Origin of the sequence: Helicobacter pylori (genome assembly GCF_003638305.1) — a bacterium.
GTDB lineage: Bacteria > Campylobacterota > Campylobacteria > Campylobacterales > Helicobacteraceae > Helicobacter > Helicobacter pylori_DJ.
Genome location: NZ_MVYP01000002.1, coordinates 115,344 through 157,466, shown reverse-complemented (window position 1 = coordinate 157,466; position 42,123 = coordinate 115,344). Strand labels below are relative to the sequence as shown.

The window sequence follows — 42,123 nt, the reverse complement described above, 5'->3', positions numbered from 1 at the left end:
CCCCCCCCCCCGAAAATTTGAGAGAGGTGAGCGGAATGAAGGGAACAGAAAAAGCCAATTGTGGGGCTAAAGAAAAACAATAAAGAGAGAACATGTTCAAACGATTGAGAAGATTACGAAGCAGCGAAAATTTAAGGGCGATGTTAAGAGAAACGCATTTAAATATTGATGATTTCATCGCTCCCTTATTTGTCATAGAAAGCGATAGTTATATTAAAAATGAAATCAGCTCCATGCCTGGCGTTTATCAAATGAGCATGGAGCCTCTTTTAAAAGAATGCGAAGAATTAGTGGGTTTAGGCATCAAAGCCGTTTTATTGTTTGGCATTCCTAAACATAAGGACGCTACAGGAAGCCATGCGTTAAATAAGGATCACATTGTCGCAAAAGCCACCAAAGAGATTAAAAAACGATTCAAGGATTTAATCGTTATAGCGGATTTGTGTTTTTGTGAATACACCGACCATGGGCATTGCGGGATTTTAGAAAACGCTTCTGTGTCTAACGATAAAACGCTAGAGATTTTAAACCTTCAAGGGCTTATTTTAGCTGAAAGCGGTGTGGATATTCTAGCCCCAAGCAACATGATGGATGGGAATGTTTTCAGCTTGAGAAAAACGCTAGATAACGCCGGCTATACCCAAACGCCTATCATGAGCTATTCCACTAAATTTGCGAGCAGCTACTATGGGCCTTTTAGAGATGTGGCTAATTCTGCGCCGAGTTTTGGCGATCGCAAAAGCTATCAAATGGATTACGCTAACCAAAAAGAAGCGCTTTTAGAAAGTTTAGAAGATGAAAAACAGGGTGCGGATATTTTAATGGTGAAGCCGGCTTTAGCGTATTTGGATATTGTTAAAGAGATTAGAAATCACACTTTGCTCCCTTTAGCACTCTATAACGTGAGTGGGGAATACGCCATGCTCAAACTCGCGCAAAAACACAACCTGATCAATTATGAAAGCGTGCTGTTAGAAACGATGACTTGTTTTAAAAGAGCGGGAGCGGATATGATTATTAGCTATCATGCTAAAGAAGTGGCTAACTTATTACAAAGGAATTGAATGGGACGAGCGTTTGAATACAGAAGAGCGGCCAAAGAAAAACGATGGGATAAGATGAGTAAGGTTTTCCCCAAGCTCGCCAAAGCGATCACTCTAGCGGCAAAAGATGGCGGGAGCGAGCCGGACACGAACGCCAAACTGCGAACAGCGATTTTAAACGCTAAAGCGCAAAACATGCCTAAAGACAACATTGATGCGGCGATTAAAAGAGCGAGCAGTAAAGAGGGGAATTTGAGCGAGATCACTTATGAGGGTAAGGCGAATTTTGGCGTGCTAATCATCATGGAATGCATGACTGATAACCCCACTAGAACCATTGCCAACCTTAAAAGCTATTTCAATAAAACGCAAGGAGCGAGCATCGTGCCTAATGGCTCTTTAGAGTTTATGTTTAATAGGAAAAGCGTGTTTGAATGCTTGAAAAATGAAGTGGAAAATTTAAAGCTCAGCCTAGAAGATTTAGAGTTCGCTCTCATTGATTATGGTTTGGAAGAATTAGAAGAAGTGGGAGATAGAATCATTATTAGAGGGGATTATAACAGCTTCAAGCTTTTAAATGAGGGGTTTGAAAGCTTGAGATTGCCCATTTTAAAAGCGGGTTTGCAACGCATCGCCACAACGCCCATTGAATTGAATGACGAACAAATGGAGCTTACCGAAAAGTTATTGGATAGGATTGAAGACGATGATGATGTGGTCGCGCTTTATACGAATATTGAGTGAAATGCAAAAAGGCTCAAAGTGTTTTTAACAATGAAAATCAACAAAAAGTTTTGTCGCTATAAGCTTGTAAAATCCTATAAAGAGTTATAAAACTCCTTTTTGATTGGATTTTTAATTTTATTTTGATTAGTTTTTGTTTTTATCAAATAGGAATAAGCTTGATTCAATATTCTTTTTTAAAAAACTTGTTTTTAAGCTTTTTTTATAGTTAATTTTTTTGTGGTAGAGCTATTTCTTAAAGCGGATAGGGGGATTTTGAAACAACACCCCTTTTTTTTAACCCCATTAAATCCCCTAAAGAAGCGCTTTAAAAAATTATCGCTTGTGTCTGGTGCAAGCTCTTTTATGTTTATTTTAAAAGGCCTTTGAGGATTTTTATTACCAATATAAGAATAAATCCAAACCCTAAATCTGTAGATTTTTATCGCATTCTTAATTTTCATCAATAGAGAAGATTAATCCCTATTTGAATAGCAAGAGAGGTGAAAGATTCCTATAAGATGAGTTTTAACGATTAGCCCTAAGCTTTAGCTTATTGCGTATCGTCTTGCGTGTCGTTTTGCACGTCATCTTGCAAATTATCAGACTCCTTGCCAATCATTTCTAACACTTTACAACTACCACTAAAGCCTAAAGTGCACCCTTTCTTGTAATATGAAATGGCTTTATCTAAATCCTTTGGAGCTCCCTTACCCATGTAATACATCACCGCCACATTATGACAGCCGCTCCCTTCTTTTAAAAAACAACCTTTTTTATAAAGATTCAAAGCCTGCTCTTCATTTTGTTTGACATTCATACCGGCTTCATACATGTATCCAAAACTCACACAGCTCGCCCCGTCTTTTAAATGGCACCCTCTTTTAAAATTCGCAAGGGCTTTTTTCAAATCCTTCTGTACGCCTTTGGCGCTCCTATACATATACCCTGCAAAGTTACAACTAATGCCATAATTCAAACTGCAAGCGTATTTAGAAAGAGAAAGGGCTTTGGCATAATTTTGTTTAACGCCCGTGCCATTAAAATACATAAAACCCAAACTACCGCAACTCACCCCACCCTTTAAGTGGCACCCTCTCCTATAATAATAGATAGCCTTTGGAAGGTCTTTTTGAACGCCATCGCCATCTTCATACATAGAGCCTAGACTCGCGCAAGCGAGATGATCCCTTAAATTGCACCCTCTTTTGTAATAAAAAACGGCTTTTGGAATATTCTGATCCACGCCATCGCCATCTTCATACATAGAGCCTAAACTCGTGCAACCAACCCCCACCCTCAAATTACAGCTCCTCTTATAAAAAGCCACCGCTCTATGGTAATCCTCTCTCTTAAAGGCTTGATTAGCCATCTTAAAATATTTCTCACCGGTTGTAGCCACCAAATAACTGGAACAACTTGCCATTAAAAATAAAATCAAAACCCATTTTTTAGTCCAACTCTTTATCATCTCATTCCTTACAAAACTAAGCCAAAGCTCACACAAAGAAAGATCAGTAAAACCCCAATCTAATTGGTTATTATAGTATAATATTGTCAAAAAATAAATTCAACTTTGGATTAAATTTAATTAAAAACCTATTTTAGGAAAACCACTTAAATGAGTATCATTATTCCTATCGTTATCGCCTTTGACAATCATTATGCCATTCCGGCTGGCGTGAGTTTGTATTCCATGCTGGCTTGCGCTAAAACAAAACACCATGATAAAAAACTTTTTTATAAAATCCACTGCTTGGTGGATAACTTAAGCCTTGAAAACCAACAAAAATTAAAAGAAACTCTAGCCCCCTTTAGCGCTTTTGCGAGCGTGGATTTTTTAGACATTTCAACCCCTAATCTTTACACCACTTCAGTAGAACCCTCTGCGATTGATAAAATCCATGAAGCTTTTTTGCAACTCAATATTTACGCTAAAACGCGCTTTTCTAAAATGGTCATGTGCCGCTTGTTTTTGGCTTCTTTATTCCCACAATACGACAAAATCATCATGTTTGATGCGGACACTTTGTTTTTAAACGATGTGAGCGAGAGTTTTTTTATCCCGCTAGATGGCTATTATTTTGGAGCGGCTAAAGATTTTTCTTCTCCTAAAAACCTTAAACATTTTCAAACAGAAAGGGAGAGAGAGCCTCGCCAAAAATTTTCTCTCTATGAGCATTACCTTAAAGAAAAAGACATGAAAATCATTTGTGAAAACCACTATAATGTTGGGTTTTTAATCGTGAATTTAAAGCTATGGCGTGCTGATCATTTAGAAGATAAATTATTCAATTTAGCCCATCAAAAAGGCCAGTGCGTGTTTTGCCCTGAACAGGATCTTTTAACGCTCGCATGCTATCAAAAAGTTTTACAATTACCTTATATTTACAACGCCCACCCTTTCATGGCCAATCAAAAACGCTTCATTCCTAGCCAACAAGAAATTGTCATGCTGCATTTTTATTTTGTAGGAAAACCTTGGGTTTCACCCACTGCTTTATATTCTAAAGAATGGCATGAGACTCTTTTAAAAACCCCTTTTTACGCTGAATATTCCGTGAAATTCCTCAAACAAATGACAGAATGTTTAAGCCTTCAAGACAAACAAAAAACCTTTGAATTTCTTGCCCCTCTGCTCAATAAAAAAACCCTTTTAGAATATGTCTTTTTTAGATTGAAGAGGATTTTCAAACGCTTAAAAGAAAAACTTTTAAACTCTTAGCGTTCTCGTTTGGGCAACACGCTATAGGCGAATTTAACATAAATCGCTAAACTGATCAAAAGCACCGCCACACCAACAGCCAAATACACCGCATAAGTGATTTTATCCGGTTCGCTCACGCTGAATTTAAACACTAACATTAACGCTTCAATGGCTAATGCGATAATGATAGAGCCTAAAAACCTGATCATCGTGCGGTGGATTGCATGGTGGTTATCCCCACTATTTTTACCCAAAACTTCCTCTTCAAAAATCGCCTTGACTAGATCAAAGGTGGCTAAGGCTAGGGTTAAAAGCACAATGGGGTGGAACACTTCTTTAATGTCAAAACTGCTAAAATTGACAATCGCTGTCCAAAAGCTAGAAATGCATTTCACAAATAAAAGCAACGACACTAAAGTGAGCATGATAGAAATCATAAAATACATGACCATGCTCCCTTCGCTAAAGGTCCTGAAATACTTTGAAGGCGAGCTGATTTCAATCGCCACCCTCAAAGGGATTTGCAAGCACACCACAAACGCTAGATCGTTATTTTGATCATACACCGGGTAAGACGCGCTCACTACCAAATGGTTTCCTTTTTTAGAAGGATAGGGGTCGGTTAAAATGCAACGCTTTTCACTCACGGCTTGATAAAAATAATACTTATCGCTAAAACTGGCATGCGATTCTAATTCAATCCCTTCTGTTAAATCATGCTCTAATATCCCTTCCTTATGCCCTTCCTCTTTAAGTTGGCTTGGCTTAAGAACTAGCATGCCCTTAGCGTCTAACACAAAAAAACTTTTTGCCATTTTGATTTCAGCATGCATTTTTCTGATCTGTTTGTTTAAATAATCCAAAGTGACTTCAGGGAGGTGGTTGCGGATATTGTGCGAAAACAAATAGGTAAGATAAGCGTATAACTCGGTGCGGATCTTGGAATATTGGACAATGTCTCTACTTAACATCACAAGGCCTTTAAAAAAAATTTATGCGATGAATTGTAGCACTTGTTTTAAAGAATTATTTAAACCACCCCTTGCATCAATGATAAAGGAGGCGTTTTTTTCATAGAGGGCTTGGCGTTTTTCAAAAAGCTCTTTGGCTTGAGTGAGGTTATTCAAAAGGGGGCGTTTCTCCCTTTCTTTTTGGTTCAAACGCTTAATCAAGGTCTCAAAATCCATCTTGAGGTAAAAAGTTGTGCCTAAACCCTTAAGGTTATCATGCACCACAATGCCCCCACCGGTAGAAATAACATGGGGGGTTTTGAGCGTTTTTAATTCATCAATCAAATTTTTTTCAAACATCCTGAAATTGTCTTCGCCAAGCTCTTCAAAAATCTCCCTCACGCTCAAGCCCACCTTCTCGCTAATGATCATATCCGTATCCAACACTTCTAATTTCAAAGCCAGCCCCAATTCTTGCGCTAAAGAGCTTTTACCGCTCCCCATAAAACCGATTAAGACTAAATGCTGCATGCTTTTATTTCAATTTCAATTCATACGCCCCGTTTTTTTCTTCCAAAAGATAGCGGTATTTCCCGTCTAAAATGAGCGTGATGCGGTAATAATCTTTGTGCGTACCGACTTTAATGTGAGAAAAAAACTTCTGGTTTAAATCCATGTTTTGATAAATATCCAAAGGGCCTTTTTGCGTGTCCAACACGATTCTATAAGGATTGACTAGCACAAAAGAGCGCAAAATTTTATAAGGGGAGCGCAAAATCATCGTGTTGTTTGCCATTAAAAAATCAAAATCTTGGATCTGGTAGCGTTTTTCAAAAGCGTCTTGATTAAGGGTGTGTTGGGAAAGTTTTAAGGGGTAGTGCCAATCAATGCTTTTATCAATGCCCACGACTTTAGAATGGATAGAGCCATCAATATCCTGGTAAGTGAGCGTGATTTGTTTTAAAATCCTAGCGCTCGTGGGCAAATCCACATGGATTTCTTTAAAATAGCTGTCATAGATCCCATTAAAGCCCCCTTGCAAATTCTTGGAATTGATTTCAGGCTCAAAAGGGTTGTCTCTGGCTAATAAGACGCTTAAAACCACCACCAAACCTATCATCTTTTTTAACACTGCCATTTCCTTAAATCTAATCTCTAGGCCGTAATTCCCTCAATTCAAACAAACGCTTTTGCAAGCGCACATTCTTGCTTTGCAATTCGGTGATTTCTTGTTGCAATCGTTCATGCTTGTCTCTTAAATCCAAATAAACTTCTAAAGAAGAGCCCCCAAAAAGCAACTTCCCTAAATAATACCCAAACCCAAGCAGTAAAAGGAAAAAGACAATAAGGGAGCTATGGCTATAAAAAAAATCTCGTGCTTTGTTGTCTTTGATTCCATCGTTTTCAAAAAGGCCACTAGCCATGCTTAAACAACTCTTTGCCGATATAAATCCCCCCTTTTAATTCATGCTCAATCTCTAAAAGGCGGTTGTATTTAGCGATCCTTTCACTCCTTGCGGTGGATCCGGTTTTAATTTCTCCCGTATTCAATGCGACAGCAAAATCAGCGATAAAGCTGTCCTCACTCTCCCCGCTTCTATGGCTCATCACGCATTGATAGGCATGGTGTTTGGCTAATCTTATGGTTTCCAAAGTCTCACTAATGGTGCCGATTTGATTGGGTTTGATCAAAATGGCGTTCGCAATGTTTTTTTCAATGCCTTTTTGCAAGATGCTTGCGTTCGTTACAAACAAATCATCGCCCACTAATTGGATTTGACGCCCTAATTCCTTGCTTAAAAACGCCCAACCCTCCCAATCGTCTTCGCTCAAACCATCTTCAATAGACACAATCGGGTATTTTGCCACCAATTCTTTATAATAAGCCACTAATTCATGCGAATCTAAAATCTTATTTTCACCCTTTAAATGGTAATTAAAATGTTCATCCACTAACTCACTGCTCGCCACATCTAAAGCGAGTGCGATTTCTTCGCCTAATTTATAGCCGGCTTTTTCAATGGCCTGAGAAATGACTTCAAGGGGTTCTACATTGTTGTTAAAATTAGGCGCAAAACCCCCCTCATCGCCTACGCTTGTGAGCTGATTCTTTTCATCTAAAAGTTTTTTAAGCGTGTGATAGACTTCCGCGCTCGCTCTTAAGGCTTCTTTAAAACTCTCAAACCCTAAAGGCATGATCATGTATTCTTGAAAGTCTATGGAATTATTCGCATGCGATCCGCCGTTGATGATATTGAGCATCGGCACCGGCAAAGTCAGAGCGTTAGCCCCCCCTAAATAGCGGTATAATGGCAGATTTAAAGCTTTCGCGCTAGCCCTTGCTAACGCCATAGAAACGCCCAAAACAGCGTTCGCCCCTAAATTAGCGTAATTAGGCGTGCCATCCAAAGCCCTTAACCTCTCATCTACAAAGGCTTGATTGATCGCTTCAAGCCCTATCAAATGGTGTTTGATCACGCTATTGACATTTTCGCATGCCCTTAAGACCCCTTTACCCAAAAAACGGGTTTTGTCATTATCCCTTAATTCTAACGCTTCTCTTTTACCGGTGCTCGCCCCGCTAGGCACAATCGCGCTCGCCTTAGTGTTATCGCTCAAAATCACGCTGGCTTGAATGGTAGGATTGCCCCTACTATCCATCACTTCTAAAGCATGAATATCTTTAATGGTTAGCATCAAAATCCTTTTTATTCCATTTCTTCTAAAGGCTCATCGGGTAAGGGCATGATCTCTTCATTAGAGCCAATACTCTCTTTAATCTTAAGAGTGATTTCATCCGCTAGCGCTTTATCTTCTTTCAGTAGGGCTTTAGCGTTTTCTCGGCCTTGCCCTAGCTTTTTATCCTGGTAGCTAAGCCATGCCCCACTCTTATCCACAATGTCTAATTTCACGCCATAGTCAATGATTTCGCCCTCTTTAGAAATCCCTTCCCCAAACATGATGTCAAATTCCGCTTCTCTAAAGGGCGGAGCGACTTTATTTTTAACCACTTTAGCTTTAGCCCTGTTGCCGATATGCTGTTCGTTTTGTTTTAAAGCGGCGATTCTTCTAATATCAATCCTAACGCTCGCATAGAATTTTAAGGCATTGCCTCCGGTTGTGGTCTCTGGACTCCCATAACCCATCATACCGATCTTCATTCTTATTTGATTGATAAAAATGAGAGTAGTGTTCATCTTGTGCAAAACACCGGTGATTTTTCTTAACGCATGGCTCATAAGCCTTGCTTGCAAGCCCACATGCTGATCGCCCATATCCCCATCAATCTCCGCTTTAGGCGTAAGAGCCGCCACCGAATCCACCACCACTAAATCAATCCCTCCGCTTCTGGTGATCGTTTCTAAAATCTCTAAAGCTTGCTCGCCTGTATCAGGTTGGGAAACGAGTAGATTTTCCGTATCCACGCCCAATCTCTTAGCGTAATGCACATCTAGGGCATGCTCAGCGTCAATGAACGCGCACACGCCGCCATTTTTTTGGCATTCTGCAATAATGTGCAAGCTTAAAGTGGTCTTCCCGCTTGACTCTGGCCCATAAATTTCAATGATCCTACCCTTTGGAACGCCCCCAATCCCTAAAGCCAGATCCAATCCTAACGAGCCTGTAGAAATAGCGTCAATCTTTTCTACTTGCTTATCCCCAAGGCGCACCAACGCCCCCTTACCAAAAACCTTATCAATTTGTTTGATCGCTAAAGAAATCGCTTTTTGTTTGTCTTCATCTATTGCCATTAAATTACCTTAATTGAATTTGATTTGTTTATTCTATCAAATCCTAGCCTAAAATCTATTATAATAAAAGGACTTACCCTATCACAAAAGGATTTTACTTTGATTAGTGTCGCTCATAGCCCTGATGCTGATGATATTTTCATGTATTATGCGATTAAGTTTGGCTGGATAGATTGCCCTATTAAAAATAAAACATTCCACAACATTGCTTTGGATATTGAAACCCTAAACCAAGAAGCCCTAAAAAACACTTATGATGTGAGCGCGATTAGTTTTGGGCTATACCCTAAAATTGCGAACGATTACGCCTTACTCCCCACAGCGACAAGCTTTGGGAATGGCTATGGGCCTAAATTAGTGAAAAAAAAAGGCGTGAAATTGAAAAAAGACTTTAAAGTCGCATTGAGTGGGGAACACACCACAAACGCTCTCTTGTTTAAGATCTATTACAAACATGCGCGCATCGCTTACATGAATTTTTTAGACATTGAAAAAGCGGTTTTGGAAGGAAAAGTGCATGCAGGCGTGCTCATTCATGAAAATATCTTGGATTTCCATGATGGATTAGAAGTGGAAAAAGAATTGTGGGATGTTTGGAAAGAACTCATTGAAGTGGATTTGCCCCTGCCTTTAGGGGGCATGGCGATTAGGCGCTCTATCCCCTTGTATCGCGCGATTTTGATTAAAAAGGCTTTGATTAAAGCGGTTGAAACCGCTTTAAAACACCAAAATTTGCTCTCTAGCATGCTGTTAGAGCGTTCGCTCATTCGTGTCAATAAAGAGCGGTTACAAACTTATTTAAGCTTGTATGCGAATGAAACTTCAACGCGCTTAAGCGAGATTCAAATTCTCGCCATAGACAAGCTTTTTGAATTAGGCTATCAGCATGGGTTTTACGCTAGTTTGTTAAAGACTAAAGATTGCTTGCTCACTGATGAATATTTAAAATACCGCTTTTCTTAATCCAATTCTAGTTTATGCATAAGCAAGTAACGGATCACCCCATACAATAAAAGGATTTTTAAAAAATCCACCCCCCATAAAAGATAGTATTTATTTTCTTGCAATTCTTGTTGTTGCAAGAAATAATAAAATCCCTCATTGATGCTTAAACTAGAGCTCATTAAGGGCAGTAACGAATTGAACGCTAATTCCAAAACAACCCCCACCAAAATGAACAACAATCCTCCGAGTAAAAAACGCGCTTTTTTGATCCTAGCAGCGTTTAAAACGCTCAAAACAAATAAAAATTTCATTAAAACAAGCCCTAAAAACAGCGCAACGCCTATAGTTTTAGTGGGTTTTAACGCAAAGGTTTTTAAAGCGGTGTGCAAGATAAACAACACGCTGGATTGCGCGTTAAAAAGATAATAGCCCAAACGCACGCTCGCCACAAACCAGAACAAACTGAAGATAAAAAACACCATGGGGAGCAAGATTTTAGGGAGCAATAAAGACTCTAAACTAACGGGTAAAGAAAAGCTTAAAACCCCCCTTTTAGAAAAAAGCGCGTTGAGATTTTTGATCGCTCCCACACTGATTGCAATCAGTAAAAACGCCCCCAAGACAAAAAAGAGCGTGTAGCTTAAAGTGAGCATGGTCGTTTCTTCAGCACCTTGAGAGGAAAAACAAACCGCTAAAATAGTGAGCGTGATTAAAAAATTCCCCACAACAACATTCCCTAATTGCCCCAAGGCGTCATGTTTCAAAACTTTTAAAAAACCCATAGCCTTATTATATCCATTTGGATAGAAAATTCAGGCTTTTTATCATCAAGTGCCAATAAAAAACGCTAAAGGCATTTTTTAAACGCGCTACTTTAAAAAAGCCAGTTGCTCCAAAATCAATTCTTCTTTATTTTTAAAAACAAATTTAAAAAGGATCTTATAGCGCCCCATTTTATCGCTCTCTAACAAATCAAATTTTAAAGGCTCGCATGCGATCTTACAATCAAGCGTTCCTAATAATCTGGGCTGTGATTGGCTGGGGTAAAACGCTAAATACACTTGAATATTTGGCGAATCTAAAGCGGGTTTGAGCGGTTGCAATTGCGCATAAAGCGTGTTGGATTTTTCCAAAATCAAAGCGTTTTTTAAAAGGTTTTCTTGGAGTTTTTTATCCCCATGCGTGCCTTTAGAAAAATAGGGCAAAATGGGGGTTTTAGGGCTTTCTATAAGGGGCTTTAAACCCACTAAAAAACGATAGTTAGCTTTAAAATCTTCATAGGTTTTAAGCATAGCGTTAAAGTTTAAATCCACTTCGTTATGCCCTTTGAAATACACTAAATCGTTTTTAGGGGAATTTTTTAGGGCAAACACCACCAAAAACACCACGATCCCAAGCCCAAAAATAAGCACGCTCATGATCCCTAAAGGCCAAAAGTTTTTTTCTTTCATTGATTTTCCCTCTTAAGATTTTTTAAAAAAATAAAGCCCCAAAAACGCGCCCAAAAGCGTCAATAACAAAATATAAATAACCACCTTTACAAAAGTTACTCCCTTAGGAGCGTTAAAATTTTGCGTGATATTCACATGATATTTTTCCGCTAAAGCGTCTACTGCGACCGAATAGCCATTAATAAGCATGGCTGAAATCCTTTGAGGCGTGTATTCTTTAGCGTTTGTGGGGAGTAAGGGAGCGATTTTTTCAAAAAAGATTTTATCAGTGTCTAACAAATCTTTAGGGTTAGCCACTAATTCTATTTTTTGAGCGTCATGGTAGAAAAAGAATACCACAAAAGGGGGTTTGAGCTGTTTTAAAAAGCCCTCTTGATACTTTTGGCGTTCCTTTTTGAGTGCCAAAGCGATAGGATTTTTTTCAAAATCCGTCATATCAATCACAAAACGCACGCCTGTTTTAAGATAAAGCTCTTTAGAAACACCCTCCACAAACGCAACGCTTTTTTTTACCAAACGCCCTTTAGAATTATTCAAAACATAATCATCAGCCCCCAAACAACAAACAAAGGCTATTACAAGCCACAAGATCCTCATGTGCTAAACAAAAACAAGTTAGGCACAAAAGAAATAACAATCGTCATTAAAATGGTCGCTACTACCATTAAGGCTAAGATTTTTTCTAAAGTCGTGAATTTCATTTTTTGCTCCCTTGATTGATCAATTCATAATTAGCCCGGTTTTGGGTGTTTTTTGCCTCTAAAGCGTTAATATCCTTATAGCGGTAATAATTGGTGGCTTGCTCTTTTTGGATATGGATCGCTTTGAGTGCGAAAAAAACGACCACACACAATAAGATAACCACAATCAGTAAATTCCCTGCTAATCCGTTTAAAAATTTCATCTCTTTTCCTTTAATCTTCTAAGGGTTTTAGCGATTGGATAAATTCGGCCAACGCTTTAACTTGCAAGCCACTAAAGTTTTTATACTTGAATGATGGCATATGTCCTATATTGCCCTTTTTGCCATGCGTTAAGATGTTTCTTAAAAAATTCTCTGTGCCGTAAGTGGTCAAATCGGCCGCAAACGCTTGATTTTCTTGCAAGCCCTTACCATCATTGCCATGACAGCCTGTGCAACCCATGCTTTCAAACAGCTCCTTGCCTTTATCAATGAGTTGAGGGTTTTTTGTCTTTTTAACGCTAGAAAGTTCTGCCATCACATAGCTCGCGATCGCTTTAGCATCCTTTTCATCCAATTCCATAGCGGGCATTTCCCCAGCGAGATAATCCATGCCCTTAGAGCCATGCTTAATGGTATCCATAATGCCCTCTTCTTTACCCCAACGCACCAGATTTTGAGCGCTCCCATGCAAGCCCTCAGCGGTGATACCATGGCATTGCGAACAATGGACTAAAAAGATGCCTTGACCCATATCCACTAATTCCTTTTGACCCAAATGCTTCCACTTGGCTTCAAATTTTTGGTTGTGCGCTTTAATCTCTTCATTGTATTGCCCGATTTGAGAAAAGCTATTCAGCGGATACCCAAAGAAAAAATACCAAAAAGCCCACACAATCGTGCACATAAAGCTTGCGATCCAGCCTACTGGCACATTATTGGCGAACTCTCCTATCCCATCAAACAAATGCCCATTATCCATGAGCTCCCCTTGGGATTTGCTGTCGCGCATTTCTTTAATGAGCGAACTGGATTCATAGATGGTTAAAACTAAAATCACAAGCGCTGCAATCAAGCCAAAAACATTTATATGGTCGTTTAAAAAATCCATTTCAATTTTCCTTTATGCCTTTATCATGAACTTCTTTATGGCGTGGTTCAATCAACTCATCTTCTAAAGCGTCATTTAACGCTAAATACCCGTATCGCTCATAATCCACGACACCCTTTTTTTGCTTTCTATACATGCTAAAAATATAAGCGTACAAAAAGAGCGTAAAAAGAATAGTGAAAAACGCATACGCAAAACCTCTCAAACTTTCTAAATCCATCATTCACCCCTTATTTAGCGTTTTGATTAGCGTTGATCCTGGAATTACCCAAGCTATTCAAATAAGCGATCAAAGCCACAATTTCTAAGACTTCGCCTCTCTCAATCGCTTCTAGCACTCTCTTGTCTTTCATGTCGGCTGTGATTTTTTTAGCTTCTTCTAAATAGGCTTTTTTCGCTTCTTCTGCATTCCCTAATTTCACGCCGTTTTCGGTGTCATAAGGCACGCCAAAAACCTTTTTTTGCGTCAAAGCTTCCGCATAAGCGGTGTCAAAATCGCTCTTTTTGATAAATAAATGCTTATAGGCTGGCATGATGCTGTGTGGCACAACGCTTTTAGGATCCAGCATGTGCTTTTCATGCCAATCGGTTGTGCGATAATCCCCCACCCTGTGCAAATCAGGGCCAATCCTTTTAGAACCCCACAAAAATGGCCTGTCATACGCGTATTCCCCACTCAAACTATACGCACCATATCGATCCACCTCAGCTTGGAAAGGGCGAATAAGCTGGGAATGGCAATGATAGCAACCTTCTTGGATATAAATTTGCCTCCCCGCTGTCTCTAAAACCGTATAAGGCCGTAAGCCTTCAATGGGGCGAGCGGATTTAAAAAAATTGGGCAAAATCTCCACCAAGCCTGCGATCGCAAACACAAAAATAAACGCAAGAGTGAAAAAAAACGGATTCTTCTCTAAAAAACTAAACATTTCCAACCTCCCCTATCTAGACATAGGCGTGGCGTAATTAGGCTCACGCTCTAATTTTTTGCCTGCCGTGATTGTCATAAAAATATTGTAGGCAAAAATAATAAATCCAATAAAATACATAAGACCCCCAACGCCTCTAATATTGTAATAAGGGATTAGCGCCTTAACCGTGTCAATGAATTGGTAAGTGAGATTCCCATACTGATCCACATCCCTCCACATCATCCCTTGCGTGATCCCTGCAATCCACATGGACGAAAAGTAAAGCACAATCCCTAAAGTCATGATCCAAAATTGGAAATCCACAAGTCTGCCTGAATAGATCTCTCTTTTGAAAAGCCTAGGGGTCATGTGATACATGCTCGCAATCAAAGTGAAGCCTACCCAACCAAGCACGCCGTCATGCACATGCCCTATGATCCAATCGGTAAAATGCGCTAAGGCGTTCACGCTCTTAATGGCTTGAATAGAGCCTTCTAAAGTGGAAAGCATGTAGAAAGTTGAAGCTAAAACTAAGAACTTGATCAAAGGGCTTTCTTTGAGCTGGTGCCATTGGCCTCTCATCGTTAAAAGCATGTTAATCGCTGTCCCCCACGAAGGCAAGATCAACACCACTGAAAACACGCTAGAAAGGGTTTGCACCCAATCAGGCACGGTGGAATAAATCAAATGGTGTCCGCCCGCCCAAATATAAACAAACATCAAGCTCCAAAAGGAAAACAAAGTGAGTTTGTAAGAAAAGATAGGCTGACCGCTCTCTTTAGGCAAGAAATAATAAATCGTGCCAATCACCCCACTCGTAAAGACAAAAGCGACCGCATTATGCCCCCACCACCATTGAATGAGCGCATCATTACTGCCTGAATACATAGAAATAGAATGCCAAACACTCCCCATATCAGCGACAAAATAGGTGGGGATAGAAAGGTTATTGAAGATATACATCACCGCTATACCCACATAAGTAGCGATGTAATACCATAAAGACACATAAATGGTATTTTCTCTCCTAACGCTCATGCTCCCAAACATATTAACCCCCCATAGCACCCATGCCACAACCACAATAATATCTAAGGGCCACATCAATTCGGCGTATTCTTTAGATTGAGTAAGACCAGCAAACAAGCTAATGACCCCTAGGACTAAAAGAAGAATCCAAAGCCAAAAATGCAATAACCCTACAATTTTCAAAAAGGGGTGTTGGTAATAAGTGATTTTAAGCACCCTTTGACCAATATAATACCAACTCGCCCAAATCCCTCCAAGAGTGAAACCATAGATCACCGCATTCGTGTGTAAGGGGCGTAAGCGGCCAAAAACGCCATACTCCCCTGCAATATAGTTCAAACTAGGGAAAGACAATTCAAAGGCTAACACGATCCCTATTAACATGCCTATTATCCCAAAAGCGATCATCGCATAAAGAAACAATTTGCTAATGGAATAATCATAACTCAAAGGCACATTTTCTTGCATGCAATACTCCTATTTGTAGTAAATTCAACAAAGATAAACATAATTATAAAGTTTTATCTTTTTCAAAAAGCTTAATTTTTAATCTTTTTCTGTAACATTGTAATAACTCAATCCCATTTGAATGATATTTTTAAGCCAAATTATTACTATCTTTGGCTAAAGGCTACATATGATTAAACAAATCCTCATCATTCTTACCCCTTTTTTTGTCGCAACATTATTGTATTTTTTAGGCGCACCGGATGGGCTAAACCCTAACGCATGGCTTTATTTTTGTATTTTCATGGGCATGATTATAGGGCTAATTTTGGAGCCAGTGCCAGCAGGTTTAATAGCGCTAAGTGCGTTAGTGTTGTGCATAGCGTTAAAAATTGGAGCGAGCAGTGAGATAGCGAGCGCTAATAAGGCTATTTCATGGGGTTTGAGCGGGTATGCGAATAAAACGGTGTGGCTTGTGTTTGTCGCTTTCATTTTAGGTTTAGGGTATGAAAAAAGCTTGTTAGGGAAACGGATCGCTCTTTTACTGATTAGGTTTTTAGGGCAAACCCCTTTAGGTTTGGGCTATGCGATTGGTTTGAGCGAATTGTGTCTAGCCCCCTTTATCCCTAGCAATTCCGCTAGAAGTGGGGGTATACTCTATCCCATCGTTTCTTCTATCCCGCCTTTAATGGGTTCTACCCCAAACAATAACCCTGACAAAATCGGCGCGTATTTGATGTGGGTCGCTTTGGCTTCAACTTGCATCACTTCGTCCATGTTTTTAACCGCGCTCGCCCCTAACCCCCTAGCAATGGAGATCGCTACCAAAATGGGGGTGAATGAAATCTCATGGTTTTCGTGGTTTTTAGCGTTCTTGCCTTGTGGGGTGGTTTTGATCTTGCTTGTGCCTTTATTGGCGTATAAAACCTGCAAACCCACCTTAAAAGGCTCAAAAGAAGTGAGTTTGTGGGCTAAAAAAGAGTTAGAGGGCATGGGGAGGTTTTCTTTAAAAGAAATTTTAATGCTCAGCCTCACTTTATTGGCTTTATTGGGTTGGATTTTTGGCAAATCTTTAGGCTTGCATGCGAGCGCGACGGCTTTGATTGTCATGGTGTTAATGGCGTTTTGTAAGATTGTAAGCTATGAAGACATCATTAAAAACAAGAGCGCGTTTAACATTTTTTTATTGCTGGGATCGCTACTCACGATGGCTGGCGGGCTTAAAAATGTGGGTTTTTTAAATTTTATCGGCAATGCGGCTCAAAATTTTTTAGAGCATGCTCACTTGAATCCGTTAATAGCGGTATTGTTTATTGTAGCTTTATTCTATCTGTCGCACTATTTTTTCGCTAGCATCACCGCTCATGTGAGCGCGTTATTCGCGCTTTTTGTAGGGATTGGTTCGCACCTTCAAGGGGTCAATTTGCAAGAATTGAGCTTGTTTTTAATGCTTTCTTTAGGGATTATGGGGATTTTAACGCCCTATGGCACAGGCCCATCCACCATTTATTACGGGAGCGGGTATATTCAAAGCAAGGATTTTTGGAAATGGGGGTTTATTTTTGGCTTTTTGTATTTAATCGTGTTTTTAAGCGTGTGCGCGCCTTGGGTCAAATTCATCGCTTTTAGGTGGTTGTAGTTGGAAACTTTACACAACGCCCTTTTAGAATGGTATGAAGAATGTGGGCGAAAGGATTTACCTTTTAGGAATTTAAAGGGCATTAACGCCCCTTATGAAGTCTATATCAGCGAAGTGATGAGCCAACAAACCCAAATCAACACGGTAATTGAGCGTTTTTATTCCCCTTTTTTAGAAGCTTTCCCCACTTTAAAAGACTTAGCGAACGCTCAATTAGAAGAGGTTTTATTGCTCTGGCGAGGGCTTGGTTATTATTCAAGGGCTAAAAATTTAAAAAAAAGCGCTGAAATTTGCGTTAAAGAACACCACTCACAGCTACCCAATGACTATCAAAGCCTGTTAAAACTCCCCGGGATTGGCGCATACACGGCTAATGCAATCTTGTGTTTTGGCTTTAGAGAAAAGAGCGCATGCGTGGATGCTAATATCAAACGAGTGCTTTTAAGGCTTTTTGGTTTGGATCCTAATATCCACGCTAAAGACTTACAAATTAAGGCGAATGACTTCCTCAATCTCAATGAAAGCTTTAATCACAACCAAGCCCTAATTGATCTAGGGGCTTTAATCTGCTCCCCTAAACCCAAATGTGCGATTTGCCCTTTCAATCCTTATTGTTTAGGTAAAAACCACCTAGAAAAACACACGCTTAAGAAAAAACAAGAGATCATTCAAGAAGAGCGTTATTTGGGCGTTGTGATCCAAAATAACCAAATCGCTTTAGAAAAAATAGAGCAAAAACTCTATTTGGGGATGCACCATTTCCCCAATCTAAAAGAAAATTTAGAATTCAAACTCCCCTTTTTAGGCGCTATCAAGCACAGCCACACTAAATTCAAGCTCAATTTAAACCTTTATTCAGCTGCAATAAAGGATCTAAAAAACCCCGTTCGTTTTTATAGCCTTAAAGACTTAGAAACCTTACCCATAAGCTCTATGACGCTTAAAATCCTGAATTTTTTAAAACAAAAAAATTTATTTGGGGGTTAAACCCTGCCAAATCTAAAATGGTTCTACTTTATCGCAGGCACCACTTCAGGGATCAAATACGCAATCGCGCTGATCACGACTCCCATGATCGCTACAAAAATAAGGGAGTATTTAACCGTGAATTTGAATAAATCGCTCTCTTTCCCGGCTAATCCCACCGCCGCGCAAGCGATAGCGATACTTTGAGGGCTTATCATCTTGCCCAAAGTCCCACCCACGGTATTAGCCGTTAGGGTTAAAATCTCAGGGAGGTGCAATCGTTGGGCGGTGAGTTGCTGTAAAGAGCCAAATAAAAGATTAGAACTCGTATCGCTCCCGGTTAAAAACACGCCTACCCACCCGATCAAGGGCGAGAAAAAGGTGAAAGCCAGACCCGTATGGGTGAGCGCTAAGGCTAGAGTGGAAGAAATCCCGCTGTAATTAGACACATAAGCAAAGCTTAAGACTAAACCAATGGTGAGAATGGGGTAGCGCATTTCTTTTAAAGTTTCGCCAAAGACGCTCAGCGCATCGCTCACTCGCACCCTTAAAACGAGCATGCTAACAAGAGCGGCTAAAAAAATGGAAGTGCCAACCGTGTTGATTAAGAGGAGTTTAAACACCACAGGAAAACTCACGCTTTGATTGGCTTCTACAAAAGGCGGGCTTTTAAAGATGTGGTTACTGATGTTATTGAACTCAAAATAAAAATTAGAAAAAGCTAACAAGCCGTCTTTTTCAAATAAGGCTTTAAAAAAAGGCTGTATCCATAACACAATCACTAAAACCAAAATCACAAAAGGAGACCAAGCGACATAAACCTTACAGATATGATGGTTACTCTTAGTGAATGAGGCCACTTTGCCATCGCTTCTAAAAATCGCTTTAGGCTGCCAAAATTTCAAAAAGAGCGCTGTTGCAACGAGTGAAACAAGGGCTGAAATAATACCAGGCAATTCTGGCCCTAAATAATTAGAGCTTAAAAATTGCGCGCCAGCGAAAGAAAAAGCCGCGATAAAAACGGCCGGAAAAGTCTCTTTAATCCCTTTAAAGCCATCCATTAAAAACACAATGAAAAACGGCACGAACAAGCTCACAAAAAAGAGGATTTTACCCGTCATGGCTGAAATTAAAATCGCTGGCACCCCTACCGCGCTCGCCATAGCGCTTATAGGGATACCCACCGCGCCAAAGGCTACAGGAGCGGTGTTAGCGATTAGGCACAATCCGGCAGAATATAAAGGGCTTAAGCCTAACCCCACTAAAATCGCTGCGGTAATGGCAATAGGCCCTCCAAAGCCGATCGCGCCTTCTAAAAATGAGCCAAAACAAAAGCCAATCAAAATCACTAAAATCCTGTGATCTAAAGTGATGGACTGGACGCTTTCTTTTAAGATTTCAAAATAGCCGGATTTAACGCTGAGTTTGTATAAAAAAATCGCCGCAATAATGATCCAAGCGATCGGCCACAAGCCATAGAGAAAGCCATAAAGAAAGCTTGAACCCACCATGCTAACAGGCATTTTATACACTAAAACCGCAATAATGGCTGATAAGGCCACGCTCAAAAAGGCCGCTGTATAACCTTTGAGTTTAAAAACCATTAAAGATAAGAAAAATAACAAAATCGGCAATAAGGCTACAAGAGCGCTCAGCCAAATATTACCCAAAGGGTCATAAACTTGATGAAATTCTAGCACTAAAAAATCCCTTTTTAAAAATATTCTCTTAGTGCTAGATCTCTTTAAAAACCCCCTTATTTAGGAATGATGGGGATAATAAAGGGGAAGACATAAGCAATAAGAGTGAAGACAATCCCCATAATGATTGCCAAAGCGATAGAGTATTTTACTGTAAATCTGAACAATTCACTCTCTTTCCCCACTAACCCCACCGCCGCGCAAGCGATAGCGATACTTTGAGGGCTTATCATTTTGCCCACAACGCCCCCGGAAGTGTTGGCCGCTAAGAAAAGCACTTCAGGCAAGCCAAGCTGTGTAGCGATGAGCATTTGTAAAGAGCCAAATAAAAGATTAGAGCTTGTATCGCTTCCGGTTAAAAACACCCCAAGCCAGCCTACAACAGGCGAAAAGAAAGTGAAAACATGCCCAGTATCCGCTAACGCTAAAGCGAGCGTAGCGCTCATGCCGCTATAATTAGCCACATACGCGAACGCTAAAACCACGCCAATGGTTAAAATCGGCAAACGCATTTCTTTTAAAGTGGCCCCAAACACCCCTATCGCATCGCTGATTTTCACGCGCAACAAAAACACGCTTAAAAGGGCGGCTAAAAAAATGGAAGTGCCTGTCGTTAAAATCAAAGGGAGTTTGAACACCACAGGAAAATTGGTCGCTTCAGTAACAATGGGAACGGTTTTAAAAATCTTTTGACTGATAGAACTGAATTCAAACGCAAAGCTAGAAAACGCCAAAGCCCCGCCTTCTTTAAAGAGCGCTTTAAACCAGGGTTGCGTCCATATGATGATCGTAATCGTGAGCAACACAAAAGGCATCCACGCCACAACCACCTTACAAATATGGTGTTTTTCTGTGCTGATTGTGGGCTCTTTGCCATTGCTGGTGAAAATGTGTTTGGGCTGCCAGAATTTTAAAAATAAAGTGGTAGCAATCAATGACACTAAAGCTGAAATAATATCCGGAAGCTGCGGCCCTAGATAATTAGAGCTTAAAAATTGCGCGATAGCGAAACTAAACCCAGTAACGGCCACTGCAGGAAAAGTTTCTCTAATCCCTCTAAAACCATCCATTAAAAACACGATGAAAAAAGGAATACCAATGGAAAAAAGGGGTAACACCCTGCCCACCATTTGAGAAATCTCTAATTCAGGGATACCCACCACGCTAGCCATCGCCGTAATAGGGATACCCACCGCGCCAAAAGCTACAGGAGCGGTGTTAGCGATCAAACACAACCCGGCAGCGTATAAGGGGTTTAGCCCAAGGCCCACTAAAATCGCCGCTGTGATCGCTACCGGGCCTCCAAAGCCAATCGCGCCTTCTAAAAACGAGCCAAAACAAAACCCGATCAAAATCACTAAAATGCGATGATCCGGCGTTAGGGTTAAAATGCTTTCTTTTAAAATCTCAAAATACCCGGATTTCACTGAAAGGTTGTAAAGAAAAATCGCAGCGATCACAATCCAAGCGATCGGCCACAAGCCATAAAGGAAGCCATAGAAAAAACTCGCGCTCACCATTTGAGCGGGCATTTTATACACGAATAACGCAATAAGGATTGAAAGCACTAAGCTTAAAAACCCAGCGCTATACCCTTTAAGTTTAAAGACAATAAGAGAAATAAAAAAGAGCGCAATAGGCGATAGCGCCACTAAAGCACTCAGCCAAATATGGCCTAATGGGTCATAGACTTGATAAAATTCCATAAATTTTCCTTGAATAATTAAAAGTATTCTTTTATCTTACTTAAAAGAAAAAACTAATTTTAAGTAGCATTTAATATTAAGTCAAATTTAATGGGTTTGTGGTTTATTTTAGTAACAATGTTTGAGCGAGTGGGTTTACCAACTTATGATTACAATCTTACTAATTTTGAGTATTATATTGTGTTTGAAACTCTTAATTTGGAATTTTAAGGAGCATTCTTTGAAAGTCAATTTCTTTGCCACTTGTCTAGGAGCAGCCATTTATAGCAACGCATCGCTTAACGCTATCAAATTACTCCGTAAGGAAAATTTAGAAGTGGTTTTTAAAAAAGACCAGACATGTTGCGGCCAGCCAAGCTACAATTCAGGATACTATGAAGAGACAAAAAAAGTCGTTTTATACAATATCAAACTTTATTCCAATAACGACTACCCTATTATCTTGCCTAGCGGTTCATGCACAGGGATGATGCGGCATGATTATTTAGAATTGTTTGAAGGGCATGCGGAATTTAACATGGTTAAAGATTTTTGCTCTAGGGTGTATGAATTGAGCGAGTTTTTGGATAAAAAATTGCAAGTCAAGTATGAAGATAAGGGCGAACCCCTTAAAATCACATGGCATTCTAATTGCCATGCCTTAAGGGTGGCTAAAGTGATTGACTCGGCGAAAAATCTCATCAGACAGCTTAAAAACGTGGAACTCATTGAATTGGAAAAAGAAGAAGAATGCTGCGGGTTTGGGGGGACTTTTTCAGTTAAAGAGCCTGAAATTTCAGCCGTTATGGTCAAAGAAAAGATTAAAGACATAGAAAGCCGTCATGTGGATGTGATCGTTTCAGCGGATGCGGGGTGTTTGATGAATATCAGCACCGCTATGCAAAAAATGGGCTCTTTAACAAAACCCATGCATTTTTATGACTTTTTAGCCTCAAGGCTTGGGCTTTAACATTAAAGAATATTTTAAGGAATGATCAATGGAAAAATATCATAGCGACCAAGAATACGAAGAAATCATCACCGACCAATTAAGCGATATGCAATTAAGGGAAAATTTGCGTTCTGCAATGGATACCTTAAGGGCTAATCGTAAGAATCTCCTTAAAAATCGTTACAGCGAATGGGAAAATTTAAGGGAATTAGGCAAAGAAGTCAAGCTTAAGATTTTATCCAGGCTTGATGAATATTTGGAATTGTTTGAAAAAAACGCCACTCAAAACGGCTTTAAAATCCATTACGCTAAAGACGGCGATGAAGCTAATGAAATCATTTACAACCTCGCTAAAGAAAAGAATATCAATCGCATTTTAAAGCAAAAATCCATGGCGAGCGAAGAAATTGGCTTGAACCATTACCTCAAAGAAAAGGGCATTCAAGCGCAAGAAACGGATCTGGGCGAATTGATTATCCAACTCATCAATGAACACCCTGTGCATATTGTCGTGCCAGCTATCCATAAAAACCGCAAGCAAATCGGTAAGATTTTTGAAGAAAAACTCAACGCCGCTTATGAAGAAGAGCCTGAAAAGCTTAATGCGATCGCCAGAAAGCACATGCGCAAAGAATTTGAAAGCTTTAAAATGGGGATCAGTGGGGTTAATTTCGCTATCGCTAATGAGGGGGCGATCTGGTTAGTGGAAAATGAGGGTAATGGGAGAATGAGCACCACCGCATGCGATGTGCATGTCGCTATTTGCGGGATTGAAAAATTAGTAGAAAGCTTTGATGATGCAGCGATTTTAAACAATTTACTCGCCCCAAGCGCGGTGGGTGTGCCTATCACTTGCTATCAAAACATTATCACAGGCCCCAGAAAAGAGGGCGATTTAGACGGCCCTAAAGAAGCCCACATCATTTTATTAGACAACAACCGCTCTAATATTTTGGCTGATGAAAAGTATTACCGCGCTCTTTCATGCATTCGTTGTGGGACTTGTTTGAACCACTGCCCTGTGTATGATAAAATCGGTGGGCATGCCTATCTTTCTACTTATCCTGGCCCTATAGGCGTGGTGGTATCCCCCCAACTCTTTGGCCTGAATAATTACGGGCATATCCCTAATTTGTGCAGTCTTTGCGGGCGTTGCACTGAAGTATGCCCCGTAGAAATCCCTTTAGCCGAACTCATTAGGGATTTACGAGCCGATAAAGTGGGCGAGGGCAGGGGTGTAGTTAGGGGGGCTAAAAGCACCCAACACAGCGGGATGGAAAAATTCTCTATGAAAATGTTTGCCAAAATGGCAAGCGATGGGGCTAAGTGGCGTTTCCAATTGAAAATGGCTCAATTTTTCTCGCCTTTAGGCAAGCTTTTAGCCCCCATACTGCCTTTAGTCAAAGAGTGGGCGAGCGTGAGAACCTTACCCAATATGGACACGAGCTTGCATGCAAAAGTCCAGCACTTAGAAGGGGTGATTTATGAGTAAAGAGTTTATTTTAAAGCGCATTAAAGAAGCCAGAGCCAAGCATGCCATTCAGGGAGCAAACCCTGTTTATAGAAATATCATTAAAGTGGAGTTTGAAGACTTGGTGGAAGAATACAAGCATTTCCAGGTGTTGAATAAAGCTGAAGTCATTGAAAGCGCTAAAGAGAATTTAGAGCAAGCCATTTTAAAGGCTTTAGAAAATTTTCAAAGCAAAAAGGTCTTACACTCTACGGATTTAAATTTGAATTTTGAAGCGTTTAAGGATTTCACTTTACAGCCCTATGACAAAGAAATTGAAGCGATGCGTGAAGAGTTGTTTGAGATTGATACGGCTTTATTGCATGGGGTTTGTGGGATTTCAAGCTTGGGCATGATTGGGGCGGTTTCTTCGCATGCAAGCCCACGATTGCTTTCACTCATCACCCTTAATTGCATCATTTTATTGAAAAAAGAATCCATTGTGCGCAACTTGAGTGAAGGCGTGCAAGCTTTAAAAAATCAAGGCCAAAACGGCGTATTGCCCACAAACATGCTCCTTATTGGCGGGCCCAGTCGGACAGCTGATATTGAATTAAAAACCGTTTTTGGGGTGCATGGGCCTCAAAAAGTCGCTGTCATTCTCTACTAAAGGATAAAAATGGAAAAATTAGAAGTGGGGCAATTAGCCCCTGATTTTAGATTGAAAAACAGCGATGGCGTGGAAATTTCTTTAAAAGATTTGCTCCATAAAAAAGTGGTGTTGTATTTCTACCCTAAAGACAACACCCCCGGATGCACCTTAGAAGCCAAAGATTTTAGCGCTTTATTTAGTGAATTTGAAAAGAAAAACGCTGTTGTCGTAGGCGTAAGCCCTGATAATTCTCAATCGCATCAAAAATTTATCAGCCAATGCTCTTTGAATGTGATTTTGCTCTGCGATGAAGATAAAAAAGCTGCCAATCTTTACAAAGCTTATGGCAAACGCATGCTTTATGGGAAAGAGCATTTGGGGATTATCCGCTCCACTTTCATTATCAACACGCAAGGCGTTTTAGAAAAATGCTTCTACAATGTCAAAGCGAAAGGCCATGCTCAAAAGGTTTTAGAGAGTTTGTAGTTTAACTCTCTAGATTTCGCCCATTTTAGTTTTAGGCTTTTTAATTTTAGGCTTTTTAGCCATTCTCTTATTTTTAAAAACTTGTTTTTTAAACTCCGTTTTAGTTTGATAATAAAACTTCATAAGGGATAGGGAATGTTTTGAAATCATTCCCCTACAACCCTAAGATCGCATCACAAAAAACCACCACTCGCTAGCTTTTTGATTGTGTTATTTTAAAAACGCTTTTGAGTATTTTTACAATTTTTATTTTTGTTCGGGTTGCCAAATGGTTTTTTCTGAAGGGGTGCTATCGGCTTCGTTTTGTAAAATTTGTTTTTTAGTTTCATGGCAAGCCACAAACAATAACGCTAAAATTACAGCTAAAAGAGAAATTCTCATTTCAAGCTCCTTTGAATATTAAAATGCTTACGATAATTATAAAGAAAAAGAGTTAAAGATAGATTAATATTTGGCTCTGTTTTCATCAAATGTCGGCACTCAAAACCTTATTTAACCTTATTATTCTTTAATTTTTAAAACTTTATTTTATGTAAAACTCATTCTCTTAAGGGGATAATTGGGGTATTTTGAAATAACTCTCCCCCTACAACCCCCAACTAAATCCCCCTATAGAACGCATTACAAGAAACGATCGCTTGACTAAAGCCTCTTATTATCTTGATTTCAATCAAGTGCGTTGTTTTTTAAGCATGTCAGCGATTAAAAAAGCGAGTTCTAAGGCTTGAGTGGCGTTTAGTCTCGGATCGCATTGCGTATAGTAATGGCAGCTCAAACCCTCTTCGGTGATCGCTTGCGAGCCACCGATACATTCTGTAACATTCTCACCTGTCATTTCCAAATGAACCCCTGAAGCCAAACTCCCTTCAGCCCTATGGATTTCAAAAAAGCTTTTCACTTCATCTAACACGCTATCAAAAGCCCTTGTTTTAACCCCCAAGCTGGTTTTAACCGTGTTGCCATGCATGGGATCAATGCTCCATAAAATATGGCGTTTTTCTTTCAACACCCCTTGTAAAAGCTTAGGCAAACGCTCTTTAATCATTTTAGAACCCATGCGCACGATCAAATTCAAACGCCCCTTAATGTTGTGCGGATTTAAGACATCGCACAATTCTAACACTTCACTCACGCTCGCATTAGGCCCGATTTTCACGCCAATAGGGTTACAAACCCCCCTTAAAAACTCCACATGCGCACCCTTAGGGTCTCTTGTCCTTTCGCCAATCCACAGCATGTGCGCGGAGCAATCATAAAACTGGTTAGTCAAACTATCCTTACGCACCAAAGGCTCTTCATAATGGAGCAGTAACGCTTCGTGGCTGGTGTAAAATTCCACTTCCCTAAGAATAGGCGTTTTTTCTATCTCCACCCCGCATGCTTGCATAAACCCTAAAGCTTGCGTGATCCGGTCAGCGATTTGCTGGTATTTTTGCCCAAAGTCGTTGTTTTTGACAAAATCCAAATTGAAACGATGCACTTGTTCTAAATTGGCTAACCCGCCTTGAGCAAAGGCTCTGATAAGGTTTAAAGTCGCTACGCTTTGATGATAAGCTTTAAGCATTCTTTCAGGCTTTGGCTCTCTTTCTTTTTTGGAAATCCCATTGATAATATCCCCCCTATAGCTTAGCACTTCTTCATCATCCAGTATTTCAGTCGCATTGGAGCGAGGCTTGGCAAATTGCCCGGCAATGCGCCCCACTTTCACGATCGGTATAGAGCCAGCAAAAGTTAAGACAATCGCCATTTGCATCATCACTTTAAACATGTCCCTAATTCGGTTAGCGCTAAATTGAGAAAACGACTCCGCGCAATCGCCCCCTTGCAACAAAAACGCTTTATTGTCAATGACTTGGGCTAAGCGCTCTTGCAAGTTCCTCGCTTCGCCAGCAAACACTAAAGGAGAGTAGGAGTGCAATTCTTTTTTGACCTTTTCTAATTCTTGCTCATCTTTATAAGTGGGGTGTTGCTCTATCTTAAAAGAATGCCATGAAGTGGGCGACCAGGTTGTGTTTGACATTTCTATAATCCTTTATTAATCTTTTTTTAAGCGTTATTATAGCTTGTGCGGGTTAAATCGTGGATTTTAGAAAATAAATGCGCACCCAAAACCACCCCTTAATCTCAAAAAACCCCAATCATAAAAAGCTTTATGCTACAATGAAAACTCTTTAACACGATACAAGGGCGGTTTAATAGCATGGCACAAGAAAAAGCAGTTCCAAGAGATCCTAAAAAACTCAATTTGTTTGATTTGCGTTGGATGGTGTCCTTATTTGGCACGGCGGTGGGGGCTGGGATTTTATTTTTGCCTATTAGAGCCGGTGGGCATGGGGTATGGGCTATTGTGGTGATGAGCGCGATTATTTTCCCTTTGACTTATTTGGGGCATAGGGCTTTAGCTTATTTCATAGGATCTAAAGATCAAGAAGACATTACCATGGTCGTTCGCTCTCATTTTGGCGCTCAATGGGGTTTTCTTATCACTTTGCTTTATTTCTTAGCGATTTATCCTATTTGCTTGGTTTATGGGGTGGGTATCACTAATGTGTTTGATCATTTTTTCACTAACCAGTTGCATTTAGCGCCTTTTCATCGGGGCTTACTGGCTGTGGTATTAGTCTCTTTAATGATGTTGGTGATGGTTTTTAACGCTACGATTGTTACGCGCATTTGTAACGCTTTAGTGTATCCTTTATGCTTGATTTTATTGCTTTTTTCTTTGTATCTTATCCCTTATTGGCAAGGCGCTAATCTTTTTGTGGTGCCGAGTTTCAAAGAATTTGTGTTAGCGATTTGGCTAACCTTACCGGTGCTTGTGTTTTCATTCGACCATAGCCCCATTATTTCAACCTTCACTCAAAACGTGGGAAAAGAATACGGCGCTTTCAAAGAATACAAACTCAATCAAATTGAATTAGGGACATCGCTGATGCTTTTAGGGTTTGTGATGTTTTTTGTGTTTTCGTGCGTCATGTGCTTGAATGCTGATGATTTTGTGAAAGCAAGGGAACAAAATATCCCCATTTTAAGCTATTTGGCTAACACTTTAAACAACCCTTTAATCAACTATGCGGGGCCTGTGGTGGCCTTTTTAGCGATTTTTTCATCTTTTTTTGGGCATTATTATGGGGCTAAAGAGGGTTTAGAAGGCATTATCATTCAAAGTTTAAAATTGAAAAAAGCTTCTAAGCCCTTGAGCGTGAGCGTAACGATTTTTTTATGGCTGACTATCACACTTGTGGCTTATATTAACCCTAATATCTTGGATTTTATTGAAAATTTAGGCGGTCCCATTATCGCGCTCATTCTGTTTGTGATGCCCATGGTCGCTTTTTATAGCGTTTCTAGTTTGAAGCGTTTTAGAAACTTCAAAGTGGATATTTTTGTGTTTGTCTTTGGGAGCTTAACGGCTTTGAGCGTGTTTTTAGGACTATTTTAATGGCTAGTTTTTCTATTTTATCCATTTTTAAAATCGGCGTGGGGCCTAGCTCTTCACACACCATAGGGCCTATGGAAGCGGGAGCGAGATTTTGCGGGTTGTTAAAAGGCATTTTAGAGCAGGTTGAGCGCGTTCAAATCACCTTGCATGGCTCATTGGCTTTAACCGGTAAAGGGCATTTGAGCGATGAGGCGGTTTTAATTGGCTTGCATGGCATTTATGCTAACGAATTAGATATAACAACCAAAAAAGCCTTATTGCATGAGGTGTTTGAAAACAAAGTTTTAAAACTCGCTAACCAGCATCATATCCCTTTTGATTATGCTAAAGATTTGATTTTTGACAACAAACCTTTAGCCAGACACCAAAACGCTCTCATTCTAAAAGCTTTTAACGCTAAAAATGAGGTTTTAAAAGAAGAGACTTATTATTCTGTTGGTGGAGGATTTGTCTATACTGAAAAAGAATTAGACAACTTGTCTGAAGAGAGTGGAAGTGAAAGCGTTGCTTATGATTTTTCAAGCGCTAAAGAATTGCTAGAATTGTGCCAAAAACACCAAAAAAGCATCGCTGAAATCGTGCGTTTGAGAGAAAACGCCCTCAAAAACCACCCTGATGCAACGATGACTAAAATTTATCATGCGATGCTTGAGTGTTATTATAATGGGGCTAATTCTAAAGAAAGGTATCTGCCTGGTTCTTTGAAAGTAACACGATTAGCCCCAAGCATTAAAACGCGATTAGAAAAACACCCCACAAGCGGGAAAGACCCCCTAGCACTGATTGATTACATTTCGCTTTACGCTCGCGCCATTGCCGAAGAAAACGCTAGCGGAGGCAAGGTGGTAACCGCCCCCACTAACGGGGCGTGTGCGGTGGTGCCAAGCGTGCTTTTATACGCCAAAAACCATTTGTTTGAAAATTTATCGCAAAAATCTATCAATGATTTTTTACTCACTAGCGCGGCGATTGGCTATCTTTACAAAAAAAACGCTTCCTTGAGCGGCGCAGAAGCCGGGTGTCAGGCTGAAATTGGCGTGGCAAGCTCTATGGCTGCAGGAGGGTTAGCCCATTTGTGCCAAGCGACCACGCAACAGGTTTTGATCGCTAGTGAAATCGCTATGGAGCACCATTTAGGATTGACATGCGATCCGGTGGGGGGCTTGGTGCAAATCCCTTGTATTGAACGCAATGTTTTAGGAGCGATTAAAGCGATCAGTGCTTCTAAATTGGCTTTAGAAGATGAATACAAACCTAAAGTGAGCCTAGATGAAGTGATCGCTACGATGTATGCGACCGGAAAAGACATGAATGAAAAATACAAAGAGACCTCGTTAGGAGGGTTAGCCAAAACCTTAAAATGCTAAGGGATAGCTCTCAACTTTAGGGGTTTTAAATTCAAAATAAAAGGCTTTGTTTTTAACCAAAACAAATAAGCCCTATCCAACTTTAATATCCTTTAAAAATTTTTAAACATAGGGTTTTAAAGCGTTATTTCATTGTTTTGGATTCCATTTTGTAGTAAAAAAGTTTATTTGAAACTCATAAGGGGATAAGGGATATTTTGAAATCATTCCCCTACAACCCCCTTTTTTAAAAAATCCCCCTAAGAGCGCGTTATGAGAAACTATCACTCGCTTTTCGCAAGCTTTTTTTAAATGTGAAAAACACTCAAAGGCATCAATTGATTGCCAATACTCTAGTGAAGTGCCCAACCGCTAAAGACGATTGGGCTTCCTAGGCTGATGTTGCCCGTAGGGAGAGTTTGGTTCTCACTCTGTGTCCCTATAGTAGGGATTTTACAGAGTTTGAGCTCCAACGCATTCCCTACAGGTCTCACACATCATATCTCCAAAGGCGTAACTTTGCGCACTTCCTGTGCTAGATACGAATGTATGGGGATATGATACCATGAATTGGTAGCATTCATCCCAACCGCTAAAGACGATTGGGATTTCTGCTAAGGAGTATTAAAAAACTTTTTATAGGCTCTATAAAATGCGTTGGAATGTCTGAGATTGTGTTTAACTCTATCAATCGCCATATTTCAAAGATTTTTGCGTAACAAAACCTTAAGCTAATTGTTACCAATCGTTACTACAAAAAAAGCCAAAAAGCTTAAATTCTAAAGATTTTAAAAAAGCGGTGGTTTTTCAAGAGATAGTCCTAACATAGGACAGAGTGATAGAAAGCTAAAAGCCTAAAAAAGGAGTGCTTAAGAAACTTATTTAAAGCCCCCTACTCAAAAAAGTAAGCTAGCTATTCCTTACTACTTTTCAGACTTACTAGAGTCGCTAATTTGCTTTTCAAACTCTTGTTGCAAGGCCTGTTGTTGCCTTTCTTTCTTTGAAAGGCGGCGTTTTTTCTTAGGTTTTTTCTCTTTTTTTGAAGAAGCCTCTGGCTCTTTTGAAGCTGTTTCTTTGAGCGTGTTAGCGTTAGTTATAGAATCTAGTTCTGGATTAGAAGTCTGTGTTTTCTTAGAAGAACTTATAAATTCAGGGCTATCAGTATGGTTTTGAAGCTCCCCATTGCTCCTCTTTTGAAACGCTGCTTTGGTGTCTTTCTCAGCTTGTTCTTCCATTTTTTTAAGAGCAACTGCATCCAGTTTTCTAGCCTTTTCTTTTTGGCTCACCCTAACCATGCTGATCAAGTATTTGATATACCCATCATACATATCCCCAAACTGCTCATGCAAAGCCCCAAAATCCGAGCCCTTGTAAAGCCAGTTGAACAAAGGGAGTGAAAGCTCTGTCCCTAAGTCTTTAAGCACATGCTTATAAAACTTTTCTCTGTCATTCACCACAAAAGAAACCTTGCCATTCCTATGCTCATAATAACAAATCTTTTGCTCCACGCAATCTTCCAAACTTCCCTTAAAGAAAGCTCCAAAAGCGGATAAATCGCCCTTACTCATCTTAGTTTCAGAATATTGGTTAAAATTCTTCACGCGCTCTTTTTCCAAATCAACCATACTCTTTAAAACCCTCTTGCGGTCCTTTTTCACATTCCCTGTGGAGCTTTCAGAAAACATAACATCGGGATCAACTGTAGTGTTAATAGTGGCAGAATCCGTTTCTGCTCTCAACAAAAAAGTCGTAACCGCTAAAAAAAATAAAATCCGTTTCACACCAAACTCCTAATTAATATATAACCGCAACAAAAATAGGTACCGTTCTTCATAAAAGCTCTCTTTTGAAATCTTCTTCTATTGATAAAAAACCACCTAGAATTCAAGCTGTTTTAGCCGTCTTAAAATACAGACTTTCAAAGGGTCTTTACTATTGGGTATGATACTATAAATATCCAAAAAATACAAACACTCCAAAAACTTTAACCCTAAAAAAATTGAGACGCTCTTTACAGCTAAAGGATTTGAGAGTAACAAAGCCCACCCAAAGTAGGCAGTCTCCATTCTAAGGGTCAATGCCCAAACGCCATGACAATTATAACGCAAAAACGCCCTAATCCCCACAGCCAAAAGCTAGGGGCTTACGGCGTGGTTTTACAAAAATCAAAAAAAGTTAGCACACCCTAAGCGCTAATGCTTAGGATGGCTTGGTTTTTTCCCTTTTTTTCCCTTTTTTTCATGGTCATGAAAAGGGCCTTCGCATGCACAATCATGCAAATCTAACCCTTCTTCACGATACTCTTTCATGGTCATTGTTTTCTTTTTGTTAGCAATCACTTCAAGAATTTCTTTTTTACGCTTGTTGCGATCTTCTTGGCTTAAAGAAGCTAAATTCTTATCCATCGCTTTCTTAAAATCCGCTTTATAATTTTTACGCTCTTCTTCTTTCATCGCTTGTAATCGTTTATTGACTTCCGTGCGAAACTCTGGAACTTCGCTAGGAGCGACTTTCCCTGCTTGCTCTAATAGTTGCTGATTATCCATGCTCTTAAAATCACTCGCATTCAAAAAAAGCCCCAAAAAAGTCCCTGTAAATAATAAAGAAAACGCCATTTTTTTCATCAAATGCTCCCAATTCAAAAATAAAGAATAAATTCTATCATTTGATTGATTAAAGATAACTTATAGCGCTTTAATAGCGAATTGATTTTTAGATTTTATGATCAGTGCTCCATTAAAACAGCTAACCTATATCCCTTATTTTTAAAAATAATGAACTCATTTTTGATTTTTCAAAGACTTGTTTGTGTGCGGTTGTTGGTGAGTTCAATTGTATGTAAAGGTTGCGATTTCATTTTTGCTGAGTGGCCGTATTGATTAAACAACGGCTTTGATACAAGAAAGTCATGAAAGACCACAAAGAGCAAAAGCCCTTTTCTATGCCCCCATAAGATTAACCCTAAAACACCTTAAAAGCTTACAATGTAACGCCAATAAAAGGCATAGGGGCGGTGGAAAGTGAATCTATAGGTAGTCCCTTCAGGAACATTATCCGCACTAGCGGTATAATAATTGTTGCGAATGGTTTGGATTTTCAAGCCAATTTCAAAACCTTGGTGTTTAGTGCCTAAGCGGATCCCGCCATTAACTAAGACCTGGAAATTTGATGGGTGGAAACTCCCTCTATATTCTTCAGCTAAGTCCTTAAAATAATAGTTTGTTGGACCCCAAGAGGTGCCACCAATCGCAACGCCAAGAAAAAACCCAAAATGCAAGTTCTCACGATTGAAAATAGCTGGGTTAAACAACACATCTGTGCCAGCCCCATAGCCAAACATGAAACTTTGAGAACCCTTGCGAGCGTCTCTCATGCCATAATCGTTATAAGTGTAATACTTGTAATAAGAGCTTGCAAAATCAAAGAACCCGTAATAACGCATTCCAAATTGCGGGGATTTCTTAAAAAAATGCTTATACCCTACAACAAAACCAAAACCATTGATAGCGTATTGTTGGTTGCTCAAGCCTTTATACCCACGAGTCCCTAGAGCGCCATGGGTAAGCCCTCCTGTGGGGTTTGACGCTGTGGGCATGTTAGGCGTGTTAGAGCCATAAGCCCCACTTTGATTACCATTACAATTGCCATGGGAACAATTTTGAGCGGTAGTGCTAAGCATACCCAACTGGTAATCAATCCCTATAAAAGCAGCATTTCTTTCACCTTTTTTGGTAGGGCTAGTCTTAATAGCTTTTTCTTGCTTAGGGGTCTCTGCTGACAACAAGCTTGTCATTGCTAGAGAGATAGCACCTACTATAACAGATTTCTTCATGTATTCCTTCCTTCTACATTTTCTCTATTTGAGTTCTAAATGCTACATTCTACTATAAAATTGCTTTCTTTTTGATTAAATATAGCGATTGAATGAGAATAAATTGAAACAAAAATCAATTTTAGGAACTTTTTAGTAAAAATTCCTAAATCCTCTCACCTTTTTTAGGCTAAAACCAAAACCTAACAGCCAGAGATTAAAGATGCTCTTTCACGCTCCCTAACACGCTCTTAAAGGCTTGCATGTCATTCATCGCCATGTCTGCTAAAACCTTGCGGTCTAATTCAATGTTAGCCACTTTTAAGGCATGCATGAAACGCGAATAACTTGTTTCATGCATTCTGCAAGCCGCATTAATCCTTACCACCCACAAACTCCTGAACTCTCTTTTCTTTTGTTTGCGATCCCTAAAGGCATAATACATGCTCCTTTCAAGCTGTTCTTTAGCCTTTCTAAAATGCTTTCTTCTGCCACTATAAAACCCTCTAGCGAGTTTTAAGACTTTTTTATGGCGTCTTCTGCGCACAACGCCTATTTTAACTCTCATTTCTTTACCTTTCTTTTTAAAATATTTTTAGGTGCGTTTTTAAAACGACTTTCCCTTAAACAAGGGGATTAACTCCACTTTCTAATGAGCATTCTTAAGCCCTGCAAAGCAACGACATGACAGAATGCGCGTTAGTGTGATGCACATGTTTTGGCGCGTTTAAATTGGCTTTACGCTTAGGGCTTTTTTTAGTCAAAATATGGCTTTTAAAAGCGCTGCCACGCTTAATCAAGTTTTTTTTAACTTTAAAACGCTTAGACGCGCCGCGATTAGTCTTCATTTTTGGCATGATTTTCTCCTTTCATAAGGTTAATGCGATTAAAAGGCGGGTTATTTTCTTTAGTTTTCTTTTCGTTTTTGGGGGTTTCTTTAGCCTTAGGCACAAACATCCACGAAACAAAACGCCCCTCGGTTTTTGGCTCTTTTTCAGGGTTGGCTAAATCTTCCATCATTGTTTGGACTCTCAAAAGCACATCAAGCCCAGCTTTTGAATTTTGGCTCTCCCTACCCTTTAAAACCACCTTGAATTTGACATGTTTATTGGCTTCAATAAATTCTCTCGCATGCTTGACTTTGTAGTTAATATCGTTTTGCGCAATCTGAGTGGAAAGCTTGATCTCTTTGATTTCAATTTGCTTTTGCTTTTTCTTGGCTTCCTTGATTTTCTTTTCATTTTGGTAGCGGAATTTATTATAATCCATCACCTTACACACAGGGGGCTTCGCGCTCGCTGAAATCAAAACCAAATCCAAACCTAAATTTTGAGCGATATTGAGCGCTTCTTTAGAAGAAATAATCCCATACACTTCGCCATTATCACCCACGCAACGCACTTCTTTAAAATTAATGTCTCCGTTTAACAACACTTCGTTCCTACTCAAAAACTAACCTCTTGCATCTTAGATTCAACCATGTTTAAAAACTCCTTTAAGGGCATTTTATATTGAGCTTGTTTTTCTCTGTCTCTAATGGATAAAATTTCGGTCTCCACCTCTTCATTCCCTAACACTAAAATCATAGGGATTTTTTGCTTTTCGGCTAAGCGCACCTTTTTATTCAAGCTGTCGTTTTTATCCAGCACTTCTACAAAAATATCGCACTTTTTTAATTCCTCTTTTAATTTCAAAGCAAAAACATGATGCTCCTCATTAATGGGAATGAGAGCGATTTGAGTGGGCGCGACAAAGAAAGGGAAATTCCCCCCAAAATGTTCGCTCAAAATCGCAATAAACCTTTCAAACGAGCCTAAAATCGCTCTGTGGATCATCACCGGCTGTTCAGCGTGATTGTGTTCATTAATGAAAGCGAGCTTGAAGCGTTCAGGCAAATTCATATCCACTTGGATCGTGCCGCACTGCCATTTACGCTTTAAAGCATCGGTGATTTTAATGTCAATCTTAGGCCCATAGAAAGCCCCTCCCCCTTCATCAATTTTATAATTAATATGGTGCTCTTTTAGGGCTTCTTTTAAAGCGTTAGTGGCCTTTTCCCAGACTTTATCATCGCCTATGGATTTAGCCGGTCTAGTGGATAATTCCATTTCATAGCTAAAACCAAACGCTTTCATGATTTTATGCGTAAAATCTAAAATCGCGCTCACTTCGCTTTGGATCTGTTCAAAAGAGCAAAAAATATGCGCATCGTCTTGGGTAAATTCCCTAACCCTTAAAAGCCCATGCAACACGCCGCTTTTTTCATGCCGATGCACCACGCCGTATTCATAAAACCTTAAAGGCAAATCCCTGTAGCTGTGTAAAGCGCTTTGATAGACTTTAATATGCCCCACGCAGTTCATAGGCTTTATGCCGTATTCTTGCTCATCAATCGTGGTGAAATACATGTTTTCTTTATAGTTGTCATAATGCCCGCTGATTTTCCACACATCGCTTTTTAAAATCTCAGGGCCTTTAACCGGCTCATAGCCTCTTAAAAGTAACGCCTTGCTCAATAAATCTTCAATGCGCTTCCTGAGCCTTGCCCCTTTAGGCAGCCATAAAGGCAAGCCCGCCCCTATCTCATCATCAAAACTAAAAAGCCCTAGCTCCACGCCCAGCTTTCTGTGATCCCGTTTTTTCGCTTCTTCTATTTGGAAAAGATAGTCTTTTAAGCCCTCTTTAGTGGCAAAAGCGATGCCATAGATTCTAATGAGCATTTCATTGTTTTCATCGCCGCCCAAATAAGCCCCAGCCAATTTAGTGAGCTTGAAATGGTTTAAAAAACGAGTGTTTGGGAGGTGAGGCCCCTTACACAAATCTTCAAACTCGCCTTGTTTATACACGCCAAATATATCGCCACTGATTTTACTCATCACCGCATGCTTTAATTCATCGCCCTTAAAACGCTCCAAGGCTTGCTCTCTGGTTAAAGTCTCTTTAGTGATAGCGAGTTTCAACTTCGCAAATTCTTTCATTTTCGCTTCAATTTTAGGCAAATCCTCTTCGCTGATTTTTGAAGAAGTCTTAAAATCGTAATAAAACCCCTCTTCTACCACAGGGCCTACAAAAAATTTCGCGTCCGGATAAAGGGCTTTCAAGCTTTGCGCGAGCAAATGCGCACATGAATGCCTAATCACCTCCAAAGCCAAAGGCGAATCATCAAAATATATCGGCTCTGCCCCTTTTAACGCTTTAATCCCATCGCTCAGCCCTAAGACTTTCGCGCTCTCTAAATCTATTATTTGCTCGTCTTTATAAACTGCAATCAGTTCCGCACTCATTCTTTAAAACTTATGTTTCCTTTCTTTAAACCTTAAAATTCAGCAATCTTTTGAGCCAAACCCGCATTGCACTTGCGAATCCACTTTCTCAGCTTTAGGGTCGCTCATAGGCTTTAAACACGCTTGTAAAAACACCATACAAAACAAATTCAATAACAACCGCCTATACAAAACCACCCTTTCTATATTCAAAAATACCTAACTAATCGCCTATTATACAATAAAATCATAAATCAAAAAGAATACACCCCTATTAGAAAGCTTAGAATACAAACTAGCTAAAACTAAAGCTCTATCATGCTATCATTCATTAATTAGATTTTTGTTTTAAAAGACTTAATGATAATTTTAAGGGAGTTTTGTGCGATATATCAAGTTTTTCAAAGAGTTGAACAATAAGAATGTGAATCTGGTTGGGGGCAAGAACGCTAGCATTGGCGAGATGTTTCAAGAACTAGTGCCAATTGGGATTAAAGTGCCTGATGGCTTTGCGATCACGAGCGAAGCGTATTGGTATCTTTTGGAGCAAGGGGGGGCTAAACAAAAGATCATAGAGCTTTTAGAAAATGTTGATGCCACGGAAATTGATGTGTTAAAAATCCGCTCCAAACAAATCAGAGAGCTTATTTTTGGCACGCCTTTTCCTAGCGATTTGAGAGATGAGATTTTTCAAGCTTATGAAATTTTAAGCCGACAATACGACATGAAAGAAGCCGATGTGGCGGTAAGGAGTTCCGCTACTGCAGAAGATTTACCGGACGCTTCTTTTGCCGGGCAACAAGACACTTACTTAAACATTAAAGGTAAAACAGAATTGATCCACTATATCAAATCCTGTTTAGCGTCGCTTTTTACCGATAGAGCGATTAGTTATAGAGCGAGTCGTGGGTTTGATCATTTAAAAGTCGCGCTCAGTGTGGGGGTGCAAAAAATGGTGCGAGCGGATAAAGGCAGCGCGGGCGTGATGTTTTCTATTGACACTGAAACCGGTTTTAAAGACGCGGTGTTTATCACTTCAGCGTGGGGGTTAGGCGAAAATGTGGTGGGCGGCACGATAAACCCTGATGAATTTTATGTGTTTAAACCCACTTTAGAGCAAAACAAACGCCCCATTATCAAACGCCAACTCGGCAACAAAACGCAAAAAATGGTCTATGCCCCAAGGGGTAGCGAACACCCTACCAGAAACATTAAAACCACCAAAAAAGAATGGCAATCCTTTTCATTGAGCGATGAAGACGTGCTGATTTTAGCCAAATACGCCATTGAAATTGAAAAACATTACTCTAAAGAGGCCAAACAATACCGCCCTATGGATATAGAATGGGCTAAAGATGGCGATAGTGGGGAAATCTTTATCGTTCAAGCGCGCCCAGAAACCGTTCAAAGCCAAAAAAGTAAAGAAGAAAATCAAGTCTTTGAAAAATTCAAATTCAAAAACCCTAACGAAAAGAAAGAAATTATCTTACAAGGCAGAGCGATTGGGAGTAAAATCGGCTCAGGAAAAGTGCGCATCATCAACGATTTGGAGCATATGAATTCTTTTAAAGAGGGCGAAATTTTAGTTACGGATAACACCGACCCAGACTGGGAGCCTTGCATGAAAAAAGCGAGCGCGGTTATCACCAATCGTGGGGGGCGCACTTGCCATGCCGCTATTGTGGCTAGAGAAATTGGCGTGCCGGCCATTGTTGGGGTGAGCGGGGCGACGGATAGCCTTTATACCGGCATGGAAATCACGGTTTCTTGCGCTGAGGGCGAAGAGGGCTATGTGTATGCAGGCATTTATGAGCATGAAATTGAAAGGGTGGAGCTTTCTAACATGCAAGAAACTCAAACAAAAATTTACATCAATATTGGAAACCCTGAAAAAGCCTTTAGCTTTTCTCAACTCCCTAATCACGGCGTAGGGCTGGCCAGAATGGAAATGATTATTTTAAATCAAATCAAAGCCCACCCCTTAGCTTTAGTGGATTTGCACCACAAAAAAAGCGTGAAAGAAAAAAATGAAATTGAAAACCTTATGGCAGGCTATGCTAACCCTAAGGATTTTTTTGTGAAAAAAATCGCTGAAGGCATTGGCATGATCAGCGCGGCGTTTTACCCTAAACCTGTGATTGTAAGGACTAGCGATTTCAAATCCAATGAATACATGCGCATGCTTGGCGGCTCTAGCTATGAACCTAATGAAGAAAACCCCATGCTTGGCTATAGGGGGGCTAGTCGGTATTATTCAGAAAGCTATAATGAAGCGTTTTCATGGGAGTGTGAAGCCTTAGCGTTAGTGAGAGAAGAAATGGGATTAACCAACATGAAAGTGATGATCCCTTTTTTGCGCACCATTGAAGAGGGTAAAAAAGTCCTAGAAATCTTAAGAAAAAACAATTTAGAGTCCGGTAAAAACAGGCTTGAAATTTATATCATGTGCGAATTGCCGGTGAATGTCATTTTGGCTGATGATTTCTTAAGCTTGTTTGATGGCTTTTCTATTGGATCAAACGATTTAACCCAACTCACTTTAGGCGTGGATAGAGACAGCGAGTTAGTCAGCCATGTCTTTGATGAAAGGAATGAAGCGATGCTAAAAATGTTTAAAAAAGCGATTGAAGCTTGTAAAAGGCACAACAAATATTGCGGGATTTGCGGGCAAGCCCCAAGCGATTACCCTGAAGTAACAGAGTTTTTAGTCAAAGAGGGCATCACTTCCATTTCTTTAAACCCTGATAGCGTGATCCCCACTTGGAACGCTGTAGCCAAGTTAGAAAAAGAGTTGAAAGAGCATGGCTTAACTTGATAATAAAAGGGTTGATCTAACTTGAGTGGATTTTTCGTATTGGTTTCCATGATATAATTTTGAAAAGTGGGATTGTTTTTTGAAAAAAGGTTGGTAATGGAATCAGTAAAAACAGGAAAAACAAATAAAGTTGGCAAAAACACAGAGACAGCTGACACAAAGGCAAATAAAGAGACTCATTTTAAACAAGCGAACGCCATTACAAATATAATCAGATCAATTGGTGGGTTTTTTACAAAAATTATGAAGAAAGTTAGAGAACTTGTAAAAAAACACCCCAAGAAAAGCAGGACGGCATTAGTAGTATTGACCCATGTTGCGTGCAGGAAAGCGAAAGAATTGGACGATAAAGTCCAGGATAAATCCAAACAAGCTGAAAAAGAAAATCAAATCAATTGGTGGAAATATTCAGGACTCACAATAGCGATAAGTTTATTATTAGCCGCTTGTAGCACTGGTGATATTGATAAACAGATAGAGTTAGAACAAGAAAAAAAGGAAGCTGAAAACGCTAGGGATAGAGCAAACAAGAGTGGGATAGAGTTAGAACAAGAAAGACAGAAAACAAACAAGAGTGGGATAGAACTCGCTAATAGTCAAATAAAAGCAGAACAAGAAAGACAAAAGACAGAACAAGAAAAACAAAAAGCAAATAAGAGTGGGATAGAGTTAGAACAGCAAAAACAAAAGACAATTAATACACAAAGAGATTTGATTAAAGAACAGAAAGATTTCATTAAAGAAACAGAACAAAATTGCCAAGAAAAACATGGCCAATTATTTATTAAAAAAGCAAGAATTAAGACCGGTATTACTACTGGTATTGCTATAGAAATAGAAGCTGAATGCAAAACCCCTAAACCCACAAAAACCAATCAAACCCCTATCCAGCCAAAACACCTTCCAAACTCTAAACAACCCCGCTCTCAAAGAGGATCAAAAGCACAAGAGCTTATAGCTTATTTGCAAAAAGAGCTAGAATCTCTGCCCTATTCACAAAAAGCTATCGCTAAACAAGTGGATTTTTATAAACCAAGTTCTGTCGCTTATTTAGAACTAGATCCTAGAGATTTTAACGCTACAGAAGAATGGCAAAAAGAAAATTTAAAAATACGCTCTAAAGCTCAAGCTAAAATGCTTGAAATGAGGAGTTTAAAACCAGACTCACAAGCCCACCTTCCAACCTCTCAAAGCTTTTCAATCATTCAAAACATCGTTGCCGATATTAATAAAGAAATAGAAGTAGCGGCTAATACTGAAAAGAAAGTAGAAAAAGCGGGTTATGGTTATAGTAAAAGGGTGTAGCGATTAAAATATTACACCAAGTTTTTAATGATCTGTCGGCTTTTGATTTTTTATGGTAGCGTTATTTGGTAATAAAAGAGATTCTTATTAAAAGCTTAAACTATCCCTAAAATAAGGTAAAACTACAGGTTATAAATGGAGGTTAAAACGCACAATAAAACTCCAAAGAGCCGACTTTTTTAATCGTAATTTGCTTATGGTTTAACAAAGTTTCTAAATGCTTAAAAGCGTTAGGATCCAGTATTAAGGGGGCTTCTTCTGCGCTTAAAGGGCGTCTGGAAATTAAAGCGAGCAATTCGTCCGCATCGCAAGAAATCAATTTTTTAGCTTGAGTAATGGATCGTTTAGGCAAACTCACGCAAAGCCCTTCAAAAAATAAAGAGCATTTTAATAATTCATCTTCGCTTAATTTTGGGGCTTTAAAGCTTGAGGGTCTGTCTATGGTGCTTAAATCCACTCTGGCTATATTGATTTTTTTTAAAAAGGCAGCGATGAGTTTTAAGTTGTTCGCGCTATCATTCACGCCTTTAATTAAAAGCACTTCAGCCACCAGTTGCCCTTGATAGATTTGAGAAAAGCGCAAAATCCCCTCTAAAATCTTGTTAATGTCTTTAGAATAAGGCTTATCCACTCTTTCAAAGGCTTTCAAATCAATAGCGTCTAAAGAAAATTTAACGATGTCAAATTCCTTTAAGGCTTGTTGGACTTTTGGCTCATAAAAGAGCGAGCCGTTGCTTAAAATCAAAGTTTTAACGCCCTTTAAAAAAGGCTTGATGCTTTGGATAAGCTCTAATAAATGAGGGTATAGCGTGGGTTCGCCATTAGCGGTAATGGTTAAAACATCAATGGGGGTGGTGAGG

At 39.7% G+C, this 42,123-nt stretch carries 41 protein-coding genes and 1 pseudogene (1 of these 42 cut by a window edge); 15 read left to right on the top strand and 27 right to left on the bottom strand.

Going from position 1 to position 42,123, the window contains the following annotated elements; all coding sequences use genetic code 11:
- The first annotated feature begins 92 nt into the window (after window positions 1–92).
- Both hemB and EAL04_RS01715 read left to right on the top strand, forming a co-directional pair.
- Complete coding sequence (gene hemB / locus EAL04_RS01720) at window positions 93–1,064, top strand: porphobilinogen synthase (protein ID WP_120972852.1); 972 nt, start codon at window positions 93–95, stop codon at window positions 1,062–1,064.
- The gene (locus EAL04_RS01715; RefSeq protein WP_015644664.1) at window positions 1,065–1,787 is read left to right on the top strand and encodes a YebC/PmpR family DNA-binding transcriptional regulator; all 723 of its coding nucleotides are present in this window, start codon (window positions 1,065–1,067) and stop codon (window positions 1,785–1,787) included.
- Window positions 1,788–2,319: 532 nt separating this feature from the next.
- On the opposite strand, the gene EAL04_RS01705 is transcribed toward EAL04_RS01715, so the two are convergent.
- Window positions 2,320–3,237: a tetratricopeptide repeat protein gene (locus tag EAL04_RS01705; RefSeq protein WP_120972848.1), complete on the bottom strand. Its 918-nt coding sequence runs from the start codon at window positions 3,235–3,237 to the stop codon at window positions 2,320–2,322.
- 150 nt (window positions 3,238–3,387) lie between these two features.
- Here EAL04_RS01705 and rfaJ point away from each other — a divergent pair, with 150 nt between their 5' ends.
- A complete protein-coding gene (rfaJ, locus tag EAL04_RS01700; RefSeq protein ID WP_120972846.1) occupies window positions 3,388–4,491 on the top strand; it encodes an HP0159 family lipopolysaccharide 1,6-glucosyltransferase in 1,104 nt (367 codons plus the stop codon).
- Here the strand turns inward: rfaJ and EAL04_RS01695 are convergent.
- The 6 genes from EAL04_RS01695 to recA are packed head-to-tail and all read right to left on the bottom strand — an operon-like array spanning window position 4,488 to window position 9,175.
- Window positions 4,488–5,444, bottom strand: a complete 957-nt coding sequence (locus tag EAL04_RS01695; RefSeq protein WP_120972844.1) for a PDC sensor domain-containing protein — start codon at window positions 5,442–5,444, stop codon at window positions 4,488–4,490. The genes rfaJ and EAL04_RS01695 overlap by 4 nt on opposite strands.
- A gap of 21 nt (window positions 5,445–5,465) precedes the next feature.
- Complete coding sequence (locus EAL04_RS01690) at window positions 5,466–5,954, bottom strand: shikimate kinase (RefSeq protein ID WP_120972842.1); 489 nt, start codon at window positions 5,952–5,954, stop codon at window positions 5,466–5,468.
- A 4-nt stretch (window positions 5,955–5,958) separates the two neighbouring features.
- Window positions 5,959–6,555: an AMIN domain-containing protein gene (locus EAL04_RS01685; protein ID WP_024111839.1), complete on the bottom strand. Its 597-nt coding sequence runs from the start codon at window positions 6,553–6,555 to the stop codon at window positions 5,959–5,961.
- A 16-nt stretch (window positions 6,556–6,571) separates the two neighbouring features.
- Complete coding sequence (locus tag EAL04_RS01680) at window positions 6,572–6,847, bottom strand: hypothetical protein (protein WP_000146224.1); 276 nt, start codon at window positions 6,845–6,847, stop codon at window positions 6,572–6,574.
- Window positions 6,840–8,120, bottom strand: coding sequence for a phosphopyruvate hydratase (gene eno, locus EAL04_RS01675; protein WP_120972840.1), 1,281 nt, complete (start codon window positions 8,118–8,120; stop codon window positions 6,840–6,842). The genes EAL04_RS01680 and eno overlap by 8 nt, the downstream gene beginning before the upstream one ends.
- An 11-nt stretch (window positions 8,121–8,131) precedes the next feature.
- Window positions 8,132–9,175: a recombinase RecA gene (recA, locus tag EAL04_RS01670; RefSeq protein WP_000952097.1), complete on the bottom strand. Its 1,044-nt coding sequence runs from the start codon at window positions 9,173–9,175 to the stop codon at window positions 8,132–8,134.
- 99 nt (window positions 9,176–9,274) lie between these two features.
- Here recA and EAL04_RS01665 point away from each other — a divergent pair, with 99 nt between their 5' ends.
- Window positions 9,275–10,138 carry a menaquinone biosynthesis family protein gene (locus EAL04_RS01665; RefSeq protein WP_120972838.1) on the top strand — a complete coding sequence of 288 codons (864 nt, stop codon included), beginning with the start codon at window positions 9,275–9,277 and terminating at the stop codon, window positions 10,136–10,138.
- Here EAL04_RS01665 and EAL04_RS01660 read toward each other — a convergent pair.
- The 8 genes from EAL04_RS01660 to ccoN form a co-directional block, all read right to left on the bottom strand.
- Window positions 10,135–10,902, bottom strand: coding sequence for a hypothetical protein (locus EAL04_RS01660; protein ID WP_120972836.1), 768 nt, complete (start codon window positions 10,900–10,902; stop codon window positions 10,135–10,137). The two genes, EAL04_RS01665 and EAL04_RS01660, sit on opposite strands and share 4 nt — an antisense overlap.
- Before the next feature lie 87 nt (window positions 10,903–10,989).
- Window positions 10,990–11,571: a hypothetical protein gene (locus EAL04_RS01655; RefSeq protein ID WP_120972834.1), complete on the bottom strand. Its 582-nt coding sequence runs from the start codon at window positions 11,569–11,571 to the stop codon at window positions 10,990–10,992.
- A gap of 12 nt (window positions 11,572–11,583) precedes the next feature.
- Entirely contained in the window at window positions 11,584–12,168 is a 585-nt protein-coding gene (locus EAL04_RS01650; protein ID WP_001921652.1) for a hypothetical protein, read from the bottom strand.
- A gap of 100 nt (window positions 12,169–12,268) precedes the next feature.
- Window positions 12,269–12,475: a DUF4006 family protein gene (locus EAL04_RS01645; protein WP_000670514.1), complete on the bottom strand. Its 207-nt coding sequence runs from the start codon at window positions 12,473–12,475 to the stop codon at window positions 12,269–12,271.
- 10 nt (window positions 12,476–12,485) lie between these two features.
- Complete coding sequence (gene ccoP / locus EAL04_RS01640; protein WP_120972832.1) at window positions 12,486–13,364, bottom strand: cytochrome-c oxidase, cbb3-type subunit III; 879 nt, start codon at window positions 13,362–13,364, stop codon at window positions 12,486–12,488.
- A gap of 1 nt (window position 13,365) precedes the next feature.
- The gene (locus EAL04_RS01635) at window positions 13,366–13,584 is read right to left on the bottom strand and encodes a cytochrome c oxidase, cbb3-type, CcoQ subunit (protein ID WP_033762580.1); all 219 of its coding nucleotides are present in this window, start codon (window positions 13,582–13,584) and stop codon (window positions 13,366–13,368) included.
- A 10-nt stretch (window positions 13,585–13,594) separates the two neighbouring features.
- Complete coding sequence (gene ccoO, locus EAL04_RS01630) at window positions 13,595–14,293, bottom strand: cytochrome-c oxidase, cbb3-type subunit II (RefSeq protein ID WP_078271313.1); 699 nt, start codon at window positions 14,291–14,293, stop codon at window positions 13,595–13,597.
- A gap of 12 nt (window positions 14,294–14,305) precedes the next feature.
- The gene (gene ccoN / locus EAL04_RS01625; protein ID WP_120972830.1) at window positions 14,306–15,772 is read right to left on the bottom strand and encodes a cytochrome-c oxidase, cbb3-type subunit I; all 1,467 of its coding nucleotides are present in this window, start codon (window positions 15,770–15,772) and stop codon (window positions 14,306–14,308) included.
- Between the two features lie 169 nt (window positions 15,773–15,941).
- Between ccoN and EAL04_RS01620 the strand changes: the two genes are divergently transcribed.
- Together EAL04_RS01620 and EAL04_RS01615 are read left to right on the top strand one after the other, a co-directional pair.
- Window positions 15,942–17,390, top strand: coding sequence for a DASS family sodium-coupled anion symporter (locus EAL04_RS01620; protein ID WP_120972828.1), 1,449 nt, complete (start codon window positions 15,942–15,944; stop codon window positions 17,388–17,390).
- On the top strand, window positions 17,391–18,377 hold the full coding sequence (locus EAL04_RS01615) for an adenine-specific DNA glycosylase (protein ID WP_120972826.1): 987 nt from the start codon (window positions 17,391–17,393) through the stop codon (window positions 18,375–18,377).
- Between the two features lie 23 nt (window positions 18,378–18,400).
- Here EAL04_RS01615 and EAL04_RS01610 read toward each other — a convergent pair whose 3' ends face one another.
- On the bottom strand, window positions 18,401–20,056 hold the full coding sequence (locus EAL04_RS01610) for an L-lactate permease (RefSeq protein WP_120972824.1): 1,656 nt from the start codon (window positions 20,054–20,056) through the stop codon (window positions 18,401–18,403).
- A 56-nt stretch (window positions 20,057–20,112) separates the two neighbouring features.
- On the bottom strand, window positions 20,113–21,762 hold the full coding sequence (locus EAL04_RS01605; RefSeq protein ID WP_120972822.1) for an L-lactate permease: 1,650 nt from the start codon (window positions 21,760–21,762) through the stop codon (window positions 20,113–20,115).
- Window positions 21,763–21,982: 220 nt separating this feature from the next.
- On the opposite strand from EAL04_RS01605, the gene EAL04_RS01600 reads away from it, so the two are divergent.
- The 4 genes from EAL04_RS01600 to EAL04_RS01585 are packed head-to-tail and all read left to right on the top strand — an operon-like array spanning window position 21,983 to window position 25,281.
- Window positions 21,983–22,711 (top strand): (Fe-S)-binding protein, encoded by a 729-nt coding sequence (locus tag EAL04_RS01600; protein ID WP_000867254.1) that lies wholly within the window; start codon window positions 21,983–21,985, stop codon window positions 22,709–22,711.
- A gap of 28 nt (window positions 22,712–22,739) precedes the next feature.
- A complete protein-coding gene (locus tag EAL04_RS01595; RefSeq protein WP_120972820.1) occupies window positions 22,740–24,185 on the top strand; it encodes a LutB/LldF family L-lactate oxidation iron-sulfur protein in 1,446 nt (481 codons plus the stop codon).
- On the top strand, window positions 24,178–24,813 hold the full coding sequence (locus EAL04_RS01590) for a LutC/YkgG family protein (protein WP_120972818.1): 636 nt from the start codon (window positions 24,178–24,180) through the stop codon (window positions 24,811–24,813). The genes EAL04_RS01595 and EAL04_RS01590 overlap by 8 nt, the downstream gene beginning before the upstream one ends.
- Window positions 24,814–24,822: 9 nt before the next feature.
- Window positions 24,823–25,281, top strand: a complete 459-nt coding sequence (locus tag EAL04_RS01585) for a peroxiredoxin (protein ID WP_000412963.1) — start codon at window positions 24,823–24,825, stop codon at window positions 25,279–25,281.
- Between the two features lie 246 nt (window positions 25,282–25,527).
- Here the strand turns inward: EAL04_RS01585 and EAL04_RS08190 are convergent, their stop codons facing one another.
- Window positions 25,528–25,662 (bottom strand): HP0135 family lipoprotein, encoded by a 135-nt coding sequence (locus EAL04_RS08190; RefSeq protein WP_001222899.1) that lies wholly within the window; start codon window positions 25,660–25,662, stop codon window positions 25,528–25,530.
- 289 nt (window positions 25,663–25,951) lie between these two features.
- Window positions 25,952–27,301 (bottom strand): class II 3-deoxy-7-phosphoheptulonate synthase, encoded by a 1,350-nt coding sequence (locus EAL04_RS01575; RefSeq protein ID WP_120972816.1) that lies wholly within the window; start codon window positions 27,299–27,301, stop codon window positions 25,952–25,954.
- A gap of 180 nt (window positions 27,302–27,481) precedes the next feature.
- Between EAL04_RS01575 and EAL04_RS01570 the strand changes: the two genes are divergently transcribed.
- Window positions 27,482–28,723, top strand: coding sequence for a serine/threonine transporter (locus EAL04_RS01570; RefSeq protein WP_120972814.1), 1,242 nt, complete (start codon window positions 27,482–27,484; stop codon window positions 28,721–28,723).
- Entirely contained in the window at window positions 28,723–30,090 is a 1,368-nt protein-coding gene (locus tag EAL04_RS01565; RefSeq protein ID WP_120972812.1) for an L-serine ammonia-lyase, read from the top strand. Before EAL04_RS01570 ends, EAL04_RS01565 begins: the two co-directional genes overlap by 1 nt.
- A 902-nt stretch (window positions 30,091–30,992) precedes the next feature.
- On the opposite strand, the gene EAL04_RS01555 is transcribed toward EAL04_RS01565, so the two are convergent.
- Entirely contained in the window at window positions 30,993–31,850 is an 858-nt protein-coding gene (locus EAL04_RS01555; RefSeq protein ID WP_120972810.1) for a hypothetical protein, read from the bottom strand.
- Between EAL04_RS01555 and EAL04_RS08280 the strand changes: the two are divergent.
- Window positions 31,774–31,967: pseudogene (locus EAL04_RS08280) on the top strand (hypothetical protein). The gene EAL04_RS01555 and the pseudogene EAL04_RS08280 sit on opposite strands and share 77 nt — an antisense overlap.
- Window positions 31,968–32,261: 294 nt before the next feature.
- Here EAL04_RS08280 and EAL04_RS01545 read toward each other — a convergent pair.
- The 6 genes from EAL04_RS01545 to thrS form a co-directional block, all read right to left on the bottom strand.
- Entirely contained in the window at window positions 32,262–32,693 is a 432-nt protein-coding gene (locus EAL04_RS01545; RefSeq protein WP_120972808.1) for a DUF1104 domain-containing protein, read from the bottom strand.
- A 347-nt stretch (window positions 32,694–33,040) separates the two neighbouring features.
- Complete coding sequence (locus tag EAL04_RS01540) at window positions 33,041–33,901, bottom strand: outer membrane protein (RefSeq protein WP_000750188.1); 861 nt, start codon at window positions 33,899–33,901, stop codon at window positions 33,041–33,043.
- A gap of 196 nt (window positions 33,902–34,097) precedes the next feature.
- Window positions 34,098–34,448, bottom strand: coding sequence for a 50S ribosomal protein L20 (rplT, locus tag EAL04_RS01535; protein ID WP_120972806.1), 351 nt, complete (start codon window positions 34,446–34,448; stop codon window positions 34,098–34,100).
- Between the two features lie 94 nt (window positions 34,449–34,542).
- Complete coding sequence (gene rpmI / locus EAL04_RS01530; protein WP_001125542.1) at window positions 34,543–34,737, bottom strand: 50S ribosomal protein L35; 195 nt, start codon at window positions 34,735–34,737, stop codon at window positions 34,543–34,545.
- The gene (infC, locus tag EAL04_RS01525) at window positions 34,718–35,329 is read right to left on the bottom strand and encodes a translation initiation factor IF-3 (RefSeq protein ID WP_015644690.1); all 612 of its coding nucleotides are present in this window, start codon (window positions 35,327–35,329) and stop codon (window positions 34,718–34,720) included. The genes rpmI and infC overlap by 20 nt, the downstream gene beginning before the upstream one ends.
- A complete protein-coding gene (thrS, locus tag EAL04_RS01520) occupies window positions 35,326–37,164 on the bottom strand; it encodes a threonine--tRNA ligase (protein WP_120972804.1) in 1,839 nt (612 codons plus the stop codon). The genes infC and thrS overlap by 4 nt, the downstream gene beginning before the upstream one ends.
- 361 nt (window positions 37,165–37,525) lie before the next feature.
- Between thrS and ppsA the strand changes: the two genes are divergently transcribed.
- On the top strand, window positions 37,526–39,958 hold the full coding sequence (gene ppsA / locus EAL04_RS01510) for a pyruvate, water dikinase (protein ID WP_120972802.1): 2,433 nt from the start codon (window positions 37,526–37,528) through the stop codon (window positions 39,956–39,958).
- A gap of 96 nt (window positions 39,959–40,054) precedes the next feature.
- Window positions 40,055–41,263 (top strand): DUF874 family protein, encoded by a 1,209-nt coding sequence (locus EAL04_RS01505; protein WP_120972800.1) that lies wholly within the window; start codon window positions 40,055–40,057, stop codon window positions 41,261–41,263.
- 142 nt (window positions 41,264–41,405) lie between these two features.
- Here EAL04_RS01505 and EAL04_RS01500 read toward each other — a convergent pair whose 3' ends face one another.
- Window positions 41,406–42,123, bottom strand: the 3' portion of a protein-coding gene (locus tag EAL04_RS01500) for a radical SAM protein (protein ID WP_120972798.1). It continues 209 nt past the right edge of the window; 718 of the gene's 927 nt are visible here — the last part of the coding sequence; its start codon lies off the right edge, out of view — the gene reads right to left on this strand; its stop codon occupies window positions 41,406–41,408.

Excerpts from the sequence above, each read along its gene's own strand:
- hemB (WP_120972852.1), top strand. The coding sequence starts at position 93 with ATGTTCAAACGATTGAGAAGATTACGAAGCAGCGAAAATTTAAGGGCG.
- EAL04_RS01715 (WP_015644664.1), top strand. The coding sequence starts at position 1,065 with ATGGGACGAGCGTTTGAATACAGAAGAGCGGCCAAAGAAAAACGATGG.
- EAL04_RS01705 (WP_120972848.1), bottom strand. The coding sequence starts at position 3,237 with ATGATAAAGAGTTGGACTAAAAAATGGGTTTTGATTTTATTTTTAATG.
- rfaJ (WP_120972846.1), top strand. The coding sequence starts at position 3,388 with ATGAGTATCATTATTCCTATCGTTATCGCCTTTGACAATCATTATGCC.
- EAL04_RS01695 (WP_120972844.1), bottom strand. The coding sequence starts at position 5,444 with ATGTTAAGTAGAGACATTGTCCAATATTCCAAGATCCGCACCGAGTTA.
- EAL04_RS01690 (WP_120972842.1), bottom strand. The coding sequence starts at position 5,954 with ATGCAGCATTTAGTCTTAATCGGTTTTATGGGGAGCGGTAAAAGCTCT.
- EAL04_RS01680 (WP_000146224.1), bottom strand. The coding sequence starts at position 6,847 with ATGGCTAGTGGCCTTTTTGAAAACGATGGAATCAAAGACAACAAAGCA.
- eno (WP_120972840.1), bottom strand. The coding sequence starts at position 8,120 with ATGCTAACCATTAAAGATATTCATGCTTTAGAAGTGATGGATAGTAGG.
- recA (WP_000952097.1), bottom strand. The coding sequence starts at position 9,175 with ATGGCAATAGATGAAGACAAACAAAAAGCGATTTCTTTAGCGATCAAA.
- EAL04_RS01660 (WP_120972836.1), bottom strand. The coding sequence starts at position 10,902 with ATGGGTTTTTTAAAAGTTTTGAAACATGACGCCTTGGGGCAATTAGGG.
- EAL04_RS01655 (WP_120972834.1), bottom strand. The coding sequence starts at position 11,571 with ATGAAAGAAAAAAACTTTTGGCCTTTAGGGATCATGAGCGTGCTTATT.
- EAL04_RS01650 (WP_001921652.1), bottom strand. The coding sequence starts at position 12,168 with ATGAGGATCTTGTGGCTTGTAATAGCCTTTGTTTGTTGTTTGGGGGCT.
- EAL04_RS01645 (WP_000670514.1), bottom strand. The coding sequence starts at position 12,475 with ATGAAATTTTTAAACGGATTAGCAGGGAATTTACTGATTGTGGTTATC.
- ccoP (WP_120972832.1), bottom strand. The coding sequence starts at position 13,364 with ATGGATTTTTTAAACGACCATATAAATGTTTTTGGCTTGATTGCAGCG.
- EAL04_RS01635 (WP_033762580.1), bottom strand. The coding sequence starts at position 13,584 with ATGGATTTAGAAAGTTTGAGAGGTTTTGCGTATGCGTTTTTCACTATT.
- ccoO (WP_078271313.1), bottom strand. The coding sequence starts at position 14,293 with ATGTTTAGTTTTTTAGAGAAGAATCCGTTTTTTTTCACTCTTGCGTTT.
- ccoN (WP_120972830.1), bottom strand. The coding sequence starts at position 15,772 with ATGCAAGAAAATGTGCCTTTGAGTTATGATTATTCCATTAGCAAATTG.
- EAL04_RS01620 (WP_120972828.1), top strand. The coding sequence starts at position 15,942 with ATGATTAAACAAATCCTCATCATTCTTACCCCTTTTTTTGTCGCAACA.
- EAL04_RS01605 (WP_120972822.1), bottom strand. The coding sequence starts at position 21,762 with ATGGAATTTTATCAAGTCTATGACCCATTAGGCCATATTTGGCTGAGT.
- EAL04_RS01595 (WP_120972820.1), top strand. The coding sequence starts at position 22,740 with ATGGAAAAATATCATAGCGACCAAGAATACGAAGAAATCATCACCGAC.
- EAL04_RS01590 (WP_120972818.1), top strand. The coding sequence starts at position 24,178 with ATGAGTAAAGAGTTTATTTTAAAGCGCATTAAAGAAGCCAGAGCCAAG.
- EAL04_RS01585 (WP_000412963.1), top strand. The coding sequence starts at position 24,823 with ATGGAAAAATTAGAAGTGGGGCAATTAGCCCCTGATTTTAGATTGAAA.
- EAL04_RS08190 (WP_001222899.1), bottom strand. The coding sequence starts at position 25,662 with ATGAGAATTTCTCTTTTAGCTGTAATTTTAGCGTTATTGTTTGTGGCT.
- EAL04_RS01575 (WP_120972816.1), bottom strand. The coding sequence starts at position 27,301 with ATGTCAAACACAACCTGGTCGCCCACTTCATGGCATTCTTTTAAGATA.
- EAL04_RS01570 (WP_120972814.1), top strand. The coding sequence starts at position 27,482 with ATGGCACAAGAAAAAGCAGTTCCAAGAGATCCTAAAAAACTCAATTTG.
- EAL04_RS01565 (WP_120972812.1), top strand. The coding sequence starts at position 28,723 with ATGGCTAGTTTTTCTATTTTATCCATTTTTAAAATCGGCGTGGGGCCT.
- EAL04_RS01545 (WP_120972808.1), bottom strand. The coding sequence starts at position 32,693 with ATGAAAAAAATGGCGTTTTCTTTATTATTTACAGGGACTTTTTTGGGG.
- EAL04_RS01540 (WP_000750188.1), bottom strand. The coding sequence starts at position 33,901 with ATGAAGAAATCTGTTATAGTAGGTGCTATCTCTCTAGCAATGACAAGC.
- rplT (WP_120972806.1), bottom strand. The coding sequence starts at position 34,448 with ATGAGAGTTAAAATAGGCGTTGTGCGCAGAAGACGCCATAAAAAAGTC.
- rpmI (WP_001125542.1), bottom strand. The coding sequence starts at position 34,737 with ATGCCAAAAATGAAGACTAATCGCGGCGCGTCTAAGCGTTTTAAAGTT.
- thrS (WP_120972804.1), bottom strand. The coding sequence starts at position 37,164 with ATGAGTGCGGAACTGATTGCAGTTTATAAAGACGAGCAAATAATAGAT.
- EAL04_RS01505 (WP_120972800.1), top strand. The coding sequence starts at position 40,055 with ATGGAATCAGTAAAAACAGGAAAAACAAATAAAGTTGGCAAAAACACA.